Source organism: Desulfosarcina cetonica JCM 12296, assembly GCF_001311845.1.
Classification (GTDB): domain Bacteria; phylum Desulfobacterota; class Desulfobacteria; order Desulfobacterales; family Desulfosarcinaceae; genus Desulfosarcina; species Desulfosarcina cetonica.
On sequence record NZ_BBCC01000012.1, the window covers coordinates 1 to 56,042 of the forward strand.

The 56,042-nt window shown below is 57.2% G+C and carries 61 protein-coding genes, 2 tRNA genes and 4 pseudogenes (1 of these 67 running past the window's edge); 15 read left to right on the top strand and 52 right to left on the bottom strand.

Going from position 1 to position 56,042, the window contains the following annotated elements; genetic code table 11:
• The 12 genes and pseudogenes from JCM12296_RS04350 to JCM12296_RS04400 form a co-directional block, all read right to left on the bottom strand.
• Positions 1-1,029, bottom strand: a 1,029-nt coding sequence (locus JCM12296_RS04350; RefSeq protein ID WP_157067370.1) for a serine/threonine-protein kinase, incomplete at its 3' end; no start/stop codon positions are given.
• Entirely contained in the window at positions 1,026-1,778 is a 753-nt protein-coding gene (locus tag JCM12296_RS04355; protein WP_083455820.1) for a PP2C family protein-serine/threonine phosphatase, read from the bottom strand. The genes JCM12296_RS04355 and JCM12296_RS04350, both read right to left, overlap by 4 nt.
• Positions 1,775-2,389 (bottom strand): protein kinase domain-containing protein, encoded by a 615-nt coding sequence (locus JCM12296_RS04360; RefSeq protein ID WP_054690336.1) that lies wholly within the window; start codon positions 2,387-2,389, stop codon positions 1,775-1,777. The genes JCM12296_RS04355 and JCM12296_RS04360 overlap by 4 nt, the downstream gene beginning before the upstream one ends.
• Positions 2,331-2,600 (bottom strand): protein kinase domain-containing protein, encoded by a 270-nt coding sequence (locus JCM12296_RS50140; RefSeq protein ID WP_083455821.1) that lies wholly within the window; start codon positions 2,598-2,600, stop codon positions 2,331-2,333. Before JCM12296_RS50140 ends, JCM12296_RS04360 begins: the two co-directional genes overlap by 59 nt.
• Positions 2,601-3,100: 500 nt before the next feature.
• Positions 3,101-3,334, bottom strand: a pseudogene (locus JCM12296_RS50145) (FHA domain-containing protein); the annotation flags it as partial.
• A 396-nt stretch (positions 3,335-3,730) separates the two neighbouring features.
• On the bottom strand, positions 3,731-5,212 hold the full coding sequence (locus JCM12296_RS04370; RefSeq protein WP_054690342.1) for a hypothetical protein: 1,482 nt from the start codon (positions 5,210-5,212) through the stop codon (positions 3,731-3,733).
• 9 nt (positions 5,213-5,221) lie between these two features.
• Positions 5,222-6,613, bottom strand: a complete 1,392-nt coding sequence (locus JCM12296_RS04375; RefSeq protein ID WP_246803978.1) for a B12-binding domain-containing radical SAM protein — start codon at positions 6,611-6,613, stop codon at positions 5,222-5,224.
• Positions 6,603-7,079, bottom strand: coding sequence for a siroheme decarboxylase subunit beta (ahbB, locus tag JCM12296_RS04380; protein WP_054690348.1), 477 nt, complete (start codon positions 7,077-7,079; stop codon positions 6,603-6,605). The genes JCM12296_RS04375 and ahbB overlap by 11 nt, the downstream gene beginning before the upstream one ends.
• Positions 7,080-7,103: 24 nt before the next feature.
• Positions 7,104-8,207, bottom strand: coding sequence for an S-methyl-5-thioribose-1-phosphate isomerase (mtnA, locus tag JCM12296_RS04385; RefSeq protein WP_054690352.1), 1,104 nt, complete (start codon positions 8,205-8,207; stop codon positions 7,104-7,106).
• A 118-nt stretch (positions 8,208-8,325) separates the two neighbouring features.
• On the bottom strand, positions 8,326-8,988 hold the full coding sequence (locus tag JCM12296_RS04390) for a hypothetical protein (RefSeq protein ID WP_054690355.1): 663 nt from the start codon (positions 8,986-8,988) through the stop codon (positions 8,326-8,328).
• Positions 8,988-9,365, bottom strand: a complete 378-nt coding sequence (locus JCM12296_RS04395) for a hypothetical protein (RefSeq protein WP_054690358.1) — start codon at positions 9,363-9,365, stop codon at positions 8,988-8,990. Before JCM12296_RS04395 ends, JCM12296_RS04390 begins: the two co-directional genes overlap by 1 nt.
• Before the next feature lie 169 nt (positions 9,366-9,534).
• Positions 9,535-9,735, bottom strand: a complete 201-nt coding sequence (locus JCM12296_RS04400) for a cold-shock protein (protein ID WP_054690361.1) — start codon at positions 9,733-9,735, stop codon at positions 9,535-9,537.
• A 379-nt stretch (positions 9,736-10,114) separates the two neighbouring features.
• On the opposite strand from JCM12296_RS04400, the gene JCM12296_RS04405 reads away from it, so the two are divergent.
• Entirely contained in the window at positions 10,115-11,014 is a 900-nt protein-coding gene (locus JCM12296_RS04405; RefSeq protein WP_157067371.1) for an alpha/beta hydrolase, read from the top strand.
• 447 nt (positions 11,015-11,461) lie between these two features.
• Here JCM12296_RS04405 and JCM12296_RS47040 read toward each other — a convergent pair whose 3' ends face one another.
• The 13 genes and pseudogenes from JCM12296_RS47040 to JCM12296_RS04455 form a co-directional block, all read right to left on the bottom strand.
• Positions 11,462-11,596: a hypothetical protein gene (locus JCM12296_RS47040; RefSeq protein WP_281491925.1), complete on the bottom strand. Its 135-nt coding sequence runs from the start codon at positions 11,594-11,596 to the stop codon at positions 11,462-11,464.
• A 286-nt stretch (positions 11,597-11,882) separates the two neighbouring features.
• Positions 11,883-11,969: transfer RNA gene (locus JCM12296_RS04410), tRNA-Leu, on the bottom strand.
• 49 nt (positions 11,970-12,018) lie between these two features.
• Positions 12,019-12,570 (bottom strand): L-threonylcarbamoyladenylate synthase, encoded by a 552-nt coding sequence (locus tag JCM12296_RS04415; protein ID WP_054690366.1) that lies wholly within the window; start codon positions 12,568-12,570, stop codon positions 12,019-12,021.
• Between the two features lie 75 nt (positions 12,571-12,645).
• Entirely contained in the window at positions 12,646-13,149 is a 504-nt protein-coding gene (purE, locus tag JCM12296_RS50150; RefSeq protein ID WP_422698550.1) for a 5-(carboxyamino)imidazole ribonucleotide mutase, read from the bottom strand.
• Between the two features lie 66 nt (positions 13,150-13,215).
• Positions 13,216-14,465: pseudogene (gene purD / locus JCM12296_RS50155) on the bottom strand (phosphoribosylamine--glycine ligase); the annotation flags it as partial.
• A gap of 15 nt (positions 14,466-14,480) precedes the next feature.
• A pseudogene (locus tag JCM12296_RS48875) lies at positions 14,481-15,145 on the bottom strand (D-alanine--D-alanine ligase family protein).
• Positions 15,142-15,432, bottom strand: coding sequence for a D-alanine--D-alanine ligase (locus tag JCM12296_RS48880; protein WP_306303959.1), 291 nt, complete (start codon positions 15,430-15,432; stop codon positions 15,142-15,144). Before JCM12296_RS48880 ends, JCM12296_RS48875 begins: the two are co-directional and overlap by 4 nt.
• 266 nt (positions 15,433-15,698) lie before the next feature.
• A complete protein-coding gene (locus tag JCM12296_RS04430) occupies positions 15,699-16,025 on the bottom strand; it encodes an SHOCT domain-containing protein (protein WP_157067372.1) in 327 nt (108 codons plus the stop codon).
• Positions 15,998-16,189 (bottom strand): hypothetical protein, encoded by a 192-nt coding sequence (locus tag JCM12296_RS04435; RefSeq protein WP_054690371.1) that lies wholly within the window; start codon positions 16,187-16,189, stop codon positions 15,998-16,000. Before JCM12296_RS04435 ends, JCM12296_RS04430 begins: the two co-directional genes overlap by 28 nt.
• Positions 16,190-16,201: 12 nt before the next feature.
• Positions 16,202-16,606 (bottom strand): DnaJ family domain-containing protein, encoded by a 405-nt coding sequence (locus JCM12296_RS04440; RefSeq protein ID WP_246803979.1) that lies wholly within the window; start codon positions 16,604-16,606, stop codon positions 16,202-16,204.
• Positions 16,607-16,724: 118 nt separating this feature from the next.
• A complete protein-coding gene (locus JCM12296_RS04445; RefSeq protein ID WP_083455823.1) occupies positions 16,725-17,165 on the bottom strand; it encodes an HDOD domain-containing protein in 441 nt (146 codons plus the stop codon).
• Positions 17,166-17,316: 151 nt separating this feature from the next.
• Positions 17,317-17,610: an HDOD domain-containing protein gene (locus JCM12296_RS04450; RefSeq protein ID WP_054690377.1), complete on the bottom strand. Its 294-nt coding sequence runs from the start codon at positions 17,608-17,610 to the stop codon at positions 17,317-17,319.
• A 71-nt stretch (positions 17,611-17,681) separates the two neighbouring features.
• Entirely contained in the window at positions 17,682-18,113 is a 432-nt protein-coding gene (locus tag JCM12296_RS04455; RefSeq protein ID WP_054690380.1) for a cyclic nucleotide-binding domain-containing protein, read from the bottom strand.
• A 451-nt stretch (positions 18,114-18,564) separates the two neighbouring features.
• Here JCM12296_RS04455 and JCM12296_RS04460 point away from each other — a divergent pair, with 451 nt between their 5' ends.
• A complete protein-coding gene (locus tag JCM12296_RS04460; RefSeq protein ID WP_054690385.1) occupies positions 18,565-18,942 on the top strand; it encodes a hypothetical protein in 378 nt (125 codons plus the stop codon).
• Between the two features lie 108 nt (positions 18,943-19,050).
• Here the strand turns inward: JCM12296_RS04460 and JCM12296_RS04465 are convergent, their stop codons facing one another.
• The 11 genes from JCM12296_RS04465 to mnmG all read right to left on the bottom strand — a co-directional run bounded on the left by JCM12296_RS04465 (position 19,051) and on the right by mnmG (position 28,823).
• A complete protein-coding gene (locus JCM12296_RS04465) occupies positions 19,051-20,514 on the bottom strand; it encodes an HDOD domain-containing protein (RefSeq protein ID WP_054690388.1) in 1,464 nt (487 codons plus the stop codon).
• 187 nt (positions 20,515-20,701) lie between these two features.
• A complete protein-coding gene (locus JCM12296_RS37845) occupies positions 20,702-20,923 on the bottom strand; it encodes a hypothetical protein (protein WP_157067373.1) in 222 nt (73 codons plus the stop codon).
• Between the two features lie 118 nt (positions 20,924-21,041).
• Positions 21,042-21,118: transfer RNA gene (locus JCM12296_RS04470), tRNA-Met, on the bottom strand.
• Positions 21,119-21,195: 77 nt separating this feature from the next.
• Entirely contained in the window at positions 21,196-23,463 is a 2,268-nt protein-coding gene (locus tag JCM12296_RS04475) for a DUF3426 domain-containing protein (RefSeq protein WP_083455824.1), read from the bottom strand.
• Positions 23,464-23,478: 15 nt separating this feature from the next.
• Positions 23,479-24,000 (bottom strand): hypoxanthine phosphoribosyltransferase, encoded by a 522-nt coding sequence (gene hpt / locus JCM12296_RS04480; protein ID WP_054690393.1) that lies wholly within the window; start codon positions 23,998-24,000, stop codon positions 23,479-23,481.
• A gap of 355 nt (positions 24,001-24,355) precedes the next feature.
• The gene (locus tag JCM12296_RS04485) at positions 24,356-25,261 is read right to left on the bottom strand and encodes a DnaJ C-terminal domain-containing protein (protein ID WP_054690397.1); all 906 of its coding nucleotides are present in this window, start codon (positions 25,259-25,261) and stop codon (positions 24,356-24,358) included.
• 281 nt (positions 25,262-25,542) lie between these two features.
• The gene (locus JCM12296_RS04495; protein WP_340147737.1) at positions 25,543-26,187 is read right to left on the bottom strand and encodes an ABC transporter permease; all 645 of its coding nucleotides are present in this window, start codon (positions 26,185-26,187) and stop codon (positions 25,543-25,545) included.
• Between the two features lie 5 nt (positions 26,188-26,192).
• Positions 26,193-26,348, bottom strand: coding sequence for an ABC transporter permease (locus JCM12296_RS49750; RefSeq protein ID WP_340147738.1), 156 nt, complete (start codon positions 26,346-26,348; stop codon positions 26,193-26,195).
• Positions 26,345-26,953, bottom strand: a complete 609-nt coding sequence (locus JCM12296_RS04500) for an ABC transporter ATP-binding protein (protein WP_246803981.1) — start codon at positions 26,951-26,953, stop codon at positions 26,345-26,347. The genes JCM12296_RS49750 and JCM12296_RS04500 overlap by 4 nt, the downstream gene beginning before the upstream one ends.
• Positions 26,950-27,153, bottom strand: a complete 204-nt coding sequence (locus tag JCM12296_RS51290) for a hypothetical protein (RefSeq protein ID WP_306303962.1) — start codon at positions 27,151-27,153, stop codon at positions 26,950-26,952. The genes JCM12296_RS04500 and JCM12296_RS51290 overlap by 4 nt, the downstream gene beginning before the upstream one ends.
• Positions 27,057-28,823, bottom strand: a complete 1,767-nt coding sequence (gene mnmG, locus JCM12296_RS04505; RefSeq protein ID WP_306303960.1) for a tRNA uridine-5-carboxymethylaminomethyl(34) synthesis enzyme MnmG — start codon at positions 28,821-28,823, stop codon at positions 27,057-27,059. Before mnmG ends, JCM12296_RS51290 begins: the two co-directional genes overlap by 97 nt.
• Positions 28,824-28,959: 136 nt before the next feature.
• Here mnmG and mnmL point away from each other — a divergent pair, with 136 nt between their 5' ends.
• The 7 genes from mnmL (at position 28,960) to JCM12296_RS04540 (ending at position 36,085) form a co-directional block, all read left to right on the top strand.
• Positions 28,960-29,880 (top strand): tRNA modification radical SAM protein MnmL/YtqA, encoded by a 921-nt coding sequence (gene mnmL, locus JCM12296_RS04510; protein ID WP_054690501.1) that lies wholly within the window; start codon positions 28,960-28,962, stop codon positions 29,878-29,880.
• A gap of 86 nt (positions 29,881-29,966) precedes the next feature.
• Positions 29,967-30,668 carry a CerR family C-terminal domain-containing protein gene (locus tag JCM12296_RS04515; RefSeq protein WP_054690404.1) on the top strand — a complete coding sequence of 234 codons (702 nt, stop codon included), beginning with the start codon at positions 29,967-29,969 and terminating at the stop codon, positions 30,666-30,668.
• Positions 30,665-31,858: an HlyD family secretion protein gene (locus JCM12296_RS04520; protein ID WP_054690407.1), complete on the top strand. Its 1,194-nt coding sequence runs from the start codon at positions 30,665-30,667 to the stop codon at positions 31,856-31,858. The genes JCM12296_RS04515 and JCM12296_RS04520 overlap by 4 nt, the downstream gene beginning before the upstream one ends.
• The gene (locus tag JCM12296_RS41350; protein ID WP_083455825.1) at positions 31,855-32,487 is read left to right on the top strand and encodes an ABC transporter ATP-binding protein; all 633 of its coding nucleotides are present in this window, start codon (positions 31,855-31,857) and stop codon (positions 32,485-32,487) included. Before JCM12296_RS04520 ends, JCM12296_RS41350 begins: the two co-directional genes overlap by 4 nt.
• Positions 32,409-33,794 (top strand): ATP-binding cassette domain-containing protein, encoded by a 1,386-nt coding sequence (locus tag JCM12296_RS04530; RefSeq protein ID WP_246803982.1) that lies wholly within the window; start codon positions 32,409-32,411, stop codon positions 33,792-33,794. Before JCM12296_RS41350 ends, JCM12296_RS04530 begins: the two co-directional genes overlap by 79 nt.
• Before the next feature lie 42 nt (positions 33,795-33,836).
• A complete protein-coding gene (locus JCM12296_RS04535; RefSeq protein WP_054690410.1) occupies positions 33,837-34,967 on the top strand; it encodes an ABC transporter permease in 1,131 nt (376 codons plus the stop codon).
• On the top strand, positions 34,964-36,085 hold the full coding sequence (locus JCM12296_RS04540) for an ABC transporter permease (RefSeq protein WP_054690413.1): 1,122 nt from the start codon (positions 34,964-34,966) through the stop codon (positions 36,083-36,085). Before JCM12296_RS04535 ends, JCM12296_RS04540 begins: the two co-directional genes overlap by 4 nt.
• 51 nt (positions 36,086-36,136) lie before the next feature.
• Here the strand turns inward: JCM12296_RS04540 and JCM12296_RS04545 are convergent, their stop codons facing one another.
• The 10 genes and pseudogenes from JCM12296_RS04545 to JCM12296_RS04590 all read right to left on the bottom strand — a co-directional run bounded on the left by JCM12296_RS04545 (position 36,137) and on the right by JCM12296_RS04590 (position 44,634).
• Positions 36,137-36,985 (bottom strand): formylglycine-generating enzyme family protein, encoded by an 849-nt coding sequence (locus JCM12296_RS04545; protein ID WP_218187965.1) that lies wholly within the window; start codon positions 36,983-36,985, stop codon positions 36,137-36,139.
• Between the two features lie 41 nt (positions 36,986-37,026).
• Positions 37,027-37,323: an SUMF1/EgtB/PvdO family nonheme iron enzyme gene (locus tag JCM12296_RS04550; protein WP_054690416.1), complete on the bottom strand. Its 297-nt coding sequence runs from the start codon at positions 37,321-37,323 to the stop codon at positions 37,027-37,029.
• An 8-nt stretch (positions 37,324-37,331) separates the two neighbouring features.
• Positions 37,332-38,342, bottom strand: coding sequence for a reverse transcriptase domain-containing protein (locus tag JCM12296_RS41355; protein ID WP_054690419.1), 1,011 nt, complete (start codon positions 38,340-38,342; stop codon positions 37,332-37,334).
• Positions 38,339-38,818, bottom strand: coding sequence for an HRDC domain-containing protein (locus JCM12296_RS04560; RefSeq protein WP_054690422.1), 480 nt, complete (start codon positions 38,816-38,818; stop codon positions 38,339-38,341). The genes JCM12296_RS41355 and JCM12296_RS04560 overlap by 4 nt, the downstream gene beginning before the upstream one ends.
• The gene (locus JCM12296_RS50160) at positions 38,815-39,024 is read right to left on the bottom strand and encodes a hypothetical protein (protein WP_422698547.1); all 210 of its coding nucleotides are present in this window, start codon (positions 39,022-39,024) and stop codon (positions 38,815-38,817) included. The genes JCM12296_RS04560 and JCM12296_RS50160 overlap by 4 nt, the downstream gene beginning before the upstream one ends.
• Before the next feature lie 80 nt (positions 39,025-39,104).
• Positions 39,105-41,780 (bottom strand): annotated as a pseudogene (locus JCM12296_RS41360) (formylglycine-generating enzyme family protein); the annotation flags it as partial.
• The gene (locus JCM12296_RS04575; RefSeq protein ID WP_054690431.1) at positions 41,780-42,787 is read right to left on the bottom strand and encodes an AAA family ATPase; all 1,008 of its coding nucleotides are present in this window, start codon (positions 42,785-42,787) and stop codon (positions 41,780-41,782) included. The pseudogene JCM12296_RS41360 and the gene JCM12296_RS04575, both read right to left, overlap by 1 nt.
• Positions 42,788-42,801: 14 nt before the next feature.
• Positions 42,802-43,362: a hypothetical protein gene (locus JCM12296_RS04580; protein WP_054690435.1), complete on the bottom strand. Its 561-nt coding sequence runs from the start codon at positions 43,360-43,362 to the stop codon at positions 42,802-42,804.
• A gap of 38 nt (positions 43,363-43,400) precedes the next feature.
• Positions 43,401-44,306 carry a S1 family peptidase gene (locus tag JCM12296_RS04585; RefSeq protein ID WP_054690438.1) on the bottom strand — a complete coding sequence of 302 codons (906 nt, stop codon included), beginning with the start codon at positions 44,304-44,306 and terminating at the stop codon, positions 43,401-43,403.
• Between the two features lie 4 nt (positions 44,307-44,310).
• Positions 44,311-44,634: a CU044_2847 family protein gene (locus tag JCM12296_RS04590; protein WP_054690442.1), complete on the bottom strand. Its 324-nt coding sequence runs from the start codon at positions 44,632-44,634 to the stop codon at positions 44,311-44,313.
• A gap of 404 nt (positions 44,635-45,038) precedes the next feature.
• Between JCM12296_RS04590 and lgt the strand changes: the two genes are divergently transcribed.
• Complete coding sequence (lgt, locus tag JCM12296_RS04595) at positions 45,039-45,911, top strand: prolipoprotein diacylglyceryl transferase (RefSeq protein ID WP_218187967.1); 873 nt, start codon at positions 45,039-45,041, stop codon at positions 45,909-45,911.
• Entirely contained in the window at positions 45,911-46,063 is a 153-nt protein-coding gene (locus JCM12296_RS37850) for a response regulator (protein WP_157067375.1), read from the top strand. Before lgt ends, JCM12296_RS37850 begins: the two co-directional genes overlap by 1 nt.
• 36 nt (positions 46,064-46,099) lie before the next feature.
• Here JCM12296_RS37850 and JCM12296_RS04600 read toward each other — a convergent pair whose 3' ends face one another.
• Positions 46,100-46,501, bottom strand: coding sequence for a DUF3124 domain-containing protein (locus JCM12296_RS04600; RefSeq protein ID WP_054690445.1), 402 nt, complete (start codon positions 46,499-46,501; stop codon positions 46,100-46,102).
• Between the two features lie 261 nt (positions 46,502-46,762).
• Between JCM12296_RS04600 and JCM12296_RS04605 the strand changes: the two genes are divergently transcribed.
• Positions 46,763-48,142 carry a CDP-archaeol synthase gene (locus JCM12296_RS04605; protein ID WP_054690448.1) on the top strand — a complete coding sequence of 460 codons (1,380 nt, stop codon included), beginning with the start codon at positions 46,763-46,765 and terminating at the stop codon, positions 48,140-48,142.
• A gap of 71 nt (positions 48,143-48,213) precedes the next feature.
• Here JCM12296_RS04605 and tsaA read toward each other — a convergent pair whose 3' ends face one another.
• Positions 48,214-48,636: a tRNA (N6-threonylcarbamoyladenosine(37)-N6)-methyltransferase TrmO gene (tsaA, locus tag JCM12296_RS04610; protein ID WP_054690451.1), complete on the bottom strand. Its 423-nt coding sequence runs from the start codon at positions 48,634-48,636 to the stop codon at positions 48,214-48,216.
• An 8-nt stretch (positions 48,637-48,644) separates the two neighbouring features.
• Positions 48,645-49,994: a replication-associated recombination protein A gene (locus JCM12296_RS04615; protein ID WP_054690510.1), complete on the bottom strand. Its 1,350-nt coding sequence runs from the start codon at positions 49,992-49,994 to the stop codon at positions 48,645-48,647.
• Positions 49,995-50,082: 88 nt separating this feature from the next.
• Between JCM12296_RS04615 and JCM12296_RS37855 the strand changes: the two genes are divergently transcribed.
• Both JCM12296_RS37855 and JCM12296_RS04620 read left to right on the top strand, forming a co-directional pair.
• Entirely contained in the window at positions 50,083-50,454 is a 372-nt protein-coding gene (locus JCM12296_RS37855) for a hypothetical protein (protein WP_157067376.1), read from the top strand.
• Entirely contained in the window at positions 50,355-51,242 is an 888-nt protein-coding gene (locus JCM12296_RS04620; RefSeq protein WP_054690454.1) for an amidohydrolase family protein, read from the top strand. The genes JCM12296_RS37855 and JCM12296_RS04620 overlap by 100 nt, the downstream gene beginning before the upstream one ends.
• 6 nt (positions 51,243-51,248) lie before the next feature.
• On the opposite strand, the gene der is transcribed toward JCM12296_RS04620, so the two are convergent.
• Positions 51,249-52,634, bottom strand: a complete 1,386-nt coding sequence (gene der / locus JCM12296_RS04625) for a ribosome biogenesis GTPase Der (RefSeq protein WP_054690456.1) — start codon at positions 52,632-52,634, stop codon at positions 51,249-51,251.
• 231 nt (positions 52,635-52,865) lie between these two features.
• On the opposite strand from der, the gene JCM12296_RS04635 reads away from it, so the two are divergent.
• The gene (locus JCM12296_RS04635) at positions 52,866-53,723 is read left to right on the top strand and encodes a D-amino acid aminotransferase (RefSeq protein WP_054690462.1); all 858 of its coding nucleotides are present in this window, start codon (positions 52,866-52,868) and stop codon (positions 53,721-53,723) included.
• On the opposite strand, the gene JCM12296_RS04640 is transcribed toward JCM12296_RS04635, so the two are convergent.
• Together JCM12296_RS04640 and JCM12296_RS04645 are read right to left on the bottom strand one after the other, a co-directional pair.
• Positions 53,716-54,408: a hypothetical protein gene (locus JCM12296_RS04640; protein ID WP_054690464.1), complete on the bottom strand. Its 693-nt coding sequence runs from the start codon at positions 54,406-54,408 to the stop codon at positions 53,716-53,718. The genes JCM12296_RS04635 and JCM12296_RS04640 overlap by 8 nt on opposite strands.
• Positions 54,398-56,042: the 3' portion of an ATP-binding protein gene (locus JCM12296_RS04645; protein WP_054690468.1), read on the bottom strand. It continues 50 nt past the right edge of the window; the window shows 1,645 of its 1,695 coding nt (coding positions 51-1,695); its start codon lies off the right edge, out of view — the gene reads right to left on this strand; it ends in the stop codon at positions 54,398-54,400. Before JCM12296_RS04645 ends, JCM12296_RS04640 begins: the two co-directional genes overlap by 11 nt.

Below are 56,042 nucleotides of genomic sequence, written 5' to 3' on the forward strand. Positions count from 1 at the left end.
CGCGGCCCGGGACACCGGCTCGCCGGCCAGTTGCTCGGGAGCCGCGTAGGCCGGCGTGCAGCCAGCACCGTCCACCAGCACGGTGCGATCGCCGCCGATCACCATCTCTTGCCCACTGTCTGAGGCCCCCTTGGCGGCGGTCAGACCGAAATCGGTGACCTTGACCCGACCATCCGTGGTCAGCATGACATTGGCCGGCTTGACATCCTTGTGCACCAGATTCCGCCCATGGGCGTAGGCCAGGCCCCAGGCGAACTGAATGGCGATGTCCAGCTTGGTCCCCAGCGCGTCCACCCGGCCCGCTTGAATCATCTCCTGAAGACTGCCGCCGTCCACGAATTCGGCAAAGGCCCGCGGAACGCCGCCCAGGCTGCGCACATAGTAGCAGGAGACGATGTGCGGATGCAGTCCCAGCTCGGACCAGGTCTCGGCCTCGCCGGTAAAAATTTCAGCACCGTGGGCCTCGAGGGCCTCGGGGTTGGGCGTCTTGACCGCCAGATCCATGTCCCAGCCCAGGTGGCGCACCTTGTACACCGTCCCGAAGGCACCCTGGCCAAGCACCGCGTCGACCCGGTAGGTATCCAGGATAAGGTCGCCCGGCCGCCAGACCAGTGGCACGGTCGCTTCCCCAGCGGCTTCCGCCGGTTCTGGAGAGACCGCATGCAAGCGCGTCGCCTCGGGATCGTTTTCTTCGATCGAAGGTGATTTGGGTTCCGGCGCAGCGGCCGGTTGCAAACCCGCCAAACGCGTCGCCTCCGGATCAGACACCTTTAGCGGGGTCGCCGAGGAAAGCTGTGTTGCTTCCGTTGGGGGGGCTGATGGCGCCAGCCGCGTGGATTCCGGATCCGCCGTGTCCTGGACCGGCTGCACGCCCGGCCCCAAGGCGATAAGCCGGCATGGGATATCCACCACAAAGGTTGTCCGGCACGCCGGGCAGCGGCCCTGGCGCCCCCGGTACGAGGCCGAGACCGCCTTTATTTTTTGTCCGCACCCGGGACAGTTGATGGGAATCGGTTCTTCAGCCTTCATTGGTTCTCCATTTTTTCAATTTCTACAACAATAACGGTAATATTGTCTCGGCCACCGGCCTCCAGCGCGGCGTTTAGAAGCGTTTTGCAAATATTTTTCGGTTTCTGCCGCAAGGAGAGAATCCCCGTAATTTTCTCGTCATCGATCATGCCGTGCAAGCCGTCGGAGCAAAACAAGAGAATATCGGCGGGATTAAGTGCGATGGCGGAGATATGGGGAAGCGGCTCCTGATCCATTCCCACCGCCTGGGTCAGCCGCCCCGCCGCCGGGTGCCCGATCAGTTGATTGGCGGCAATCTCTCCCAGATCCAAAAGCATCTGCACCACGGTGTGATCCTTCGTCAGGCGTTGCAGGATGCCGTCCCGAAGCCGGTAGCAACGGCTGTCACCCATGTGCCCGAGGACGAGCATGCCATCGGCGAGCAATCCGCAAATCGCCGTGGCGGCCATCCCTGCGGCACCCGGCATCTGGCGGGTCTGGGCGAGAACTTGATAGCTCAATGCCGCCAGGGATTCTTCCATGGCCCTCTTTTGGGCAATGACGTCCGTATCCCGACTGATCCGTGGATCCAGCAGCAGAGGAAGGGTTTCCACAACAATGCGCGACGCAATCTCGCCGGCGGCGTGTCCGCCGACGCCGTCACTGACGACGAAAAGCATGTGGCCTGATGTCAGCGAGCAAACCTGCCAGGCATCCTCGTTGTGTTCCCGAAGGTGTCCGGGATCGGTGAGGCCGGCATATCGCATCATAGGGCGCCTTGAACTTCCCGCTGAAAGTCCGCGATGCAAGAAAAACCGATGGTTGGCTTGTCCACCAGGGCCCGATCGATGACCGCCGCCAGTTTTGGCGGGATGGCTGGATTGCGCTGGCGGATCGGCACTGGATCGCTTTGCAGGATCGCCAGCCAGATATCCTTGCCGGGAGGAAAATTCCGGGGGAAGGCACCGGTGAGAACATTGTAAAAAGTCGCCGCAATGGCCCAGACGTCCACCTCGGGCCGGGTGTTGAGATAATCAATCACCTGCTGGCGGGGCATGAAGGGCGGCGAACCGGCAATCTGGCCGGTCATGGTGAGGCCCGAAAGCCCGGCCTGATCGAACGCCTTGGCCAGGCCGAGGTCGGCGATCTTGACGGTCGGCTTGCCGTTCACGGTGTGCAGAAAGAGGTTGGCGGGCTTCAAGTCCCGATGCACCAATCCCGTTCCGCGCCCATATCGACCATCGGCCAGTTTGACATTGGGAATCGGCGCCGTGTGCAGGTATTTCAGCCCTTCCAGGGCTTGAAGCATCAGGTCGACACCTTCATCGAGGGCGAGCCGGCCGCCTTTTTTTTTGGAGAAGATCCTGCAGGGAGCCGGCATTGCAGACCTCCATGGTCAGATAGAAAACATTGTCGGCAAATCCGGATTCGAACGATTGCACGATATGCGGGTGACGCAGGGCCTTGGCATTGTCCATCTCCCGGCAAAAACGCGCCACGGCGTCCTTGTTCGCCGCCATTTGGGGAAGCATGACCTTGAGCGCCACCTGTTTGCCCGTGGCTTCCTGCTGGGCCAGGTACACGGCGCCCATGCCCCCCGGCCGAGGGTTTTAAGGATTTTATAGCCCTTGATGTTTTGGACATCGGGTGCTCCCAAGCGGGCCTTTTCAAGAATTTGCGCCACAAGGGCCATGATGTCCGGCGCGCCTGCCCGCCCCGGGATGGGCCCGGCCGCTTTTACCGTTGCGGGTTTGGGCGCGGCCGCACCCCCCTTTTTTGGGTAGGCCGGTTTTCGTTTGGCCGCCTCAGCCCGTTCCTTTTTTTGTTTTTCAGCGGCCAAACGACGGTTGCGTTCAGCAATTTCCTTGACCCGGCAGGCGCCACAGACATACGGGTTGTCCGCGGTGCAACATTGAGATCTCTCTTTCTCTGGTATTTCCTTGCCGCAACGCCGGCAAACCTCAGGGGCGTCGATAGCCACGGAAAATTGGATGTTGGCCATCCGGATGGTGTCGCCGTTGGCAAGATCACATTGCGGCGATACGGCTTTGGGATCTCCCGCCGCCTGTGAGGGGCCGCGGCTGCCAATGCGTTTGCCGTTGAGATAGGTTCCGTTGAGACTGCCAAAATCGCGAATCCGCGCCAGAGGCGGACATATTTCGATCATGCAGTGATGGCGGGAAATTTCCATGCTTTCCTCGGACTTGGGAATCGTGATGAGGCATTCATGGGAACGCCCAACCAAAAAAGTGGTTCGGGTTTGAAAGGAATAGATTTTGCCCTTCAATGGGCCCTCGATGCAGGTAAACGTGACGATGGCCGGCATGCTATGCTCCGCTATTGGGTTGTATCATCAGGGAACGTGCCTTGCCTTAAGGCAAGGTTTGATGGATTATATCGTGTTGATTGATAGATAGTATTCGGTTGATAAGGGCAAAACCTGAGTCAATGGGGCACTGATTTGTGAACGCTGATTTGGATACGACGGGGCGTTTCACTGATCCGGCCATATCGAAAAGGCAGTTCGACACGGATCAACGAGAGAGGAATATACCGTTATTGTTGTGTTTTTCGGAGACTCAAACAAAAAGAGGGAGTGAAGGCTCCCTCGGTGGGTTAAAACGACATTCTTCCTTCCCCCAATCTTACACGCCTTGATAGAGGAAGAACGCGCACATGTATATAAGCGCCAATTTGTCGCTTATCATGATCCACATGCGGTTTACATGTACTTGTCCTTGAGCGTCTTCAGACGAGTGAGATAACGCTCCCGGTAGGCAAGATCCTTCTGGTTGGCAATGTCGTAAAAAAGGTAGTCGATATAAGGTCTCAGATCAATACCGTACGGGTTGAATTTCTCGTCGTTGGCCCGGTCGACGATCAGGATTGCATAGTAGTTGATCAGCATGCGCGTTTTGGATTCCCGGCGCAGCAGATAACTGCGTCCGCCCAGCGTGTTGAGAAAATACCCGGCATAGTCGTACAGCCGCTCAATGGACAAAGGCGCCGCATCGCCGGGCAGGGGCTTGCCGCATTCGACCCCATGGGCATAGAAAACCGACAACGCGGCTTCGATGACCCGCCGCTCCGAGACCAGCACATCCTTGGCCAGGAGCAGGCGCTCCTTACCAAGGACACGGTAAAAATGGGTCACGTTCTTCACCAGGCGGAACATCTCGGTCATCTCGCCGACATTGACCGGCGGATCGGCCATCAGAAGGGATACGCACGTATGGAAGAAACCGGCGCTGCCACCGTCGAGGTTATGCGAAGCCAAATAGGGTCGGCTGTCCAGGTAGGTGAAAAACGCCTTCACCTGGCCATCGATGCTGGCGCAGTCGACAGGCTGGCCGACATTCGCCAACCCGGGCGTCGCCGTGCCGAAGACCGCCGGTAAATTCTCGTCCCCCGGTCGCGCCGTTTGGCGCTCGGCTTCGATCTGGGCCCGCAATTGGGCCAGCTCGCTTTCTAACTGATGGACCACTTCAAGGCATTCGGCCTCGGCTTTTTGCTGACCCAGGGCCATCTGGTCCTGATGCCAGCGGTTGAATTTCATGTAGCCGAACATCCCGGCCGCAACCAGGATAGCAGCAATCACGACCGTCACCAGAATCTTTTTGATCACCTTCATCTCATCCATCTCCTTGATCGTAACGAGGGGGGGAAACGATGACCGACAGCATCTGACGAAAGCGGCAGGCGGATTGACCGTCCAGAACTGCCACGGCGCCTGAAAGGCCGTCTGCGCTTCACCGAGACGCGCCATGAATCGCTCCGGTTGGATCCGCGCCAGATCGGCAGCGCGCATCACCGCCACCAAATGCCGACCACCGACGGCCCGGCGCCCCACATGGGTCAGCAGCATGCTCAGGGTCATGAGTGCATGCAGGCGGTCAGCATCCATCGCCACCGCCGTACTGATGTCGCGGCATAAGAACTCATAGCAAACCGGGGGACGTCCGGCAAGCAGCTGACAGCCGCTGGCCGACAGCCAGCCCTGCACCGGGTCGAAGGTCGCCGCCGGTGAAAACAGCGCCGCAACACGCGACAAGAAGGGGCTCTGCCGGGTCTCCTCACAAAAATCGACCCGGCAACAAATGCGGCGACAATGGGAGCAGAAAGGCCGGCACCACTTTTCGGTGACCTGCCGCACCGCTTGCTCAAACCGTCCGTATCCCTCGACCAGCACGTTCAGATCCGCCATCAAGTATCCTTATGCATGTCGGCTGGCCAATTGTTTCAGCCGCGTGAGCACCTCCCAGGAGAAGCGTTCGCTCTGGCAGGGAAAAATCGCGTTGTTGGTGAAAATCGGATCCGCCGCCAGGTCATAGCGCGAGGCGGCCACGGCCGCCGGCCACATGGCCGTGTGGGGGATGGGAGTGTAATGGGCGATCACCGGTGTCACGCCGGCGGCCTTGACCACGGCGATGGAGGTCTCGACGGCGGCGATATCCTGGTCCGGCAGACCGGCCAGCAGGTAGGCGCCCACCTGGTCGGCGGGGAAGCCGGCCGCCCGCAGATAGCCCACGGCCCGCAGGAATTCCGCTTCGGTCACCTTGCGGTCCATGGCCTGGCGCCCTTCAAAAGCGGTGGTCTCCAGCCCCAAACGGATCGTGTGAAAGCCCGCGCGCCGCATCAATTCGGCCACCGGCCGGGTGATGTTGCGGATATGCAGGGCATTGGGCGTATGAAAACGCACCGTGATACCCGCCGCCAGCACCCCGTCCAGGATCGGGACAATATGATTTTCGGCATCCACCAGCAGGGCATCGTCGTAAAAGGCGAAATCCGTCACGCCATGGGATCGGTGCCAATGGATGATCTCGTCCACCACCGCAGCCGGGCTGCGGCGCAAACAGTTAGGCTGCAAATGGTGGGAAGCGCAGTAGGCGCACTGGAACGGGCAGCCGCGGGATGTCAAAAGGGGGACGTGGGCCAGGTGGTGGGCCAAATCCAGGGCGGGTCGTGGCAGCGTATCCAGATCCGCCGGGTCATGATGGGGCGTGGGCGACCAACCGGTCAATCGGGCCGCCAGCGGCAAAATGGCCCCCTCCCCCGGTCCGCTGAGCACATGATCGGCACCGCAATGCCGCTCGGCATGCTCGCTGCACAAGGTGGCGTAAATGCCGCCCAAGACCAGGGGTACATGGGGAAGGACCGTCTTGATCGCCTGGATGGTTTCGCGTACCCCCGGATACCAATACGTCATCAGGGAGGTGACCAGCACCAGATCCGGCGTGGGCATGGTGGTCAGGTCGTGCCGCAACCATTCAGGGGAAATGCCGTAACGGCAGTAGTTGCGGGGGATATCCGCCAAACCCGCCGGTTTGGGGATGATCGTCTTCAAATAGGGACCGCGACCGCAACGCTGGCCGGGAATGGGTGGTTTTGTTTGCAGGGGGTGGAATCGATCCAGGCAGTCGATGAATGAAACCCGCGCCCCGTGATCGCGCAGGATCCCCCCCAGGGTGAACAACCCCAGCGGCGCGGCCCAAAAATCGTAGGCGGCGAAGTCATGAATCCAGGGATTGACCAGGAGGATGTGGGGGACGCTGGATCGAGGCATCGGCGGGTTGGCGACGGCAGGTCCGAGGTCAGATCGCATCCGGGAAATAGGTCATCGAAATCTTTTTCAGCTCACGCTTGCTGAACAGGAGCTGATACGTCTCGACACCGGCCTTTTTGGCCATGATTCGGGCCGTGGCGCGGCAGTCCGCCTCGCTCTTGCCGTGGATCATGGTGTAGAGGTTGTAGGGCCAGTCCTCGGCCGGATCGCGGCGGTAGCAGTGGGAAACGGCACGAAAGGATGACATGATCTTGCCCACGGCTTCGATACGCGCTTCGGGAACCTGCCAGGCGGTCATGGCGTTGGCCTGATAACCGGATTTCTGATGGCGCAGGGTGGCGCCAAAACGGCGGATCACCCCCCGATCGGTCAGGTCCCGGAGCACCGCGATAAAGGTTTCCTCGGCGATTCCCAAGGAACCGGCCAGTACTTGGTAGGGCCGCTCAACGATGGGGATGTCCCCCTGGATGGCGGCGATTACCCGCTTTTCAAGATCAGTCAGCATCAATGGTGTCACCGGCAGCCGGCACTATTCGTGCTCGGGGAAAAGTTCATGGATCTCGGCCTGGCTGGCCCCGCAGATGCCCCGTTCGGTGATGAAACCGGTCACCAACCGGGCCGGGGTTACATCGAAGGCAAAATCAGCCGCCGGACTATTTTCGGGCGGCACCAGCACCCGGACCAGATTCCCGTCATACAGCCCCTGGATGTAGCGCACCTCATCCGGGTTGCGCTCCTCGATGGGGATTTCCCTCACCCCGTCGCGCATGGTCCAGTCGAAGGTGGACGACGGCAGGGCCACGTAAAAGGGGATGCCGTTGTCCCGGGCGGCCAGGGCCTTGAGGTAGGTGCCGATCTTGTTGGCCACGTCACCGGTGTGGGTTGAACGATCCGTGCCCACGATCACCAGGTCCACCCGGCCATGCTGCATGAGGTGGCCGCCGGCGTTGTCGGTGATCACGGTGTGGGGCACCCCGTGTTTGCCCAGCTCCCAGGCGGTCAACCGTGCGCCCTGATTGAGGGGCCGGGTTTCATCGACCCAGACATGCACCTTCACGCCGCGGTTGAAGGCTTCGTAAATCGGTGCCGTGGCCGTGCCGTATTCGATGCAGGCCAGCCAGCCGGCATTGCAGTGGGTCAGGATATTGACCGTCCCACCGCCCCGCTGGCGGCTGATCGCCTCAATCAGGGCGGCGCCGTGGACGCCAATCAAACGGCAGTTTTCGGCCTCCTCCTCGGCGATGGCGGAGGCTTCATCCCGGGCAATGGCAATCAGCGATTCTCCGGGTCCGGCGGACATGACGCGATCCAGCACCCGATCGACCCCCCAAGCCAGGTTCACCGCCGTGGGACGCGCCGCCCTGAGACGCACGCATTCCTCCTGAACCGACACCAGGACATCGGCCGCATCCCGGGCCTGGGCAGCGGCGATCATCACCCCGTAGGCACCGGTCACGCCGATGAGTGGCGCGCCGCGCACGAACATCTCGCGGATGGCATGAATCACCTGATCCACAGTCTTCAAATCCGCCACCACGAAACGGTGGGGAAGCTGCCGCTGATCGATCACCTTGACGGAAACACCGTCTTCATCCAGCCAGATCGGACGAATCGGTTTGCCATCGACATTCATTGTTCAGTCCCTTTTTATCGCACGGTTATCATGGGGATAGGCTATGGCGTGTGCTTAGCACAAATCCCGAGCATTGAAAAGAATCCCCGTGCATGCTTCGCCCCGATGACCACCGAATCTATAGCGGATGGCTGCGGTCAGAATCCGGCCTTGAGCAGGGTGTTGATTTCTTCCGGATAAGCCATGCAAACCGTCTCGTTGAAAAGGTTGCGCAGGGCGCGACGTCGGGCGTGCCCAGAGCCTGGCTGAAAAAGGTCCGCGGTGAGAAGAGCAAATGGAAACGGGAATGACGGTCTTCTGCCGTACCGGTGAAAAAGTTCATATTGAAGCTGTAAATACCCATTTTGTCGTATTCGGCCATGACATGGGCAAGGCCGGTGGCCAGAGCCATCAGATCCGCTTCGGTCAGGTCCAGGGTACTACGGGTGCCCTCGACCACCGCCAGGACATCGCCGGCAACGCCCATGGGGGCATAGGCTGTCATCCAGTGGCTACGTCCGATTTGTTTCAGATAACGCTCGCCATGGGTTTTCTCGAAAGCCACCAGGTCATCCCAGTAGCAAGTGCCGTGTTGCTCGAGATAAGTTTTCGCCGCATCCAATTCCAGGCGCATCAGATAGGGTGCCGATGAGGAGGAAAACACTTGCAGGTGGGGATGAATCAGCGAACTGCCCGACGGCGGCATGTAGTTCCAGTTGACGATGGGATAGACGGCTTCGGGATGCCCGGTTGCAGCCACCCGCCGAAAGAAATCCAGGACGAATCCGAATGCCTCGGCCATCAGGAGGGTGTGAATTCGGTCATGGGAATGTAGTGCCGCGCACCGAAGATGGCCACCGCGCCGATGCTGTCATAGGGTGCCATGTTCGGGAAAATCACCATGTCGCCCTTGCACATGCGCCCTTCGGCGATCAGCTCCGCTGGAAATTGCGGCGTTAGCTGATGGACCTTCGCACCACAAAATGGACACCAGGCATCGGTGCCCGAGACGAGAGCATCAAAATCGGGTTTCTCCCAGGCCAATTTCATGAAGTGGCAGATCCGAGCCGTTCGCCCGGTGAGTGGGTCGATGCGGATTTCGCTGGGAATCCGTTGCAGTGCCGGTTCCTTATTGGGTACCAGCATGATCGTCTCTTTTTTAATGGCTTCGAAATTCATGTGGACTCCTTGATTGACAATGGGTGAAGGGATCCGGGCGACCAGTAGAAACGTCAATCGCCTGTCGAAGGGCAGGTGGCATTGTACGGACAACGATCGGAACGAGATAAAAAAAGGGGGCTGGCCGATTCGCCACCCCCCTCAATTTGACTTGTACCGGGCCTAATGCTTAAACAACAGTAACATTGGCAGCGGCCGGACCTTTCGGCCCCTGAACGATCTCAAAGGTAACGCGATCGCCTTCGTTGAGTGTGCGGAACCCGTTTGCATTGATCCCCGTGTGGTGAACAAATACATCCGGCCCATTTTCCTGCTCAATGAAGCCGTAGCCTTTACTGCTGTTAAACCATTTTACTACGCCGTTAACCATGCTGGCACCCTCCTTTCGAAAAATTTCTCTTGCTTCATCCATAAAGGGTGCCACTGGGCGAACATGACCACCACCTTCATAACGAAACCGGCTCGCCAAACTGAAACGAACCTTCGATTAGATCAAATAATAGCATGGCAAAATGGGAAATCAAGAAAATTGTTAATGGGATGTAATAATTTATATGCAATCAAATCGAGAAACATGTGGCCTGACCAAAACATCCGGCATTCCACGGTTGGGGGCAATGTGAACCAGTCGGCAGGATGGTGGTCGACAAAATCGACGACGTATGGGATGGGTTGCAGACCGGACGGATATCCTTTAGGATGGATTGTCCACCTCACCTCATTATTTGTGAACAAATAGGGAAATAAAAATGCCAAGTTTACGCGCCACCCTTTGCCGTCTGATCACAAAATATGGAATTTCGCCGAAATTGAACAAGATAGATTCCATTGATGAAACCAGAAAAAAGATGGAAAAAATCGCAAAATTCGCGAAACTGCCACCTGGCACGCAGGTTGAAAAGATAACGATCGATGGGATGGCCGCTGAATGGATTGCTGCAAATACAGTTCGAGAAGACATCGTCATCTTGTACCTGCATGGCGGTGGCTACAACGTATGCTCGCCGAATACACATCGTGAATTCGCAGCCCACATTTCCAAAGCAAGTGGTGCAAAGGTGCTGCTTATCGATTATCGCCTCGCTCCGGAACACCCTTTCCCAGCCGCTTTGCAGGACGCTACGGCTGCCTATCGTTGGCTGCTGAATCAAGGACTAAAGGGAAAGCGTATTGCCATCGCCGGAGATTCCGCAGGCGGTGGATTAACGTTGACCACAGCAATTTCGATACGCGATGCAGGCATTCCCTTACCTTCATCAATCGCATGTATTTCTCCGTGGACAGATTTGATGTTTACAGGTAACTCAATCAAAACCAATTCAAAAATCGATCCTTTGGTAACTGCTCGAGGCGGAAAGATCATGGCGGAAAACTATATCGGTGATCATGATCCCCGGAATCCGTTAATATCACCGCTGTATGCTGAGATGAGCGGTCTTCCGCCGATCCTGATTCATGTTGGCACGGACGAAATGTTATTGGATGATTCAAAACGCATTGCAAAAAAGGCCGAAGATGCGGGCGTCAATGTGACGTTAAAGATTTATGATAAATTGTGGCATGTATTTCATCTGAATGTGAATGCCATGCCTGAGGCAAAGACGGCAGTCGCTGAGTTCGGCGCTTTCATTGCTGAGCATTTTGAATAGACTCTGACCGTTCAATATCGTCGAATCAAAGTGGGAATATGCGCCAGCCAGCAAGATGACCATCCGGTAATCTAAAGGTCATGTTCCCGTAAGGTCGGGCTGCTAATTCATCATCAACAAACGGATTCGCTGCTGACCTTACCATGGAACCAGAGCGTCCGACCCCATAACAGATCACCCATTCTACCTTCCTCCTCATCGGGCCGCCATTTGGTGGCCCGATGTCTTTGGGGGCTCAGAGCAATCGAAAAAGGCAGAGCCCCGTTAGAGGCCCTGCCCGTATCACCGCCATTTCAGCGGTCTTTCATTTTCCGCCTATTTGTCGAAGCTCTGCCGTTAACCGTGCCCTCAAAGTTTGCAGGTGGCACCGGCGATGCATCGATTGACAAAGTATCCCAACGTGATGAGCGTCAGTGTCAGTCCGATCATGGGGCACCTTCCTTTCAGTTAGCCCGCCACATCGATCCCCGGGTCGCAACCCAGATGCGGGTCCTTGTTTTCGCACTCGAAGTTTCTTTCGCGGGTGTCAACGTGTCCTTCATTCCGGTCGTCAAAGTAGTCCTGCGTTCTATTATCGGCCATGGTATCACCTCAATGGTTGATTGTTTCGTTGATTGAGCGGTTTGTGTTGCTTGGTGAAAAGATATGACATACCACGGCGTGACACAATGTGAGCCGTTTGGCTGGTAGGTGGTAGGTGGATACTACCATATGCAAATCACAGATCTGTAGAGTCGATATCGTATGCGTAGTCAATTGTTGAAGAAAACGGCAGAACACATACCTTCAAAAATTTACGGGCACAATCGCCGATTTTCCACAAAAAAAGGGAGCCAGCGGATGATCGCCAACTCCCTGATCTTTCTTATGGTGCCGGAGCTCGGAATCGAACCGAGACGGAGTCGCCCCCGGTGGATTTTGAGTCCACTGCGTCTACCAATTTCACCACTCCGGCATGGGTTCGGTTTATAAGGAAAACCCGTGAGGATGTCAATCAATTTACGCTAAGTCTGACGCAATAGATGGTAAATTGTGGCCATGGGCACCGCACCTTCGCGGACGATCCGTATCGGCCAGACCGTCAGATCCACAACCGTGGAACCCGGCCCGCCGGAGAGGCCCCCGGCGTCGAGTGTCAAATCGACCTGGCGGGATATCTCCGGCGCGATCTCTGCCGCGCTGGCAGCTGCCGCCTGGCCGGAAATATTGGCGCTGGTTCCCGTAATCGGTCCACCGAAACCGACTGTCAGGGCCTTGGCCACCGGATGCCGTGGCAGTCGAACGCCAATCTTTCCCGTTCCACCGGTCAAGACCGGCGGGACGACTTCGGCGGCCTCGAAAATCAAGGTGAGCCCACCGGGCCATAGGGTCAGCAACGGTCGGGCATAATCGGGGACCCGACGAACGACACGATCCATCTCCCCGGTGCTGGAAAGCAACACCAGCATCGGTTTGTCCGCAGGCCGACGCTTGATGGCAAACACCCGGTGGACCGCCCGTTCACTCAATGCATCGGCTCCGAGGCCATACAGCCCGGATGTGGGAAAGGTGATCACCCCCCCTGTTTCAACAAGGTGACGGCCGACCGGATCGCCACAGGATCGGGGGTTACCGGATCGACCCGGAGCCAATTACCGGTATCCCCTGAGCGCATCAGCCTTCTTCTCAACCTCTGCGGCCATCTCCTGCTTGAAGGCGACCAGTTCGGCGGTTAGGCCTTCGTCTGCCGCAGCCAGGATCTGAACGGCCAGAATCGCGGCGTTCTTGGCGCCGGATTTACCGATCGACACCGTTGCCACGGGAATTCCAGGAGGCATCTGGACCGTTGCCAGTAGCGCATCGAGCCCTTGCAGGCAGGAAGAATCGATCGGCACACCGATGACCGGCAGGGTGGTGTGCGCCGCGAGCACACCGGCCAGGTGGGCGGCATGGCCGGCACCGGCAATCATCACCTTGAGCCCCCGTTCCCGGGCCGTGGTCGCATACGTGGCGGCCCGTTGCGGACTGCGATGGGCCGATGCGACGGTCATCTCGATGGGAATGCCGAATTTCTTGAAAATACCCAGTGCGCCCTCCATCACCTTGAGGTCCGAATCGCTGCCCATGACGATCCCCACACGGGGCCGCGTCTGCATCCGCACCAGGGCTTTTCGCCCGATGTCCTTTCGGTAGTGGACGCCCTCCCAGGTGATCTTGGCCACTGCCTGGTAGGCCTTCTGAATGGCCAGCGCCACCGTCTCTCCAAGAGCGGTCACACCCAGGACGCGGCCGCCGTTGGTAAGGATTTTCTTGTCCATCAGCTGCGTGCCGGCATGGAAGACCACCACATCGCGCATGCGGTTGGCGTTGTCGATCCCGCTGATCTCGATCCCTTTCTTATATTTCTCCGGATAGCCGCCGGCAGCCATGACCACACAGACCGCGGCCCGGGGATCAATCGTCAACTGGCAGGTGTCGAGACACCCATCGATAACGGCTTCCATCAACGGGACAATATCGTTCTGCAGGCGCATCAAAAGCGGCTGTGCCTCCGGATCACCGAAGCGGCCGTTGAATTCGAGGACCTTGATCGTGTCCCGCTGGATCATCAGACCGGCATACAATACACCTTTATATGGACAGCCCTCGGCGGCCATGCCCTTGACCATGGGAATCATGACGTCGTTCATGATCCGATCATGGAGGTATTGATCGACCACCGGTGCCGGCGAGTAGGCACCCATCCCGCCGGTATTGAGCCCCTTGTCGTCATCGAAAACCGGTTTGTGGTCCTGGGAGGAGGGTAGCGGCAAAACGGTTTTTCCATCGGTAAAGGCCAAAAAGGAGGCCTCTTCCCCAACCAGGCACTCCTCCACCACCACCTGGGTACCGGCCTCGCCAAACTGGCGTTCAACCATGATCTGCTTCAGGGCGTCCAGGGCCATCTTCTCCGTACTACAGACAATCACCCTTTTCCGGCGGCCAGGCCATCGGCCTTGACGACGAGGGGGGCGCCGATTTTCTTGACATACGCCTCAGCCTGGGCAAAACGGGTAAAGGTTTCTCCCTTGGCGGTGGGAATGCCGTATTTCTGCATGATTGCCTTGGCAAAAGACTTGCTGGACTCGATACGCGCGGCCTTCTGGCTGGCGCCGAAAATCCGCAGCCCGGCGGCCTCGAACTGATCGACGATGCCGCCCGCCAGCGGATCCTCGGGGCCGACCACGGTAAGATCGATCTTGTTGTCGCGGGCAAACGCCAACAGTTTGTCGATTTCGGCGGCGCCAATCGGAACACATTCGGCCAGGCGGGCAATGCCGGCATTTCCCGGTGCACAGTAAATTTTCTTCGCCCGGGAACTTTGGGCAATTTTCCAAACCAGGGCATGCTCCCTGCCGCCGCCACCGATAACCAACACATTCATATGCCATCTCCCTCTTGTGATGTAGCCGGCGGGTCCGCCGCCAGGCATTGGATGAAAAACGGGCTATCCCCGGGTCGTTCGGCGACGCCGGGCACGGATTCCCAGTTCGATGAGCCGGTCAAGCAATTGGCTGAAGGTCATTCCGGCGGCTTTGGCCGATTGCGGAAAAAGACTGGTGGCCGTCATTCCGGGGATCGTGTTCGTCTCCAGGATATAATACGCCCCGTCCTTTAAAATCATGTCCGTGCGGCTGTAGCTTGGCAAAAAAGCGCCTTGTGTGCCGTCAGGGCACAGGTCTGGGCCTTTTGGGTCAGTTCGACATCCAACCGCGCCGGGCAGATCTCCTGGCTGGCGCCGGGTTCGTATTTTGCCGTATAGTCAAAAAACTCATGATCTTTCCCGGGAATGATTTCGATCAGCGGCAAGGCTTCCAGATCGTCGTTACCCATCACGCCGCAGGTGATCTCCGTTCCCTGGATGTAGGCTTCGATCAAAACGGTGGGACCATAATCCAGGGCTTTTTCCACGGCGGTCGCCAGGTCCTTGGCGTCACGCACAATGGACATGCCGACACTGGAACCGGTTTCCACCGGTTTGACCACCAGCGGCAGACCGAGCTGATCGACGAGGGCGACCATGTCGGAATCCTCTCCCCGGCGAATCACGGCATAGGGCGGTACGGTTAACCCGGCGAGTGCATAGAGTTGTTTGGAAAGCAGTTTGTTCATGGCCACGGCGCTACCCAGAACACCCGTGCCTGGTAAGGGATATCGAGTAAATCCAGAAGCCCCTGAATCGTTCCATCCTCGCCATAGGGACCGTGAAGGATAATCAATGCGCAGTCGATCTTATTGGCATCGGCCACCAGACGGGGGATGTCCGTCGCCGGATCGTAGGTTTGGATCGCATATTTTTCCTTGTCCAAGGCATCATGGACCTGTCTGCCGCTGTTCAGCGAAACGTCCCGCTCCGATGATATGCCACCGTAGATCAGGGCAATATTTTTTTTTTGCATGGTTGGATTATCCTTTCATGGCGATCGTCTCATAACAATTGGCGGCGGGGCGTTTGCGGGCCTTGACCCTTCAGGCCTTTTTGATGGCGTCCGTTCAGAAACAGGCAAAGTTTGTCAAAATCAAGGCACGTGGTAAATTTAACCGAAGGCATCGGGTTGATATTTCTGTAGTTAAATTTGCCATGCAGCTCCGGTAGCGGGCCAAATGGTTATTTCTGGAGCAGGAATCTTCTCGTGTGAACACAACAGAAACGAAGGGCGGCGGATCAGAGATTCAACAACCGACGCTTGGCCTGATTGAACTCTTCCACGGTGATAAGATCTTTTTCAAGCAAGCGGGCCAATTCCGCCAACTGAGAGACCTCCTGGTTGCTGGAGGATTCCGGGTCTTCAAGAAGCGGCAGATCAACCACCGCATCATGGCCAATAGCCGGCAGTTGAGATGGCTGCCCCAGCTTGACCGTGGCCATGCCCCCCAATAGGCTTACCTCGACGGATCGCCCATTAAACATGGGATTGCGCAACATTTCGCGCAGTGATTTTCCTTCCGCACGCATCCGTCGAATCAACAGGAATACGGAAAGGCCGGCCACCACAATCCCCCCAAAACAATCCAGAGCATGTAGTTGACAACACCCCGGAAAAAGAGAACCAGAATCGCTATGCCGGCAATCAGCAGCAGATGCAACGCGAGAATCAGGTAAGCGAGCATGACGCTTTTTACCAGGCCGTCGCCTTCTTTCCGTTTACCAAACATGCTTACACCTGCTTATGCCTCATCCTTCTCGATACGCTCGACCACATCGGCATAGTAGCGCTGAGGGATATCAAGGGCCGCGTTCGCGCCTCGTATGGAATTGAGTTTCATGATCAGAAAGTTGAGTTTTTTAATGGTCCGGTGCTTCTTGCCCGTATCGGTCATTCCGGTCAGCAGTTCTTCGGTCGTTTTGATCTCTTTACGCAGTTGGACCTCCGGTGGCAAACAATCCGCGTTTTTAAGAATCTTGTGGGCCAGCCGCAAGTCCTCGGGAATGTGCGGATCATGTTCCAACTGAAGCGGCTGACCGCTGCCGGGAAGGTCTTCGAAAGCGCCCTCATCCTGGGCCTTTTTTATTCTAGACTCGATGATTTTCTCAAAACCGGGAAACATGGCGTCACTTTTGTGGGATGTCAAATCTGTCCATTCGTCCCCATGCCGGCGGACAACCGACAGGACTATATTATACCGGCAAGGCGGATTTCAAGGGTTAAAATTAGGACAAAACCGACAGGAAATGCAACCGTTCAACCGGTTAGGCCGCAAACAGGCGATCACTGAGGCCATCCAAATACTGAAGGGTTTTTTCGAGTATCTGCTGCAGGATATCTGGATGTAAAGAAAGAACGGACTGGCTGTTGTCATGGATTTCCGGTGGTGCGTAGCCGGCGCTGCCCGCAAGCCCTGCCCGGGATACCAAAACGTCCGCTTGATGGACAATATGGGCCAGCTGATGATCACCGGTGGTCCCGGGTTGATGATGGTTCCGGATAGCGAAAGCGATCGGTCGGGGAATATCCCAGTTTTCACAAAGCACTGCGGCAATCATGGCGTGGTCGAACCCCAGGATGTCGCGTTCGGCATCCCGGACACATTTTTGCGGATACGTTTCCATGTACCGGTCGAAGAGGACCTTGCGTTCACGGATATAAGGGTCGAGAATGATCTTGCCCACATCATGCAACAACCCCGCCATATAGCACTCTCAGCGGAATCCGACATCATGGCCGAGGAGATTTCGCTGGCCATCACCGCCACGGCAATGGCGTGCCGCCACAGATCTCCGGATTTCAGCTTGTACCCGTCCATGGACGAGCCCATAACACTTCCCGCGCTGACCGCCGTAATCAATTCAGCCAGCCGCCGGTACCCAGCATGGAGGCAGCGTGCTGAATGGTCGAAACCTTTCCGCGAAATCCGTAATAGGCGGAGTTGGATACTTTCAGGACATCGGCCACCATGGCCGGATCGGTTTCGATCACTTTGGCCACTTGCGCCGGACTGGTCGTCGGCAGCCGCAACATCTTCTGAACCTTCAACATCACTTCCGGCATGGCCGGCAGGGCATCGGTACTCGAAACGATCTTGCGAATCAGTTTCCGGCCGGACAGGAACATCGGTTCGATCGAATCCTCGGGCATTGAAACGGACGGGGGCCTGAACGGTCCCGACGGCGCGGCAATCGTCCCGTTGGCGGCGCTACGATAACGCGTTAACGCGCGGTTGGCCGTATCCAGCGCGCCACCAGTTTTTCGATAATGCGATCTTTAAATTTTTCGCGGATCGTTGCTGGCAAGCTTTCGAACATCGGCCGATCGAGCTTGAGGGTAATCACCGGTTCCTGGGCGACAACATGGGCCGTACGCCGCGTATCGGTCAGAAAAGCCATTTCGCCTAAAATCTCTCCGGCCCTGAGGATGGCGATCACCGTATCACCGGACTCTTCGGTAACGGCAACGGTACCACTGAGAATAATTAACAGACTTTGGTCACTACTGCCCTTCCGAATTAGCATTTCGCCCTTATCATAGACTTGAAAATGAGCGTCTTCGGAAGCAACCTGCTGTTTTTCCGCCGGGGTAAACGGATTGAAAAAATTGAGCCGGTTGATGATCGACAGTTTTTCGGCAAGCGAGCTACCCATTGATTAGTGTCCTTGGCAACACAGCCGGCAGTCAATGATAGTCGTATCTTGTTCAGCACCACGGACCGATTATGAACGCGTACAAAAAACAATAAATACGGGTTTGACGATGGCAGCCGACAATCCATCGGGCCGCTGAACTGTTGACATGCATCCTCCAGCGTCGGGAACTCTCCGTACAATCGTGTTATCGTCCAGTTATCTTATTTCATAAACACTTGGTGCATGAAAAACGTCGATGGCATTGATCCATCGGCAAACCGGCACTCGACATGCGCCGATAGCAGCGGTAGGATAATATCCGTATGGAATCTAAAGGGGCAGGAAGATGAAACCGGCACATTGAACTAAAGGTCGTTGCCGCTTCATCCGATATAGAAACTATTGCATTGAACCCCAACGTCCGGACCTTTGGGAAAACCAAACAATCCGGATACAAAAGGAGGTGGATATGGACCAACTGTTGGGAAACAGACGCAGGCGCCGTTTTCATGCAAAGGATCTGACCCTTTCCATCAATGGAAAGAGCTACCGGATCTTCAATATCAACGAATACGGCGTTGGTTTTTTGATCGATGCCCCGGATGAAATCGAACTGGGTACTCCGATCGCGCCCATGACGGTCAACGGCCATATCCCCATTAAAGTGGCTGGCATTCCCAAACATATTTCTCAGTTCATCGACCCTGAGAATCGACTCTTTTTCCAACCGGGTTGGGTTTGCGGAACAGAATTCGCCACCCAACACGATCTTGAGGGCGGCAAACTGCTGGCAGAGTTCATCAGCGAAAATATCAACCGGGAAAATACCGAAGAGTCGGAATCATAGGGGCTGGCTGCATTCCCCCACCCGCCCTATTCTCCACCACCCAGCCCGCTTTATCAAGGATTCTCAAAATGGATGACAAGCCTCCTTGTAAGCGGGCTGGGTGCCGTATCAGGATCGTTGTGTGGTGGCAAACGCCGCTGCGACCTGCCCCACGATCTGGTCAACCCAGACACACTCCCGCTCGTTGAAGGCATTGTCGTTGGAGCGCCCCACAAAACACAGCCCGATGGATTGTTTTTGGACAACAATGGGCGCCATATAGACAAAATGAAACGGCATTTGTCCGAAAGGGCAAAAGGGCAAGCCCAGGCCGGATTCCCCGCGTTGCCAGTCGTCCGCTGCCTGCGTCTTCAGGCAGCGGACGATGGCTGATTCGATGTTATCCATGGAAACCATGAAGGCTTGTGCATTTCTCGGCAGCATGTTGCCGACATGAAAACGCCCTTGCAGTTGCTGTTTGTCCTTACTCAAAAAGGCCAGGAAGATCTCGCTTTCGGGCAGACAACGAAACAGGGCTTCCTGGGCGAGCATCAGCACCGGATTGAGCTCTCCGCCGCGTTTGCGGCACAGAGCCAATTCCGTGAGAAAATGGCCGATCAACGCATCAGGCGTCTCCGTAGCGGCCGCTGTCTCCAATGAAGAACCGAAATCCAGATGCGTGACAACCTTCATGGGATTGGCCTTTCCCCATGCCAGGAGGTTCAGCATGATTTCAATATCCTCGATCCCAAGATTGAAAAAGTGCTTAATGTTGCCGTCGCTTTCGAAGGTTTGGCGAATCATCTCCAAAATGGAAAAAGTGGGACAATCAAGAAGCTTACGGACCCTTTTTTCAACGGCGTGAAGGGCATCTTTTCCGCCGGGTTGATCCCCGAAGAACATCGCTGCCAGGCTTGCCGACACTTCCACCAGAAGCGTCAAGGGTTCTCGCGAGATCCTGCCCCGGTTGATAATGCGCTCGACATCATCGGGCAAGTGATACATGGACAGGACAGCATCACAAATATCATCATAATGCACCTGAAAAGCCTCGAAGCAGGCCTGGTTGAGGGGCAACTCTTTTTCATTGACACGAGATTCCATTTCAACAAACTGCTGGGGAAACGTATTGGCCAGGCTCAGTATCGGCAACCGGTAGAGCAATCCGGCAAGAAAAATTTCCTCCGGCGCGGCATGGCTGTAGGCCTTGGCCAAGGCCATGGCCAAGGTTCCTGAAAAATAGGAAATCGCGTACAGTTTTAACAGACTTTGCGATTGCAGGCTGGCCATGGTATTCCTGAAAAGGCCAAGCCCCAGGGAGAGCAGATACACCTTATCGAACCCCAGGTAGGTCACCGCCGCCGATATGGTCTTGATGGGAAAACGGGGTGCGTAATAGGAAGAGTTGACCGTGGCCAGGAGGTTGCTTGCCAGTCCGCAATCCCGCATGATGACGGCCGCCAGCTCGGGTGCGCTGGATTCGCTGTTTTTTGCTAAACGTGAAATCTCGAGGACCGTCTCATTGAGGGCCGGCAGGTTACCCTTGGCGCGCATCTCCTCCAACAATTTTTGTAGCGGCGAATCCGAATTCATGAGGCTGCTGACCCTCCAAAAAAATATGGGTATAGACGCCACGGAAGACCATTGCAGGCGATCCACCTTTCGAGGGAATCACGGCTTCCGGCTTACGACTAGTTATCGGCCAGCGACGGACAAACATAAAGCCCCCAGGGTCAGGAAAAACAACGACGAGATCGGGACACATTTTACCTTGTCCATTTCACAACATTGTCTGGCGGCGGTACAGGGCTTCTGCTTGAGCTTGTAACCAGATGATTTCATTAATATAGAATGGTCGTCGGGTTGCAAAATTTCTACCGTTTGCGATCCCTATATGCGCCCGGATTCCATGTTTTGCAGCGTGGCTGGCAAATCCACCACTTTTGACTCGTACTTCGATCTTGCAGATCACCTTTGATCCACAAAGCATCTTGTGGATCATAAGTTACGTTTCATGATCCACAAACATCTTTGAAGATCATCAAGGCAAAGTGTCTTTTAATCTACAAGCCCCCAATAAAAAACCCATTGATTGTGACATCAATGGGTTAAGTATTGTCTGGTGGCGATGCAGGGATTTGAACCCCGGACGCTGCGGATATGAGCCGCATGCTCTGACCAACTGAGCTACATCGCCAATAATGTTGGGTGCCCCCGAAAGGACAGCGGACTATTAACAGCTCAATAGCGGTTAGTCAAGATGAAAACTGAGCTTTATTTGAGCGACGTCGACCCGACCACCTCGATCGTGAACTCCTCCAAGTCATCGGGCAAATTGGAAAAAACCACCATAAAGCCGACGGATTGTCCCGGCTCGATTTTTACATTGCTGCGGTTGTCACCCAGGCGGTTGGCCAGCCGCGCCTGGATTTTATCCCACGCCAGGTTGGCCAACTCAAGGTCGGACATCACATTTCCGGCATAGACCTTCTCCTGCTTGACCGCTGTTTTCCCTTTGGCGAAAAGTTTGCCTACCAGGCTGATCATCCCACGGTTGTCAGCATACCCGTTTTTTATCATGCCTGAAATCACGAAGATCTTGCCAACATTGGCGTTGTCAACAAACTTACTGTTGATATCATATGTGGACAGCTCCAGGTTGCCGGGATCCTGCACCTTGGGTCCCAGGTAATCGCTAATAAAGAGAATCTGGATGCCGCTTTGGCTCATGAAATACAGTGCCGCAAACCCGCAGAGCCCCACTAAAAGCACGATCAGCAAGATAATCAACGACCTGTTTGCACCGGTTTTCACCGGTTTGGGCCGTTCAGCGGCAAGGGGCGGTTCCGGAATTCCCGCAGGTTGAGGCGCAGCAGCAGGCATGGGCGGCACCACATGATTTTTCTCGGCTTGGGCTTGGGATTCGGCGACGGTAACCGTCTCGCTTAGGCCTTCGTCATCAAGTATCTCCTCCGCTTTATCGCGGTCTTCCAGCTCAAAATCGAGCGCCATGTCATCGGATTCAGCACCGGCGGCAACACCGGGAGATTTTTCTTCAAAGTCAGAGAGATCAAATTCGAGCTCATTGTCCATGGCGACCGTTTCGTCAGCACCGCCAACGGGTTGATCCGCGTCGAAATCCAATTCCAGTTCCGGCTCTTCTTCCAAATCGTCGGTCGCATTGACATCGACATCCTCCAAAGCCTGTTCCAAATCGGACAGATCCAGTTCTTCATCTACGACAACAGGCTCTTTATTTTCGCCTCCAGACATCCATTTCTCGGTCTCAAGGCTGGCCTCGATATCCAAATCAAGGTCCTGCTCCGGCAGGGTCGTAAACTTGGCATCCCCCGCTTCCGGCTCTTCCAGCATCTTCTCGATTTCAGAAAGATCGATCTCCTGGTCGGCCGCATCGTCCATCTCCATGGATTCCAACGCGTCTCCGTCCCCATCCAGGGAAAGTTCGAGGTCATCCAGGGCAAGATCTGCCGGACCTGCTTCGTCGGCCGCCGTTTCAACGCCCCCGGGTTCGTCCATTTCAAGCGTCGGTTCGGGTGTCGTTTCATCATCGAAAGAGAGTTCCAGGTCCTCTTCATCCCCAATGACCACGGTGGCCGCATCTTCTTGCGGCGCGTCATCGCTCAGCAGGCTTTCCAAACTGGAGAGATCCAGGTCATCGGAAAGCTCGGGAATGGAATTCGATGATTCGGCCGGTTCCAGCTCGCCGTCTTCCAAATCCAGGGCCAGCGTAAGGTCATCGGGGAAATCCAGGTTCTCCTCGGCGGGTCGGTCCGCCGGTGCCTCGTCGTCCAACTCCAGATCAAGGTCCAACACAAGCGTATCGGAAGGCGTGTCCGTTGCGCCGCTTCCGGCATCCATGGCCGGCGGAGAATTCTCATCAGCCTCCAGATCCAGCGTCAGTTCGAGGTCGTCCAGCTCGTCATCGAACCCGCCTCCGCCATTTTCGTCCGGTGCCCCCCCTCCCTCCGCGTCGGCTGAATCCGGGGAAAGATCATCCAACTCGAGGGCATCCACATCAAGATCGGCAATCATCGTTACGTCATCCGCAGCGTCGTCGGGTACCGGGGAGAGATCCAGATCAAGATCTTCATCGATACTGGCAATCATGGTTGCATCGCTCTCCATGGTTGCGTCTTCGGCGAAATCGAAATCAGATGCCGATTCCGTATCGAGGGAAATGTCCGTCAATTCATCATCCAAATCCAGATCAAGTGATGCGCTGGAAGCGTTATCGGCTGCGGCCGGCGCAGCCATATCTTCTTCAATGTCGAACTCAAGATCCAGTTCCTCGGCCACAGGGGAGGCATCTGACGCAGGTGGTTCAGGCGGCGCCGATGGAGCGGGGTCTGCGACCGCCGGCGCTGTTGGTTCGGGCTCGCTTTCCAGAGATGCGGGGGATTCCGGTGGGTAAACGGTGAACACCTTGGCGCAGACCGAGCATCTGACCTTCGAACCAGTAGGTTTGATCATCTTGTCATCAAGATTGAAACTGGTACTGCACGTGCTACAGGTGATAATCATAGCTCCCCTCACTGACTAAAGTTTCATATGGTAGATTTCGGGCAAGTTCCTGAAATTCTCGGCGTAATCCAAGCCGTACCCAACAAGAAAACCGTCGGCTACCGTACTGCACGCGTAATCGACCGCAACAGCCACCTTACGTCGTTCACGTTTGTCGATCATGGCGCAAACGCGGACACTGCGCGGTCCGAACCCTTTTAGATGGGCAATCAAACGGGTCAGGGTCAATCCGGTATCAACGATGTCCTCGACCAACAATACATCTTTACCACGGATATCAAGGTCAACATCCTTTTTAAGGGCGATATTTTCTGATGATACAGTATCGGCACCGTAACTAGAAGCTTGAAGAAAATCGATCTTAATTTTTTCGAGGGTCAAACAGCGGGCCAGGTCCGCAAGGAAGATGAAAGCGCCCTTGAGCACACCAATCAGAATCAGCTCACGACCTTCATAATCGGCCGAAATGGCGGCCGCGACACGGGTAATCTGGCGATGGATATCCTCTTTTTCAACAACGGGAATAAATTCAGGCATATGAAATCTTCAGTTCAGGTTTATGGCTGGCAAGCACGGTGAACCGTAAGGGCAGAGGGTTTAGAAGCTGTTTGAGAAGTTCGGGTTTTTCAAACAACGTCTTAAAGTCAATGGGTTTGCGCGGGTGTTGCCAGCAGTCTGGCTATAAGACAAAAGACTGAGGCGAAAGAGCGGGACATTCGACTGCCCTCATCCAAGGCGAACGCCCTTCGCCTCAACCGGTATTCAACATCGATTCGGAACATGGGGAAAAATATGGAGGGCCATAGCCGGATCCGCATGGCCCCCCAATGCATGTCATCTGACAAACCGAAAATTACCCCACCGATGGTTAGTTGTCAATGAACTTAATTTGTTACATACCCGTGGCGGCGAGTTCTTCGATCAATTTCTTCTGTTCCTTGCTCAGTTTTTTGGGGACATCCACCAAAACGGTGACATACAGATCCCCTTTGGCGCTTCCCTTCATTTTGGGCAAGCCGTGCCCGGCAAGCCGCATGCGTGTTTTGTGGCGGGTACCGGCGGGTATTTTCAAGCTTAATTCGCGCCCTTCAAGCGTGGGGACACTGACTTGGGTACCGAGAATGGACTCACTGAGACGAATGGTCACATTGGCGTTCAGATCCCATTCGTCATTGGTGAAAAACGAATCGTCGACAACCCGCGATTGGATGAAAAGATCTCCTGTCGGGCCACCATAAGGGCTGGGTTCCCCCTTTCCCGCGAGCCGGAGCTTTTTCCCGGTAATCATTCCCGGGGGAATCTTAACGGTAATGTTTTCACTGCGTCCCTGATGCTGGAAAGTGACGGTTTTACTAGTTCCGCTGGCGACCTCCTGCAGGGTTAACGGCAGTTCATAAACCAAGTCGGATCCCTTTGCTGGCGCCTTGCGGCGCGGATGACCGCCGAAAGGACCACCGCCGAAGGGAGATCCGCCGCCAAAAGAAAAGCGCGCTCCCTGACCGCCGAAGCCGAATTCCTTGAGAATATCTCCCAGATCCACATTCCTGAAGATGTCTTCCTGAGAATAACGCTGATGAAACCCCGTAGAACCGAAGGTGTCGTACTGCTGCCGTTTTTCTTTGTCGCTGAGAACGGCATACGCCTCGCTGACCTTCTTGAACATCTCTTCGGCGTTTTTATCCCCCTTCGAATGATCCGGATGATACTTCATCGCCAGCTTGCGATAGGCCTTTTTGATCTCACTGTCGGTGGCGTCCTTGGATACGCCTAAAATCTTGTAATAGTCCTGTTGGGACATGATACGTTCTACTCCCTGTCGACGGCCGATGCCCTCAAGATGGGTTCCGAACCCGGCAAATCCGCTCCGAAGATGGATAGTCGCCCGTTGGACGCATCCTTTTCGGGACGCGGATGCATCGAAACCACAGCATCTCTCGTGATGATCAAACCATCGTTCTTTTGATTTTTTTGCGTGCCGGCCGTCTTGTTCGGGTCCATCGGCAACCCGGCCGTCAGGCAAAATTGATGATGCTGAAAAATAAGGTGTAAGCCTTTTAATGTCAAGCCGTTGGGAATGGATCAGGCCGGGTTGTCAAGCCGGTCGAGACGCAATCGGTGGCGGTCGTCAAACAAGCGTCGTGCCCCAACCCAGACGGCAATCAAGGCGCCAAAGCCAGCACCGGCGGAAATGATAAACATCACCAGGATCTGGTACTTGACCGCTTCCATGGGCGGATTACCGGCGAGGATCTGACCGGTCATCATCCCCGGCAGACTCACCAGGCCGGCAGCCACCATGGCGTTGATGGTCGGGGTCATGGCACTGCGGGCACTGGCGCGACGGATATCGGCGATGGCGTCGACACTGGTCTGCCCCAGCATCAGTCGTCCCTCGATGACCGTACGCCGCTCCCAGGCGGCCTCGGTCAAGCGATCCAACCCCAGGGAGACCCCGGTCATGGTGTTGCCCAACATCATGCCAAGCAGGGGGATGGCGTACTGCGCCGTATACCAGGGGGAAACACGAATCACCGCCAGCAGGGCGAATGTCGTGATCGTGAAGGAGGAGACGAACATGGCGCCGGTACCCAGGCCGAATCCCCACCATCCGGCAAAGCGCCGTTTCTGTCGCGCCATCGCCTCACGGGCGGCGGCCAGCAGCATGACGGCAGCCATGCCGGCCATCCACAGCGGGTGGCTGGCGGCGAAAACCACTTTCAGCACCAGCCCTACCAACCCAATTGGAGTGTGGTCCGGATGGCAGCGATCACGATCTGGCCGCCCAGCCCCAGCCGCATCCGCCAACTGGTCAGTGCCAGCAGCAGGACCAGCAGGGCGGCCAAGCCAAGATCCGTGGCCGACAGAACAATCGTATTAACGCTCACGAGACCACCGTAACGGCGTTGAAGCCTCCGCCCGCCATGGAATAGATCCGGTCGGCCATCCGCTGCAGTTGCGCTTTCGAATGGCCCACCCACACGATCCCCGCACCGGTTCTCGTCCGGTAATCGACCATCAGCGTCTCGACGCGCCGGGTATTTTCCTCATCCAGGTTGGCCGTGGGCTCGTCGAGCAAAAGCAGTGGGGGCTGGTTTTCCAACAGGCGCAGTAAGGCCAGGCGTTGGCGTTCGCCACTGGAAAGCCGCGCCACGGGCCAGGTCAGGATCCGGGAATCAAGGGCCAGATGCTGCAATCCCTCGGTTACCGGCGTGGAGAAATGCGCGCCGACCGTATCAAACCACCAGGCGCTTTCGGCCGGCAGCAATCCCACCTGGCGCCGCCAATGCGGTGCCGGCAAAAGCGCCTGTTCGGTGCCATCCAGCTGAACCGTGCCACCATGGGGTTCCAAATCGGCGACAGCCCGCAGGAAAAGACTTTTCCCAGAACCCGAAGGCCCGGACAGGCCCACGCATTCCCCGGGTTCGACCACCAGGTTTAACGGACCGACGGCATGGATGGACAAATCCGTCACCTGCAGACGGGGAATCAACGCTCCCTCCAAATGCGCAGATAGATAATGAGGACCGAAAGGGCCGCCGGCGTGATGCCCTCGATACGGGAGGCCTGGCCCAGGGAGGCGGGGCGGACGGCGCTCAGTTTTTCCTTGAGCTCGCTGGAAAGGCCATGGACCGTGGCGTAGTCGGCATCCTCGGGGAGCTTGATGTGCTCCAGGTGTCTGAATTTCTCAATTTCCTGGAGCTGGCGCTGGATATAGCCTCGTACTTGGTCTCGATCTCCACCTGTCGGGTCACCCGTTCATCCAGGGGCGGATCGACCGGTGCCAGGGTATCCACGGCCTGGTAGTCCAGCTCGGCCCGCTTGAGCAGTTGCGCCAGATGGATACCGCTGTCAATGGCCGGCGTCTGTCGGGACGCGAGGTAGGCGTTCACCTCGGGCAGCGGCTTGATCACGGTTTTCTTGATGCGCTCGATCTCGGCGGCGATCTCGGCTTTGCGGTCCCGCAGGATTTTCACCGTATCGGCGTCCACAATGCCCAGATCGTGGCCGATCTCCGACAGGCGCAGGTCGGCGTTGTCCTCGCGCAGCATCAGCCGATACTCGGCCCGGGAAGTGAACATGCGATAGGGTTCCAGGGTTCCGCGGGTCACCAGGTCGTCCACCATGACGGCCATGTAGGCCTGGCTGCGGTCCAATACGAAGGGAGGCTTTTTTTGCACGGCGCAGGCGGCATTGATGCCGGCCCACATGCCCTGGGCGGCGGCTTCCTCGTATCCGGAGGTGCCGTTGATCTGGCCGGCCAGGTAAAGGCCGCGCACCCGTTTGGTCTCCAGGGTCGGCCGCAGTTGAATCGGATTGATGAAGTCGTATTCGATGGCATAGGCCGGGCGCATGATTTCAGCCGCCTCGAGCCCGCGCACCTGCCGGACGACCCGGAGCTGAACGTCCATGGGCAGGCTGTTGCCCAGACCCGAGGCGTAGATTTCACGGGTGTCCAATCCCTCGGGTTCGAGAATGATCTGGTGACGGTCGCGATCGGGAAAGCGCACGATCTTGTCCTCGAAGGAGGGACAATAGCGCGCCGGCACGCCTTTGATGATACCGCTGTGCAGGGCAGAAAGATGCAGGTTCTCGCGCACCAGGCGGTGAACGTCCTCGCTGGTATGCCCGATATAGCTAGGCACCTGGGGCAGTCGCGCCAATGGCGCGGAGAAGGAAAACGGCCTGAGCGGCTCCTCCAGCGGCTGCTTTTCGAACTGGGAGAAATCGATGCTCTCCCGGTCGAGGCGCGGCGGTGTACCGGTTTTCATGCGGCCCAGGCGAAAACCCAGGGCCTTCAAATGCTCGGGCAGCCGGTAGGCGGCGAATTCACCGGCCCGGCCGGCCGGCATCGTGGAAAAACCGATGTGCACCAACCCCGAAAGAAAAGTTCCGGTGGCCAGGACCACCGTGGGGGCCTGGAAGCCGAAACCGGTGTGATCCTCGACGCCCACGACCCGGTCGCCCTCAACGATCAGGCGCTCCACCAGGGCCTGCTTGAGATCCAGGCAGGGCTGGGCCTCCACCACGGCTTTCATGGCCGTATGATAGCGGCCCTTGTCATTCTGGGTACGCGTGGACTGGACCGCCGGTCCCTTCTTCGTGTTCAGGGTCTTGTACTGGATGGCCGTCTGGTCGGCGATCTTGGCCATCTCGCCACCCAAGGCGTCGATCTCCTTGACCAGCTGGCCCTTGGCCATGCCGCCGATGGAGGGGCTGCACGGCATGGCGGCCAATTTGTCCAGATCGATGGCCAGAAGCAGCACCCGGCAGCCCATCCGGGCCGCCGCCAATGCGCCTTCGCAACCGGCATGGCCGCCACCGACGACGATCACGTCGTATTGTTTCGGATAAATCCCCATTTTGGTTACTCGGAGGTGATTCAGGAATCGTCCGGTCCCTAAATCCAAATCGGTTTCGTCAAAGATATTACCCCTTTTTCTTTTGTGCGGCGAACTATATAATCCTGCCGTTACCAAGGTCAAGCAGAGGATCGCCATGCCGGAAAAACCCTACCAGGACCTGAACAGCTACTTTCGCAGCCTTTTCGGCGGCCGGGTGCACAAGGTCACCGTCGATGCCGGATTGAACTGCCCCAACCGCGACGGCACGATATCCACCGGTGGCTGCATCTATTGCAACGCGCGGGGCTCGGGAACCGGCGCCCACGCCCAGGGGCTCTCGATCCGCCAGCAGATCGAACGCGGCCGGGAACGGATCGCCCGACGCTTCAAAACCGACCGGGTCATGGCCTATTTCCAGTCCTTCACCAACACCTACGCCCCGCTTGACCATTTGAAGGCACTTTACGCGGAAGCCCTGTCCGTGGACGGGGTAGTCGGATTGGCCATCGGCACCCGCCCGGACTGCGTGACCCCGGAGGTATTGGACCTGCTCGCGTCCCATGCCCGCCGGTTCCTTATCTGGGTCGAATACGGTCTACAGAGCGCCCACGACCACACCCTGGCACTGATCAACCGGGGCCACGATCTGGCCTGCTTCGAAAGGGCCGTGGCCGCCACCCAGGGCCGCAACATCAAGATCTGCGCCCACGTGATCCTGGGCCTGCCCGGCGAAACCCGCCAGGAGATGCTCGAGACGGCCGATATCATCGCCGGCATGGGCATCGACGGCGTGAAACTGCACCTGCTCTACGTGGTGCACGGCACCGCCCTTGCGTCCCTGTATCGAGAAGGCCGCTATCATTGTCTGGAACAGGAAGAATACGCCGATCTGGTCTGCGCCTTTATCGAACGGCTTCCCCCATCCATGGTTATCCAGCGCCTCACCGGGGATCCCCATCCCAACGAACTGGTCGCCCCGACCTGGTCTCTCGAAAAACGTAAAACCCTGGAGATGATCCTCGCCCGTTTTCGGGAACGTGACACCTGGCAGGGGAAATATTTTATTCCCGAATGATTCCTTGACGAATGGCCGAAGAGGAATTAAACATTTGTTTATATCGTCCGTTTTAAACAATTGTTTTCCACGACGAGGAGCCTCCCATGGCCCATTCCTCCCAAGACCGATCGGTTCGCGATAAAATCATCGACGTTGCCGGCGACGCATTCGGCCGCAAGGGATACAAGGCAACTACGATCCGCGAAATCTGCAAAGCCGCCGGTGTCAACGTGGCCGCGATCAACTACTATTTCGGGGGCAAGACCGAGCTTTACCGCACCGTGGCTACGGACCTGATTGCGTCGACCTTTGACCGCTACCCGGTAGATGAGGGCGTCGATGCCACCTCCGCTCCCGAGCAGCGCCTGAAGGCCTTTGTCCGGGGTGCCCTACGCCGCTTGCTCTCCCCTGACGGACTTTCCGGCTATCCGGGCAAGGGGCAGCTGGTGGTTCGCGAGCTGGCCGACCCCTCACCCTTCATGGACGACCTGGTGGACGCCTTCATCCGTCCCACGGCCGCCATTTTGGCTGACATTATTACCCAACTCCTGGGGCCCGGCGCCACCGCGCAGATGATCGCCCGCTGTCAGATCAGCGTCATCGGCCAATGCTTTCATTACGCCATGGCCCGCCCGATCCTCATCCGTCTGGCCGGGGCCATGGTTGCGGATGAATCGGCCATCGACGAACTGACCGACCACATCACCCGCTTTTCCCTGGCCGGCATCGCATCGGTGCGGCGGTATCTGACGGATCCGGCGGCCGAACCACGCCCGTCCGGCCGACCCAATGGAGAAACCCCATGAAAAAACGGCTGCGTATCCTCATTCCCATCGCCATCGCCATCGTCATCTTGGCCATCGCAGTCTGGAACGGACTGCTGAAACCACGCATCGGCCAGGGGGAGCTGCAACTGTCCGGTAACATCGACATCACCCAGGTGGACATGGCCTTCAAGGTCACAGGTCGCCTCCATGAGCGGCTGGTGGATGAAGGGGATCCGGTATCCCGCAATCAGCGGCTGGCCATACTGGACGACACGGACCTTGCGCTCCAACTCAAGAAAGTTCAGGCCGATGCCGGATATGCCGCCGCAGTGCTGGCGGAACTCGAAGCCGGTAGCCGCCCGGAAGAGATCCAGGCCGCCAAGGCGCGGGTCGGGCAGGCCCGGTCGCATCTGGAGGATCTGCTGAAAGGCAGCCGCAACCAGGAGATCGCCGAGGCCATGGCCGATGTCCAGCGGGCAAAAGCGGATGAGCGCACGGCCAACAGTCAGCTGGTGCTGGCTCAAGCCGATTTCAAACGTTACGCATCGGTATTCAAGACAGGTGGCGTCAGCCGCCAGGACTACGATACTCAGCGAACACGGCGGGATGCGGCCCAAAATGCCTTTTCCGCAGCCGTTTCGAGGCGCAAGGCCGCCGAAGAACGCCTCAGCCTGCGCAAAGCCGGCAGCCGGGAAAACCAGATTCGACAGGCCCGCTCGGCGCTGGCCCAGACCCAAGCCGATCTTGACCTGGTGGTGGCCGGCCCGCGCAAGGAAGCCATTTATCAGGCACGGGAACGCAAGGCGGCGGCCGATGCCGGGGTGGCCCTGGCCCGACAGCAGCTCGCCGACACCCAACTGTTCGCCCCCTTCGACGGCGTCGTGCTGAGCACCTCGGCCGAGCCGGGCAGCTATCTCTATCCCGGTACGCCCGTGCTCACCATCGGCGACTTGAAAAACGTCTGGCTGCGCGCCTTCGTGGCCGAGGCCGACCTGGGGCGCATCCGTCTGGGCCAGACGGCTTTGGTAACGGTGGATGCCTACCCGGACAGAACCTGGAAAGGCCGGGTCAGCTTCATCAGCAGCGCCGCCGAGTTTACCCCCCGGTCGGTGCAAACTTTCAAGGAACGCACCAACCTCGTCTACCGCATCAAAATCCAACTGGACAATCCGGACGGGGTGCTCAAACCGGGGATGCCTGCCGATGCGCGCGTCGAGGCGGCGCCGTGAATCGTCCGGATGATACACCGGCCATCCGGATCGAGAAGGCCACCCGTCGTTTTGGCGACCTGGCGGCCGTGGACGGTCTCTCCCTGACCGTCGCAGCCGGCGAGATCTATGGTCTGGTGGGACCGGACGGCGCCGGCAAATCCACGACCCTGCGCATGCTGGCCGGTCTGCTGGATCCGTCCGACGGAACGATCCGGGTGGCCGGCTGCGACCTGCCCGCAGAAAGCGGTGCCGTCAAGACCCATCTGGCCTACATGAGCCAGCGGTTCGGCCTTTACCCCGATCTGACCGTCGACGAGAATATCGTTTTTTATGCCGATCTTTACGGGATGACGCGCAAGGCCCGCGAGGAACGGCTCGACGAACTGCTCGACTTCTCCAATATGCGCCCGTTCCGCAAGCGTCTGGCGGGCAATCTCTCCGGTGGCATGAAACAGAAGCTGCAGTTGATCTGCGCCCTGATCCACACGCCCGAAGTGCTGCTGTTGGACGAACCCACCAATGGCGTCGACCCGGTCAGCGCCGTGATTTCTGGCGTATTCTCTATCGCATGCTCAAGTCCGGGGTGGCCATCCTGGTCACCACCGCCTATCTGGACGAAGCCGAACGCTGTAACCGCATCGGGCTGATGGACCAGGGCCGGCTTTTGGCCGAGGGCCGTCCGGACCAGGTGCGGGCATCTCTCAAGGCATCCATTCTTTCCGTCCGCAGTCCTGAAAGCCGACAGACCAGCCGCCTTTTGCGTGAACAACTGAGCGGCGTCACCAGCGTGGATCTTTACGGCGACAGCGTCCACATCGTCTGCCAGGACACGGCGGCCGTCACCCGCGACGCAACCCGGATTCTGGAACAGGCCGGCATCCCGGTGGATGAGATCCGCGCCGTCGCCCCGACCCTCGAGGACGTCTTCGTCAACACCGTCGCCCAGCCGGGCACGCCGGCCGCATCCATCGTCTCGACCCGCCTGCCGGTAACAACCCGTAGCGCGGATGCGGTTGCCGTCGAAGTCAAGGACCTGACCCGGCGCTTCGGCGATTTCGTGGCCGTGGACCATCTCCAACTGAGGGTCAACACCGGCGAGATCTTCGGTTTTCTTGGGCCCAACGGCGCCGGCAAGAGCACCACGATCCGCATGCTCTGCGGCCTGCTCAGTCCCTCGGACGGCGGCGGACGGGTAGCCGGTTGCGACATCGCCACCCAGGCCGAGGCCATCAAGCAGGAGATCGGCTACATGAGCCAGAAATTCTCCCTCTACGACGATCTCACGGTGTCGGAAAATATCGATTTTTACGGCGGCATTTACGGGCTCGACGGCTCCCGGTTGGCCGAACGCAAGCGCTGGGCACTGGGCATGGCCGGTCTGGAGGAACGCGAGCACCATCCCACCCGACTGCTGGCCGGCGGCTGGAAACAGCGTCTCTCCCTGGCCTGCGCCATCCTGCATCGGCCACCGATCATTTTCCTGGACGAGCCCACCAGTGGCGTGGATCCCCTGAGCCGGCGACGTTTCTGGGATCTGATCTACGACATGGCCGGGCGCGGGCGTACCGTGTTCGTCACCACCCACTACATGGAAGAGGCCGAATACTGCGACCGGGTGGCCTTGATCTATCGCGGCCGCATGATCGCCCTGGGCTCGCCCCGGGAACTGAAGGAACGGATGGTGGAGGAAACGATCCTTGATCTGCGATGCGCCAACGCCCAGGATCTCATGGATGACCTGGCGGCCCTTGCCGGCGTGCTCGACGTGGCCCTGTTCGGCGCGGGGCTACACATCAAGGTGAAGGCGGCGATCCCGGCCATGGCACGCATCCAGGCGCTGATCGACCAACGCGGCGCGGCCGACGCGACCCTGGCACCCATCGTGCCCACCATGGAGGATGTCTTTGTCGCCCTCATCGAAAAGGAAGATCGCCACAGTGAAACGGATCGATAACACGAAACTCCAACGGGTCGGCCGCCAACAGGGACGACGCCCATGAAATTGCAGCGGTTCCTGGCCGTGGCGCGCAAGGAGTTCATCCATGTGCTGCGCGACTGGCGCAGTCTGGTGCTGGCCATCGCCATCCCCATGCTGCTCATCGCGCTTTTCGGCTATGCGCTGACCATGGATCTCAAGCACGTGCCCACGGCGGTTTGGGACCAGTCCCGAACCGCCGAGAGCCGCGAACTGACCAGCCTCCTCGACGGCTCGGCCTATTTTTCCCTTGACCGCTATACCGACGGTTACCGGGAGCTGACCGATCTGCTCGATGCCGGCCGGATCATGGTGGCCCTGGTGATTCCGGCTGATTTCGCCGATCGGATCCGTGCCGACCGGCCGGTGACGATCCAGGCGCTGATCGACGGCGCCGATGCCAACAACGCCACCCTGGCCGCCGGCTACCTGGACGCCATCGGCACGATCTTCAACCGCCGGATGGTTGTCATGCCGCAGACACGGCGACCGCAGCAGACGCAGCTCGGCAGGATCGGCCTGGAACCGCGCGCCTGGTACAACCCGGACATGGAGAGCCGCAACGTGATCATCCCGGGGATCATCGCCCTGGTGATGGTGGTCATCGCCGCCATGCTGACCAGCGTCACCGTGGCCCGCGAGTGGGAGACCGGCACCATGGAGCAGCTCATCAGCACACCGATCCGGGTTCCCGAACTGGTTCTGGGCAAAGTGGTACCCTATTTTGTCATCGGCCTCGGCGACGTGGCCATTGCCGTGGCCATGGGCCGCTGGATTTTCAACGTCCCCTTGAGGGGCAGTACCGGGCTATTGTTCCTCTCGGCCTCGATTTTCCTCACCGGTGCTCTTTTTCTGGGTCTTTTGCTGAGTATCAATCTGAAAAACCAGGTGCTGGCCAACCAGATCGCCCTGTTCACCGGATACCTGCCGACGTTGATGCTCTCGGGATTCGTCTTCGGCATCTACAACATGCCGGTGGCGATCCAGGCGATCACGTTTATCGTGCCGGCGCGCTATTTCATCGCCCTGCTCAGGGGAATTTTCCTCAAGGGCATCGGCCTGGAGATTCTGGGCCTCAACGCGGTCCTGTTGACGGTTTATGCGGCGCTGATGGTGTTGCTCTGCCACAAACGGATGAAACTAAAACTATGATCCTGAGAATCCGCCAAATCCTGATCAAGGAAATCCTGCAAATGTTCCGCGACGTGCGCATGCGCGTGATGGTGCTGGTGATGCCCCTGGTGCAGATGACCGTATTGGCCTTTGCCCTGACCACGGACGTCAGGAATATCGCCACCGCCGTGGTCGATCCGGACAACACGCCGGTGAGCCGTGAGCTGGTGGCCGCGTTCACCGGCGGTGGCTACTTTGCCGTGACACACCGCCTGGACAGTGACCGGGGCGTCCGGGGCCTGCTCGACGCCAGCCAGGTACGCGCCGTGATTCGCATCCCGCAAGACTTCTCCGCCGACCTGCGCGCCGGGAAGGCCGTTGCCGTCCAGCTTTTGGTCGACGGCACCCTGAGCAACGACGCGGCCATCGCCCTTAATTACGCCAACCAGGCCGTCGCGTACTTCAATCAACGACGATCCGGCCCAGGCGCAAGGTCGGTCGATCTCACCGGCGAGCCCCTGCGGCTGAACATGCGGGCATGGTACAATCCCAATCTGGAAAGCAAATTCTATTACGTTCCCGGCCTGATCGCCGTCATGCTGATCCTCATCGGCCTGATGCTCACCTCCATGGCCATCGTGCGTGAAAAGGAGATCGGCACCATCGAGCAGGTAATGGTCACGCCCATCCGGCGGGCGGAATTCATCATCGGCAAGACCCTGCCGTTTCTGATGACCGGCATCTTGACCATGACCCTGATGCTCGTCATCGCACGCCTGATTTTCGGCATCCACATCCAGGGCAGCATTGTGCTGCTCTACCTGGCAGCCATGATCTACATTCTCGGCAATCTGGGACTGGCGCTGTTGGTCAGCGTCACCGCCCGAACCCAGCAGCAGGCATTGCTCACGGCGTTCTTCATCCTCGTACCGGCCATTTTGCTCAGCGGATTCATCTTTCCCATCCGCAACATGCCTGAACTCATCCAGTGGCTTACCGTGCTCAATCCCATGCGCTGGTTCCTGCAGATCATGCATGGCATCGTGGTCAAGGGGGTGGGCGTCCGCATTCTGTGGATGCCCTTGTGTGCCATGGCCGGCCTGGCCATTGGCTTTTTGACCTTGGCGATTTCGCGTTTCAAGAAAACGCTGGAATAAGGCTATTTCATTTGAGCACGGGCCGGGTTGTTTCGTCCCTCAACCCAACGTCTATCTTGTTACTGGACCGGCTGTCTGACCTCGGGCAAGCCGCAAGCCGAAGTAGCCGTCGCGCCCGTCAGGCGCGGCCCTGCGACGGTGGGCAGAGCGCACGCTCCCGCCGAAGCTGATCCAGGAACCGCCGCGCAGGACACGGCCGTCGCCTTCATCAGGTCCGGTCGGGTCGACAGACGCCTCCTCAGGGTATGGTCCATACCAATCCGCGCACCACTCCCAGACATTGCCGTGCATCTCATAGAGTCCCCAATCATTGCAGGGGAATGTCTTCACCGATACCGTTTCCTCACGATATTCTCCCTTGGGTCCGTTGTTATATGGATAGTTTCCATCAAAGTTGGCCTGATCGGTGCCGATGGTTTCCCCGAAATGAAACGGCGTCGTCGTTCCCGCCCGGCAGGCGTATTCCCACTGCGCTTCGGTGGGAAGCCCCACGTCCATCCCTGGAATTACGGCATTGAGCTTTTCGATGAAGTCTTGGCAATCGTCCCAGTTGACATTTTCCACCGGACGATCGTCCGCCTTGAAGCGACTGGGATTCTTGCCCATCACTGCTTGCCAAAGCGCCTGGGTGCAGGCCGTTTCCGCAAGCCAGTACCCCTGGGTAAGAAGCACCTCGTGCTGGTGCTCATTATCAAACCGCTCGGGTTCAGTATCGAGGGAGCCCATCATGAACCAGCCCGGCATGATCCAACGGAATCCATGACGAATGCCCTGGTACCTGAAGGCCATCCAAACGCCGTAACCATCCTGGCCCCAGTCCGATGCCCATGGCTCCGGGAACCTTTTGGGAATACGCGGATCGGCCGCGTCTCTTTCAACCGTGGGAACACTGTCGGTCAATGTCAGCTCCGTGATAAAATTCTGTTCGCTTCGATGTCATATCACCATTGGATCGGATCACCCGGCAAGCGTTCGACGTTCGCTTCCACGTCAACGCCTACTGACATGCCGGGGTCCTTTTGCTTTTTGCCAAGCCTCATGCACCTGGACAGGATGACGATCTGGTCAGACATTTGCCATCCGGCAAATCTTTGAGCTCGGGCAAGCCGCAAGCCGATGTTGTCGTTGCGCTCGTCAGGCGCGTTCCTGTTACGGTTGGCAGAGCGCACGTTCCTGCCGTTGTTGATCCAGGAACCGCCGCGCAGGACACGGCACGCCAGCACATTGATGACCGTCACCCTAAACCTTAAGCCTCTATCGTTACGGACCTTTCTAAATGATTTTTTCGCCATTGCATGCTGTCCGCATGCTGTGTCATGGCGTGAACCGCCGCATATCCCTGCTGTAATTTCTTTGCATCTATCGTTCCGCTGATGAATAGGCCTTCCCATTTACGCCGTAGCGCACCATATCTTCTTTTCCGGCGGGCACCCAATCGAATGGCCCCAGGTAAAACGCGAAAGCCGCAAAAACGGATACCACGTCGACTCTGATTGATTTGGACAGAGCTGGGCTTAACCCGCAAAGAGCGACGCTCTCGGAGATATGCTTCAACGGCTGCAAGCGTTCTTCCGGCAGCTTGTTTATCCATGCACCACCAAACCACATCATCCATATATCTTGCATGGGCAAAGGCTTTGAGGGTTTCCATGAGGTGGCGATCGAGCCCGTCAAGATAGTAATTTGCAAAATGCTGGGACGCCAGTGAACCGATGGGCAGTCCTTTGCCCGGGAGGGTTTGATAGCCCGATATAATCCTGCCAACCAGTGCCATGAAATTCTCTCCCTTGAAGCGCCGTTCCAAAAGCTGCAACAAGAGCCGCTGGTCAATGGTGTCAAAATAGTGCTCGATGTCAATCTTCACATACCAGGGGTATTTGCGCAATTTCGATTGGACGTGTCTTATGCCGCAATGAATCCCCTTGTCCGGGCGGCATGCAAAAGAGGATGCAACCATGGCGCGATCAATCAGCGGTCCCGCCAAGTTCATTATTGCATGGTGCAATACCCGATCCTTGAAACAGGCTGCATGGATTATCCGTTCTTTAGGATCGAAAATCCGAAATTGTTTGAACTCCCCTTCCGGCACCCGACCGGCGAGTATATCCCTGCTCAGCTGGTTCAGATTATGATCCAGGCAATGGAAAAACGTTTGCACCTCCGGACGGTGGCGCTTGGCCCTGGCTGCGTTTTTGGCTGCTTTGGCAAGGTTATGGAAACCAGCAATATCTTCTAGGTCGATGCGCAACCGTTTCAATTGACATTCCCTTCACCAACGGATGGGGAGGAATCATATTCGTTTCGCAACAACGCCAGAAATTCCTGACCATATTTCCCAATACGAGCTTTCCCCACGCCATCGATGGCGGCCAATGCCGATTGCGTGGTGACCCGTTGTTGAACCATGACGGCCAATTGTTCATTGGAGAACAGCGCATACAGTGGCAACCCCTCTTTATCGGCGATACTTTTTCTCAAACTCCTGAGTTTCGCAAATACGGCAAAATCCTGTTCGTTTAAAATTTCCTTGTAGTCGATACGGCTTTTCGGGAGATTCTTCTTGTCACCATCGCCGTCTATCCAGGTAACACAAACGGACCAAAAGCTTCGCTCGCCGTCAGCCACAAATTCCTTTTCCACATTCAGCACCTGGCATCCTGAACAAAATGTATTGAGCGACTGCTGGGAATCATCGGGGTGCCTCGCCGGAATACTGAAAAACGCATATTTCATGGTTTGAACCCCCTTTTGAATAATTTTTTCACGCGGGTGAGAACTTTCCTTGATGCTTGGGTTTTCTCCTTTTCCCTGGCAAGCTTGCTTTGTCCGGCTCCGCCGGACGCCTGGCCTGCCGGCTCGGTCTGACCTCGGGCAAGCCGCAAGCCGATGTCGTCGTTGCGCTCGTCAGGCGCGAACCAGTTACGGCAGGCAGAGCGCACGAACCTGCCGTAGCTGATCCAGGAACCGCCGCGCAGGACACGGCCGTTGCCTTCATCGGGTCCCGTCGGGTCGCAGACGCATCCTCAGGGTATGGGCCAATCCAGTCCGCACACCATTCATAAACATTGCCGTGCATCTCGTACAAGCCCCAAGCATTGCAGGGGAATGTCTTCACCGATACCGTTTCCTGATGATATTCTCCCTGGGGCGCGTTGTCGTATGGATAGTTCTCATCGAAGTTGGCCTGGTTGGTGCCGATGGTCTCCCCGAAATGAAACGGCGTGACTGTTCCCGCCCGGCAGGCGTATTCCCACTGCGCTTCGGTGGGAAGCTCCACATCCAACCCTGGGATTGCGGCATTGAGCTTTTTTATGAAATCTTGGCATTCATTCCAGCTGACATTTTCCACCGGACGATCATCCCCCTTGAAACGACTGGGATTATTGCCCATCACCGCTTTCCAAAATGCCTGGGTACAGGTTGTTTCCCCAAGCCAGTACCCCTGGGTGAGAATCACCTCGTGCCGGTGTTCATCCTCATACCGTTCTGGCTCGGTTTCAGGTGACCCCATCAGAAATTTGCCCGGCATGATCCAACGCATTCGCTGAGAAACGCTTTTTATTTGAAAATCAGCATAAATCCCATACCCATCCAGGCCAAAATCTGTCGCCCAAGATGGTCTTTTAAAACCGATATCAAAATTTTCCGCCAAATCATCCTGATCCCACCAGAACCCTTGCTCCACAACGATTTCGGGACCACTTGCGGTCCAACTTCCGACCGGGTACTTTCCAGGAGGAAACCAGTATATGTGCCGTGTTTTTTCTTTCTCCTGTAAAATCAGGAACAGCCCCTTTTCGTCGCGCCCCCACCCTGTCGCCCAGGATGGCCGCGCCTGGCAGTCCAGAATGATTTTCTGGTGGGTGGTGATCAGCTCTACCCGGCCTTCCATAGGAACATCAACGGGCACGCGTTCCTTATGATTCAGATTCACGGCATATTCGTGTGAATGGCGCGTCTCAATTTCCCTTACCTGCAGCACGCCATTGGAAGAGACGAGATCGACGACCGGGCTGCCGCCTGGAAAGATCGCACCCCCGAAGGAGCCGAATTCCGATCGATTCGCGGCAATGAATCCCTGCCCCTTTCTGAACAGGGTATAATACCGGACCGATCCTTCCGGGGCGAATACCCAGGTCGCACAAGCGGGATCCATGCCTTCGGGTAAAACAATCTTTCCACGCGTCCACGCATCCTGGTTGGCCTTGGCCCACAAGGCGCACAGGGCGTGGCTTTGCCACATGGGTGGATCCCACCCGTGACGGTGCATGAGACGCTTGATCCACGATTCAAGCCCGGCCATTTCCCTGAATTCCGGCGTTGACAGGGTCCGCAAACTGCTCCAAAAGAAACACTCCGCCTCTTCGGAGGGTTTTCCTTGAAGCAGCGTGTCCGCAATCAATTGCTCCTCTTTTCCAACGGCTGGAGACAAATGCCGGTGATGGGATTCGATAAGCTTGCAAGCGCTCTTTTGTATGTCAGGGGCATTATTTCGGACAAAATCCGCTCTGTGGATTGCAACATGCGCGGGATCAAATGAAAAACCGGTATATCCCCGCCGGACATGGTCATGATTCCAAACCGCGGCTTCGTTCCCTGCGTCACACTGGTCGACGGGCAACAGCATACGCACAGCTCGCAGCAAGGCAGGCTCGACACGAATGGCTGGCGCCAGCAACGCGAGAAGCCGCTCGGTTCCGTCGCGTTTTGTTTCCAAGGGTTGACGCCCTACGCCTTTTTTCCCGAACGCGCCTCGTTTGGGTAGACGCATCCCCCTGTCCCAGCAGGCCATGCGATATAGTGATGTCAGCTCACGGGTCCACAACCGATACGGCGCCGGTGTCAAGACAACTGGCTGGAAATTGGATTGTCTCAATTTGTGGCCAAATTTAACCCAATCGTTTTTTAGCTTGGCATCTCGGGAAAACAGCCCCAAATCACTGATGATTAAAATGGGTGTGCCCGGTTCCGGGTTTTTAAAGGGTAAATGCGAAAGGGGCGCTTTACCAGGCCTACTGACAGGTCCGGATGGGCCATTTTCGAAAAGTTGCAAATCAAGACCCAGCCTGCCCCTGACCTTTAGCACATTCCTATAAAGTTGCCTGGCGTCCTGTAAAAACGGTATGAGCCTTGTATCGGCATCAATAAGTAATACACAGCGGCGGGCCCACCCTGGCCTGTAGATGCGGGGGAGTCGCTTCATTGGCCGCATTTCGGCGGTAGACTGAATAACCTTGGGAATATCGATGGCTCCAAGGTCTTTTATTTCACCCAAGATGCTTCGTTGAAATGGCCACATGCGTGCCCAGGGACACAAGGGTTGGTGAACCGGCGGATGCTTATCCGGATCGGCGTTGATCGATTCGTCATCAAGGGCAACGGCCTCGATAAACGCCTTTGGCGCCTGCTGGTCCATTTCATCCGGATTTAGGAATTCACATGATCGCGGCCGCCAAAAAGGGATCGATATGTTTGTTTCACTCGACGTCGCCTTGGGCGGAAGGTCACCCTCTCCTTTTTCTGGTTCCCCAGGCTTCGAACCGTCGATAGCATCATCCGGCGTCGGTTTTTTAGTTTCATCTTTCAGACAGTAACCGGCAACAAAGCTCGCAGGAATCAAGGCGTCCGCACCAAAAGCCCCATAGAGCCTGATCAGATCAGCTCTTGAGATTGCCGGTTTGCCGCTGATTTTCATTAGGGCACCCGCTCATATTTAACCAATGCAAAATGACTGATGGCCGTAAGGGTCTTGAGTTGCTCGTCCTTGTCCTCCTTGGCAATACCGACCACAGCTCTGAGGATATCAAGATACTCCGCCTGGCCCGGTGTGGGCAGATTTAATTTTTCCGCCTCTTTGCGATCCTTGACCAACTGCGTGGCGGCCTCTTTTCTTACATCCATATGGCACTGGTCTCCAAAATGAACCTTGCCGCGCTCGCAAAGCCAATTGATGAGTTTGTCATCACCTTTCGGTAAATCGAGGTGCAGCACCATGCACCTGCGTATGAATGCGGCTGGCAGCTCCCGCTCTTCATTGGTTGTGATAACGACCAGCGGAACCGGATCCCCCTCGTTGACCTGAACCGGCTCATCCATATGGGGTACGGAAAAGGAACCATTTCCCAGGGTTTCCAGAAGCCCGTTGGGAAGATCTGCATCCGCCTTATCGATCTCGTCAATAAGCAGTACCGTCCCTTGTTCTGAAGTCCAGTCCACGGGCTTTTCCGGTCGACGGGCCGCCTTGTTGCTTTTCGCGTATTGTTTTTCGGCTGCTGTCCAGTTGAAGGCCCACCATAAGGCTCCAGGATTTAGAAAACATATAGGATCGAGGGGATTTTTCATATTTCTCTCACTATCCGGCAGCAGGTCTTTGATCGTGTCGCCAACGGCCCCGATCAGCCCGAGCGTCTGGGCAGCGCCTAATCTCGCCACGGCATCGAAATAATATTGAAGGTCCTGGCATTCGCTTCTCGAATGCACCACCTCGGAGATAAACGCGCGCCCCAGATAATATGCCGCGGCCCTGGCCAGTTGACTTTTACCGGTACCCGGTTCGCCGCGCACCAACAGCGGCCTTTCCGCCGCAACAGCAGCCTTGATTGCCCAGAGGCTTTTTTCATCGAATTGATGCCGGGTCTCGGGCCATGTACCCGTTTTGGGCAGTGTCACCGGCTCCGTCAGCACCTTTTCCGGGATTGCCATGACAACTCCTTTTGTTAACGGAAAAAGTTCTCGATATACATATAGAACGTTATTTCAGAGACATTGAACGCATCCCCCGGCTCGTCGGTGTTGTGAAAAATCACCTGCAGGTCGGGAAGATCGTTTAGCAACGCCGTGTATACGTCACGATCAATCGGGCAAGAGGTATCCGAGCGTCGAATCACCAGATATTTTCCTTGACGATGTCCATGGAACCACTTCAGCTGCGCATTCAAGGCCTCGTCATCATCACGTGTAAAATGGTCTGGAATATCCTTTTCTCCCCAGTACAGGTTCATGTAGCCAAAAATCGATCGTTTGATTTCATTGACCTTATTGACCGCTGCAATACCGCTTTCCAGAAACTTGTCATCCGGTGCTGGCATCCGGTGGGATCCAAACAGGGTCGCATTTTGCAGGTTAAACCGCGCCTGTCGCCGATTCAGCGCAGCATGAATGATCTCGATACCGGTATCGCGCTTGACGGGCAACTCGATGGCGCCTGGATATTCCTCCAGATGCAACCGCTCTCGATTGGTCTCCAGCCACGCCGAATTTACCGCGAGCAGCACCAACCAACCCAAAATATCCTCAACACCCCGACGAACGTAGCTTAAAGCCCCCTCACCGGCATTGTTTTTTCAAGCGCCTTGATTGCTGATTCCTTTGCCAGGCTGACCAGCATCAGGGCATCCGTAGTTTTCAATTTAACGAGCGCAGCTGAAATAGCTGCTGGACGTTTCGCATCAACGCCCTCCTTTTCAAGGAATTCCTTCTGGAAGCCATTAACCAATTCTGTTAGCCCCGGCCCGTCAAGCGTTTCAGCGATCTTCGCTTCAACCTGGACTTTCAGATCGCCAGGAACGCTTACACCGATTTCAGTGTACCAGGTTGGATGTTTCTGGTGATACGCTTCCTGCAACGCCTCAAGATCATCAAATGCGCTCAATAAGGTTGCGGCAGTCACCCCGCCGCCCCCAAGCATCGAATTTTTATCGTCGGTGAAATTGATCATCCCACAAACGCGTTTGGTTTCCATGTTAAGCACTGGCGAGCCGCTCATCCCGCCACGGATGTTGTCCATTTTAACTTTCAACATAGGGGGCTTATCATCCGAGTATCCCTTGCATTCGAAAGTTGCCGGCTCAGCATGTTGTGCTTCTTTGGGATAACCGAATGTTGATAGCCTATCGTACGTAAGACACGCCCTTCCTAAAAGAACGCATGGGGGGTGTGGTTCAGGCATGGGATGGCATTGCAAAAGCGCAACATCCTCATCCGGCATCCATTTATCCGGTAAGACCGTTGCTGTTGAAAAATCATCGTTATCCTGCCAACGAACCTTGATGGTGCCCTTTGGATCACCGTAAAAATCATTTGTCTTTCGATTACCGACAACATGCGCACAGGTGACAATAAGGCCAGGGACGACAAAAAAACCGGTACCGACGGCCTGCGGAGAGATCAATTTGACGACACATGCATGCATGAGATCAATTACAGGATGATCCATCGACATGCCCTCACTTGCCTTTGTTATCCCATTCCAATGTAATTTCCAGGATCCCCTTCCCCGCCCCTTTTACAATCATGGTTGTCAATGCCCCTGATTCGACGGCCATCTCGACACCGAATTTCACTGTGGCCTTATCCGGTTTTGCCTTGTCCAGCGCTCCTTTCAATTCGCTGACGATATCTTTTAACGTTTCTGAAAAATCTTTGAAGGAAAGGTCATTCAACCCAGCCACATCCTCTCGCCCGGGTCCTTCTTGAGGAGTGACTTCAATTTTAATTGTAGTGCCATTCGCCAATTTTACCGGTACGGGTTCGGTTTTTGTCTGGTCCATCAGGCCTCCTATGGAGCGAAAGTAATGCTGAATGAATTGTATTGAAATTTTGACGTGAGGCTGAAGATCATGGAACGTACTGGTTTTTCTATCAAAGTATATCCAGCCTGGCAATAATCGAATTTCTTATGGTGAACGCTCACCCGAAATATCCGTAATGTCGTGATTAGGAAAAAACGGTATTGTTGACGCTGGCTTGTGCTGAGTGTAAGGTCGGCGTGTCATTTCGAATCAGTGTCTACCCAGAAATAGGGAAATTTGGTCGAGATCAAGGCACGCGAAAATTTTACCGCAGGCATATAGTTGATATTCCAAGGATAATTTTTTTGCACAACACGGATATCGGAAAAATTGGACATTTCTGGATGAACACGAATTAGGGAAAAACAAGGAGTTGATCCCGCATGAATGGTTTTCTCAACTGGTGGCAGCATCTGCCGGAACATATGGATCCGGTAATTTTTCAGATCGGCAGCTTCCGGCTGCAGTATTACGGCCTCATGTATATTGTGGCTTTTGCCTTCACCTACGGACTGGCCGCCTACCGGTTGAAGCACGAGGATCGTTTTTCCATCGACATCGAACAGCTTCAGGGATTGATTACCGCCTTGATCCTGGGACTGATCATCGGTGCGCGCATCGGGTACGTGATCTTCTACAACTTCTCATACTACCTGCAGCACCCGCTGGAAATCATCCTGCCGTTTCAATTCTCCGGCGGGTTCCATTTCACGGGAATATCGGGCATGTCCTACCATGGCGGATTGATCGGCGTGGTGATCGCGGCGCTCATTTTCGTACGCAAGAACAAGCTGTCGTTTCTCGACATGGCCGATCTGATCGTCCCCTGCATTCCGCTGGGCTATACCTTCGGCCGGTTGGGTAATTTCATCAATGGTGAGCTCTACGGACGGGTGACCACCCATGCCATCGGCATGTTCTTCCCCCTGCGCCCGGGCCTGGACGACGCCACCCCTCGCAGCTCTATGAGGCCTTTTTCGAGGGCATCGTCCTTTTTATCATCCTGTGGAGCATCAAGGGGCGCGTCAAAACCCGTGGCGCCATGCTGGCCCTCTACCTCATGGGCTACGGGATCGCACGCTTTTTCATCGAATATGCCCGGCAACCCGACGCCCAGCTGGGATTCGTGTTCCTCTCCTTTTCCATGGGCCAGATGTTGTGCATGGCATGGTGCTGGCTGGCGGGGGGCTGCTGGTCCTTCTGAAAAAAAGACCCGACGCCGGCGCTTAAGAGTAGTAATAGGGAACTGCTGTTAGTGAACCGGGAACTCAAGATTGTCGTCTCCAGTGGGTATTCCTTCAATGGCCAATTGTCGACGGCGCTGGCCGACGGTGCTGCCGGGTTCATCCCCAAGCCATTCAGTGCGCTGGAGATGCTCAAAGCGGTCAGAGAAGTGCTGGACCGGTGAAATGCTGCTGCCCGATGGATATTGGACCGGGATCGCCTATGGCGAAACCGCCTCCAGCACCCGCCCCCGCGATGTAAATGAGATTCCCTGCTGGGTCTTGGTACTGATCATCACCGATTCGATGAGCGGCTCGGCCACGGGCTGCCCCGCCTGCCAGGCCACGATGAATTTGGCCCCCGAACCGCCGCTTTTGTCAGACTCGGGCACCACGAAACGTAGGGTGGCCATGGCCCCCAACGGCTGGGGCGACGCCAGGTAATGTTTCAGGAATTTGCCTTCCGAATCGTAATAGTCCACCGCCATGATGGTGATGGCGTGTCTGCGGTCGGTGTTGCGGATGCTCAGGGTAGCGGCTAAATAAAACGGCTGCTCCCGGTCACCGCTGTAAATGTGGGAATAGACCGGCACATAGACGGTCTGGCTTTTGAACAACGGCATGTCGCAAACGCCGACGGGGTGGGCCCGCCGCCGATCGCCGCCAGCTGCAGGCAAAATACGGTCGTCAAGCCGATCAAATTGAGGCGCTTCAGCATCCTGGAACTCCCTTCATTGATTTTTGTATGGTATGAAAGGCCAATTGGTCGACCCTTCTTTTAGGGTCGACGCTTTCTTTATCAATATGGACGACCGAAGGCAAATGCTTGAAGCGGGTTTGATTATCGTCAAATCCACCCAACCCACCAAGAAAGATTTATCGTCATGGGGCCATCCCTAAAAATCCTGTCGCTGCTGTGGCTGGTCAACCTGGCGCCGCCGATTGCTTCACTCGTGCTGCGGGAGCGTTTCCGCACGCCCGTGGATGGGGGCTGCCGGCTAAAAGATGGCCGGCGGCTTTTGGGAGATCATAAAACCCTTCGCGGGGTTTTGGCCGGTATCACCACCGGCGGGCTGATGGGATGGCTGCTGGGCATGCCGCTTGGCATCGGCCTGAGCTGCGGTTTCCTCAGCATGGCCGGCGACTTGTTGACCAGCTTCGTGAAACGCCGCCTGGGAAAGCCCAGCGGTGCGGTGGTCGCCGGCCTGGACCAACTGCCCGAGGGGGCGCTACCGCTGCTGGTGCTGGTCCCTTATGCCCGCTTGGGTGTGGCGTCGTATGTCGGTCTGCTTCTGCTGTTTGGTGTGGGCGCCTATGTGGGTTCGTTTCTTTTTACCTGGATTTCACTCAATCGCACGGGCCGGCGCTACCGCCGCAATTTGCCCCTGACCGGCAGGCTACGCGAATGGCGAGCCTGTGACACGGCCTACCACCCCCTGCATCCGGTAATCAATGTCGATCGGAACATCTATTACCAGCTATTGATGAAAACGGCCTTCCGGTTGACATGGCTGTATGGGCGAGGCCGGAAAAACGCTCTGTCCATCCGGCTGAACACGGTAACCTTTCATTTTGATGATCTGCCGGCCGCCTTTGACGGCTATACGATCCTGCTTCTCACCGATTTGCACCTGGACGGGCTGGCCGGTCTCGATCAGGCGATCATCTCCCTGGTCGCGCCGCTCAGCGTGGATTTGTGCCTATTCGGCGGCGACTACCGGGCCAAGCTGTCCGGTCCCTACTCCAAAGTGCTCATTCGCATGCGCCGTCTGCTGCATGCCATCGACACCCGAGACGGCTGTTATGCCGTACTGGGCAATCACGACTGCATCGGCATGATCCCGCCGCTGGAAAAGCGGGGGCTCCGTTTTTTGGTCAACGATGCGGTTTCCCTGGCCCGGGGGGAAGACCACCTCTGGCTGGTGGGCATCGATGACCCCGCCTACTACCAGGCCCACGATCTGCGCATCGCCTTTGAAGATGTCCCCGCCGGGGCCTTCACCATCCTTTTGGCCCACTCCCCGGATGTCTATGACGAGGCCGCCGCCTATGGCGCCAGGCTCTACCTGTGCGGCCACACCCACGCCGGGCAGGTTCAGCTTCCGCGAATCGGGCCGGTGGTCACCCATTCCCGCGCCCCCCGAGAATACACCAAGGGCAATGGCAATTCGGCCGTATGCAGGGCTACACCAGCACCGGGGCCGGTGTTTCCGGTGTGCCCGTGCGCTTCGGTACCCTGGGCGAAGTGGTCCTGCTGCGCTTGAAGCGGGACGCCCCGCCGTCTCCAACCAAACCGTTCCCGACGCCTTGATGTTTCTGCCGCCGCTTTGCTGGATCAAGCTTTGTCTTCCCGACTCGGCAGGTTGCTCTCGTCGGTGATAAAGGGTTTGATATCCAGAATCGGCGTCCCGTCTAGCATGTCCACGCCTTTCACGCGAAGTACATTCTTATCGCGCCCCAGCACGGTCAGCACCGACAGTCCGATGGGATTGGGCCGCCTTGGCGAACAAATACTGAACACGCCCGACGTTTGATTCCGATGGGGCGGGGTTTGCTTTAACAGTTCGGGTGTAAAGGGCGCGCTTTTGTGAAAATGAAAAAGCACCACGATCTTTTGCCCGGCAATGACATCCGCAAGCCCCTCAGTGTACTGGGGGTCGATCACCAGTGTGCCCTCGACGTCCGACACCGTCCAATGGCGCGGAAGGCTGTCGGCTTCGGTATGGGCGGTTCCAATCGGTTCCAGGTTGATCGGCATGGTCTTTTCTATCCTTTTTTTTTGGCTTTGATTTCCCGCCATTTGGCCAGTCGCCCGGCGATCATCTTCTCGTAGCCCCGTTCGGTGGGGAAGTAAAACAGGCTGCCGGCAATGGCCTCGGGAAGGTACTCCTGCACGGCGTAACCGTCCTTGTAGTCGTGGGCGTAGCGATAATCCTTGCCATAGCACAAATCCTTCATCAGCGTCGTGGGGGCGTTGCGGATGTGCAGGGGCACCGGCAGCGCCCCTTTTTCATGGACCAACTTGCGGGCCGCGTTCCAGGCCCTGTAGACGCCGTTGCTCTTGGGCGCGGTGGCCAGATAGACCGCCGCCTGGGCCAAGGCCAGATCCCCTTCCGGGTGCCCCAGGAAACGAAAGGACTCCATGGCACCCAGGGCGATGCGCAGGGCAAAGGGATCGGCATTGCCCACATCCTCGGAGGCGAAGCGCACCATGCGCCGGGCCACGTATAGGGCGTCCTCGCCGGCCTCGATCATCCGCGCCAGCCAGTAAAGCGCCGCATCCGGGTCGCTGCCGCGCAGGCTTTTGTGAAAGGCGGAGATCAAATTGAAGTGTTCATCCCCCTGTTTGTCGTACAAAAGGGCCTTTTTCTGCAGGGCCTTCTCCACATGCGCCAGGGTGATGCTGCGCAGGCCGCCTTCGACCGGTGGTGGCTCGGCCAGGGTCAGGGTGGCCGCTACTTCAAGACTGCCCAGGATGCTGCGCGCATCTCCGGAAGCAATGTTGACCAAGTGCCGACGGGCCTCATCCGCCAACGCCAGTCCAAGTCCCCCCAGACCGGCCGGCACGTCTGCCAGGGCACGGTCGACCACCTGGCCCAGAGCCTCATCGGATAACAAATTGAGGGTGATCACCCGGCAGCGGGAAAGCAGCGGAGAGATGACCTCAAACGACGGGTTTTCGGTGGTCGCGCCGATCAAGGTGATCAATCCGGACTCCACATGGTGCAGGAAGGCGTCCTGCTGGGCCTTGTTGAAACGGTGGATCTCGTCCACGAAAAGAATCGTGCGCTTGCGTTGGAATTGGCGCTGCTTTTTGGCTTCGTCGATGACCTCGCGGATCTGCTTGACACCGGACAGCACCGCCGAGAAGTGGACGAAGTGGGATTCGGTTTCAAAGGCGATGATGCGCGCCAGGGTGGTTTTGCCGCAGCCGGGCGGCCCCCACAGAATCATGGAGAAGATGCGGTCGTTCTCGATGGCGTGGCGCACCAGGGATCCCGGACCGGTGACCGCTTCCTGACCAAAAAGATCCGCCAGCCGCCGGGGCCGCATGCGCTCGGCCAACGGGCGCTCGGTATCGGTCTCGATTTGGGCTTGTTGATCGAAAAGTTCCATGCTTGAGTATATATACCAGCGGCACGCGTAAGAAAAGTCGGCCGCAGCGAAAATGAGAGAAACCACAACAGCATGGGAGAATGCGATCATGCCGTATCTTTTTGCCGAGAAGCTCTACACGGGGACCGATGTGAGAAAGCGCACCTACCTGTCGTTCGATGATGCCACGATTGTCGACGTATCCCCAAAGAAACCCGCCGGCGGCACATCGATTGGCGAATTCGCGGTGGTAACGCCGGCCTTCATCGATCCGCACAGCCACATCGGCCTGTATCGTGCCGGAGAGCCGCAATCCGACGGCGAGGGTAACGAAAAGACCAGGCCCATGCTTTTTCTGCCCGACGCCTCGACTCGCTGCAGATGGACGATCCGGCCTTTACCGATGCCATTGAAATGGGCGTCTTGTACTCCTGCATCGTCCCTGGCAGCGGCAACATCGTCGGGGGCTTGTCGGCCGTGATCCGCCACTTCGCCAAAAACAGCAGCGCGGCCCTCATCGGACGCGCCGGCGTCAAGGCGGCCTTGGGCTACAACCCCATGTCCACCCGCACCTGGAAAGGTGAGCGCCCCACCACGCGTATGGGGGCTGTGGGGATGTTTCGGGAAAAGCTCTATCAGGTCAAAGACAAGATGGATCGTTGGTCAACGGCCAGTAAGAAAGAGCAGGCGAAAATCGAATTCAGTGCCGAAGAACGTGTCCTGCGGGATCTGATCGAGGGGAAAACCCGGCTGCGAACCCATGTCCACAAGATCGACGATATCGCTGCACTGCTGCGTTTGGTGGACACCTTCGGCCTGCGGGTCACGGTCGAGCATGCCAGCGATGTAAACCAGCCGGAAATTTTCGCCGCTTTGAAAAAACGTAACATTCCCGTGGCCTACGGCCCGCTGGATGCTTTTGCGTATAAAGTCGAGCTCCGCCACGAGAATTGGCGCAACATCCGCCACCTGCTCGATTCAGGCGTTTCCTTCGGTTTGATCACCGACCATCCGGTGGTTCCGTCGCGCAACCTGCTGCTCACCACCCGCTGGTTTCTGCGTTGCGGGTATACCCGGCAGCAGGCCATCGAACTGATCTCTCGCAAGAATGCGGCGTTTTTAGGAATCGAGAAGACGGTCGGCACCCTCGAGAAAGGTTACTGGGCCTCGTTCAGCGGTTGGAACGGCGACCCCTTTGACCTCGCGGCATTCCCGGTGACCGTTTATGGTGAGGGGCAATGTCTGTATCGGTCCCAATCCGTCAGATGAAGCCGATCAGCGCCGCTCCCGCCGTTTGCGTTTGCGATTCACCGGTGTGCGCTTCTTGTTCAGAAAATCCGGATTCTTGCCGGTACGCTGGCGCAGCCACAGTCGGAGGGGGGTCTTGTCCAGGCCGAAGGCATCCCGCAGTTGGTTGGTCAGATAGCGCTGGTAGGAGAAATGAACCGCATCCGGAAAATTCACGAAGCTGACGAAGGTCGGTGGCCGCGTCGAAACCTGGGTGGCGTAGTAGAACTTGAGCCGCTTGCCCTTGTGCAGGGACGGCGGCGTCCGTTCGATGGCCTGGGCCATGACCTTGTTGAGCTGGCCGGTGGTGATCCGTATGGCGTACTGCCCGTAAACCTCGTCCACAATGGGGAAAATGCGCTGGACGCGCAAGCCGGTCTTGGCCGACACGGTCATCACCGGAGCAAAACCCAGGAACTTGGCCGTCATGCGCAAATTCTCGGTCATGCGCTTGAGAGCCTTGCCGTCCTGGTTGTCCACCCGATCCCACTTGTTCAAAAGGAAAATCGCCCCGCAGCCACGATCAAAGGCATAGCCGGCCACCCGGACGTCCTGCTCGCTGATGCCCTCCTCGGCGTCGATGATAATCAGGGCCACATGGCAGCTCTCCAGGCTGCGCAGGGCCTTGATGATGGAGAACTTTTCCAGACGCTGGGAGACCTTGCCCTTGCGGCGGATACCGGCCGTATCGACAAGCACATAGTTTTTGCCCTCGCGGGTAAAGGCCGTGTCGATGGCGTCACGCGTGGTGCCGGCGACCTCACTGACCACCAGCCGCTTCTCCCCCAGAATAGCGTTAATCAGCGAGGATTTGCCTGCATTGGGTTTGCCGATCACGGCAATGCGGATCGCATCGGTCGCGTCCTCTTCTGCGGCGACATCGGGAAAGTCGTCGGTCAGGGCGTCCAGAAAATCGGCAACCCCGTAGCCATGCTCGGCCGAGACGGGAAAGAGGTGATCGATCCCCAGCCCGTAAAAGTCGAACAGGGCTTTCTCCTGCCCCTCCCCATCGATTTTGTTGACCACGAAGTAAACCGGTTTGGTCACGCTGCGCAGGGTGTGGATCAGGTCAGTGTCAAAAGGCGAACTGCCGCCCTTGCCGTCCAGCACCAGAATCACCGCATCGGCGTCGGCGATGGCCTGCTCCACCTGTTGGCGGATATGGGGTGCAAAGGCATCCGCGTCCCCTTCGGCGAAACCACCGGTATCCACCAGGGTGAAGGCTTTTTCGTTCCAGCGGGCATCCCCGAAATTACGGTCCCGGGTCACGCCGGGCAGGTCGTCCACAATGGCATCCCGGGACCGGGTGATACGGTTGAAAAGGGTCGATTTGCCCACATTGGGCCGCCCCACAATGGCAACGATGGGTTTCATGGGTTGTTTCTATTTCCGTTTGTGATCATTCCGGTCCGACAACCGGCGGCAATCAATCCTACAGAGCTATATCCCAGGTTCAAATCCCGTGTCAAACGGGCTGAAAAAAAGACCGCTGAAACGTGGGCCGGCAGGGAAATGAGTTTCACGGGCATGGTTTTTTGGTGTAGGGTAAAGAAGCCACGACAAAAACAAAGACCGCTTTTTACATCCCACCGAAAGGAAACGGTCATGCCGGATCTTGCCTATCTGAACGGGGAAATCATGCCCATCGACCAGGCGCGTGTTCCCATCGAGGATCGCGGTTACCAGTTCGCCGATGGGGTCTATGAGTATATCGCCAGCTATGAAGGCCGCCTTTTCAGGCTTGAGGCGCACCTGGATCGGCTGGAACACGGTTTGCGCGAACTGGGCTATGCGCCGATCCCGCGTCCCCATCTCCGATCGGCGATCGCCGAGCTGTTCCAACGCGCCGGCTACGCCCGGGCCGGGATTTACATCCAGATCACCCGGGGGGTAGCCCCGCGCAATCATGCCTTTGCCACCACGCTCACGCCCCAGATCGTCATGACCGTCCGCGAGATCAAGGCAATTCCGGCCGACCTGCGCGACAACGGCATACAAACCATCACCGTGCGCGACCTGCGCTGGAGCCGTTGCGACATCAAGACCACCCAACTTCTGGCCAACTGCCTGGCCAAGCAAAAGGCCCTCGCCTCGGGTTATTATGACGCCATTTTCGTATCGGATCAGGATATCGTCCGCGAAGGCACGAGTTCCAACGTATTCGCCGTCTCAAACGGGCGCTTGACCACCCACCCGCTGACCCCGCATATCCTGCCGGGCATCACCCGCATGGCAATCCTGGAGATCTGTGGCGAGATCGGTCTGGAATTCAGCGAATCCTTTTTCACCCGGGAAAATCTTTATGCCGCGGATGAGGTTTTCCTCAGCGGTACCGTGACCGAAGTGCTTCCGGTGATCGGCGTCGACGACCGGATCATCGCCAACGGCGGCGTTGGACCGATCACCCGTCAGCTTTACGCAGCCTTAGGTGCAAAGGCACTCGACCGGCCGGATGTCAGATGACATGGTGGTGATGCGGGCGATCCGGCACGATCGATTTGGCCACCCGCCTGGCCCGCAGGAGATGCTCGCTGGCACCGATCCGTTCAAAGAGGGCGATGCTTTCCTTCAACACCGGCATGGCCAAATCCGCACGTTTTCCGGCCAGGTAGAGTCGTCCCAGGTCGAAACAGGCTTGCCCCTTGATTCCCAGGGCGCCGATCTGCCCGGCGATCCGGATGGCCGCCTTGAAATGGCGCTCCGCCAGCCTGGCGGCCCGAGGCCGATGGCCGATGAGGAACCCCAGGTTGCGCAGAATCACACCAGGCCGCAAACGGTGCTCTCCCAATACCATATTCAGGTAAACATTGCCGAGCAGGTAGTGCGCCATCTGAGCATGGTAATGCTTGCCGATGGCCATGTACTTGACCGTGTAGTCCAGAAAAGCCTTGGCTCCGGCCCGAAGCCTCCCCCGGGCCACCGCGATGGCGGTGGACAGGGCTTCGGCGGTCTTTCCGACGAGGTCGTAGCCACACGCCTGGCAAAAGTGCATCACATTCCCGAAATGCCGCTCCGCTTGAGAGAAGTCAGCCATGGAAAGGTAGGCCCAGGCCATGATGAATTCGGCGTTGCAATGGAAATACGCATCCGCCGGCCCATCGATGGCCAAGCGGCACTGGTCGATGGCGCTTTTGAAATCACCGGCCACGAAGGCCCCCATGCCGTAGGCAGATAGGCACCGGAACGGCTGTTGGCATCTCCGGTTTGTTCGGCGTGGGCCAGCATGCGGGCTCCCAATGCATGGCACTGCGACTGTCCCCGCGGAACATATGGGTCACGGCCATACCGGTGTAAAGGGAACGCAGTAGATCCTGATCCATTTCATCCGACCAGAAAGTGTCTTTTTCGCGGAAACGGAAGGCCGCGCATTCCGCTTTTTCAGCCACTTGCAAGGCTTCTTCCAACCGCCCCATGTCGGTACAGGTCCAGATCAGGTGCGCGGCGGCAAAGGCGACGACCTTATGATCATCGATCGGCTCGCCAATGGCAATGGCCGCCTGCAGATAGTCCCGCGAAATGGCAAGCTGTTCCCGTTTCTGGTAGGCACATCCCAGACAGGCGAGAAACAGCCCTTTAAGATGAGGGTCAGGGCTGGTCCTGGCGACGGTTTCATAGGGGATCAAAAGGGACAGGGCATCCCGATAGCGTCCCCGCAGATGAAAAACAAAGAACCATTCGATGAGAAGGGACAGCAACCGGCCGTGGTTTGCATCGGCCGGCGGCACCTTCAGCGCAAGGATCCGAAAGGCTTTTTCATAATACTGATGGGCCTCGGCAACCGCGTATTTTTTCAATCCCTTGCGTGCCGACCGCCGCAGATAGTCAACCGCCTTGTCCTGGCTGTGGCCACTGCTGAAGTGATGGGCCAGGGTCTCGGCCAAAGCGTCGGTGCATCCCGCGGTCCCGTCTTCCAGGGCCAGGCCGATACGCTCATGCAGATCCTTGCGCTGCCGTTTGAGCAGACTATTGTAGGCCACCTCCTGAATTAGGGCGTGTTTGAAACCAAAGCAGTGCGCATCGGTATTGTCGCATTTCAAAATCAGGCCCAAGGCGCTGAGAATGGCCAGACCGTCCGTGACCGTTTCGGGTTTATCCGAAATTTTCTTCAGCAGGGCCGTCGAAAATTGCTTGCCGATGACCGATGCTGCCTGCACGATCTGTTTTGTCGCCGCCCCCGACTGATCCAGGCGCGCGGCGATGACTGCGCCGATATTGGGCAGGACGGCATCCGTGCCAACAGGGCCGTTCAGCCGCCAGCCCGCAGGGGTCCTTTCAAGCGTTCCGTTGTCGACCAGGGCATTGACCATCTCCTCGATAAAAAAAGGATTTCCCCCCAATTGTTCGGCAACGACCGTTGACAACGCCGCCGGGGGTTGGGTCGTCTCCAGCAATGCATTCAGCATGGCCTGTGCCACTTCCGGGTGCAAGTCCCGCAGGTAAATGGTGGTGCTGCCATAGTAGGGGTTGAAGATCTGGTCGGGGGAAAAATCGCATTTTTCCGATCGGAAACTGCCCAGGAACAGAACCGGCAGGTTCACCGCGTTGACGAGCGACCGGAACACGGCCAGGGTCGATGGGTCGCTCCAGTGAAGATCCTCCAGGCAAATGACGGTCAGTGTCTTCTGGGACTGCTGGAGGCCCAACTGAACCAGGGCCTGTTGCAGCTTTCGCTTCCAGGTTTCAGGTGTATCGATGGCATTGCGGCGATCGGCCAGCGTAAAGAGCCGCGCCAGAACCCGGGCGAATGCCATTGCATCGGGTTCCAGAAAAGCGAGTTCATGG

Bases quoted from the DNA above. Each gene is read 5' to 3' on its own strand.
- JCM12296_RS04355 (WP_083455820.1), bottom strand. From the start codon at position 1,778: ATGATGCGATATGCCGGCCTCACCGATCCCGGACACCTTCGGGAACAC.
- JCM12296_RS04360 (WP_054690336.1), bottom strand. From the start codon at position 2,389: ATGCCGGCTCCCTGCAGGATCTTCTCCAAAAAAAAAGGCGGCCGGCTC.
- JCM12296_RS50140 (WP_083455821.1), bottom strand. From the start codon at position 2,600: ATGGGCGCCGTGTACCTGGCCCAGCAGGAAGCCACGGGCAAACAGGTG.
- JCM12296_RS04370 (WP_054690342.1), bottom strand. From the start codon at position 5,212: ATGGCGGATCTGAACGTGCTGGTCGAGGGATACGGACGGTTTGAGCAA.
- JCM12296_RS04375 (WP_246803978.1), bottom strand. From the start codon at position 6,613: ATGCGATCTGACCTCGGACCTGCCGTCGCCAACCCGCCGATGCCTCGA.
- ahbB (WP_054690348.1), bottom strand. From the start codon at position 7,079: ATGCTGACTGATCTTGAAAAGCGGGTAATCGCCGCCATCCAGGGGGAC.
- mtnA (WP_054690352.1), bottom strand. From the start codon at position 8,207: ATGAATGTCGATGGCAAACCGATTCGTCCGATCTGGCTGGATGAAGAC.
- JCM12296_RS04390 (WP_054690355.1), bottom strand. From the start codon at position 8,988: ATGGCCGAGGCATTCGGATTCGTCCTGGATTTCTTTCGGCGGGTGGCT.
- JCM12296_RS04395 (WP_054690358.1), bottom strand. From the start codon at position 9,365: ATGAATTTCGAAGCCATTAAAAAAGAGACGATCATGCTGGTACCCAAT.
- JCM12296_RS04400 (WP_054690361.1), bottom strand. From the start codon at position 9,735: ATGGTTAACGGCGTAGTAAAATGGTTTAACAGCAGTAAAGGCTACGGC.
- JCM12296_RS04405 (WP_157067371.1), top strand. From the start codon at position 10,115: ATGCCAAGTTTACGCGCCACCCTTTGCCGTCTGATCACAAAATATGGA.
- JCM12296_RS47040 (WP_281491925.1), bottom strand. From the start codon at position 11,596: ATGGCCGATAATAGAACGCAGGACTACTTTGACGACCGGAATGAAGGA.
- purE (WP_422698550.1), bottom strand. From the start codon at position 13,149: ATGCAGACGCGGCCCCGTGTGGGGATCGTCATGGGCAGCGATTCGGAC.
- JCM12296_RS48880 (WP_306303959.1), bottom strand. From the start codon at position 15,432: ATGCAAAAAAAAAATATTGCCCTGATCTACGGTGGCATATCATCGGAG.
- JCM12296_RS04435 (WP_054690371.1), bottom strand. From the start codon at position 16,189: ATGTTTGGTAAACGGAAAGAAGGCGACGGCCTGGTAAAAAGCGTCATG.
- JCM12296_RS04445 (WP_083455823.1), bottom strand. From the start codon at position 17,165: ATGGCGGGGTTGTTGCATGATGTGGGCAAGATCATTCTCGACCCTTAT.
- JCM12296_RS04450 (WP_054690377.1), bottom strand. From the start codon at position 17,610: ATGCCCGAGGATTCGATCGAACCGATGTTCCTGTCCGGCCGGAAACTG.
- JCM12296_RS04455 (WP_054690380.1), bottom strand. From the start codon at position 18,113: ATGGGTAGCTCGCTTGCCGAAAAACTGTCGATCATCAACCGGCTCAAT.
- JCM12296_RS04460 (WP_054690385.1), top strand. From the start codon at position 18,565: ATGGACCAACTGTTGGGAAACAGACGCAGGCGCCGTTTTCATGCAAAG.
- JCM12296_RS04465 (WP_054690388.1), bottom strand. From the start codon at position 20,514: ATGAATTCGGATTCGCCGCTACAAAAATTGTTGGAGGAGATGCGCGCC.
- JCM12296_RS37845 (WP_157067373.1), bottom strand. From the start codon at position 20,923: ATGATCCACAAGATGCTTTGTGGATCAAAGGTGATCTGCAAGATCGAA.
- JCM12296_RS04475 (WP_083455824.1), bottom strand. From the start codon at position 23,463: ATGATTATCACCTGTAGCACGTGCAGTACCAGTTTCAATCTTGATGAC.
- hpt (WP_054690393.1), bottom strand. From the start codon at position 24,000: ATGCCTGAATTTATTCCCGTTGTTGAAAAAGAGGATATCCATCGCCAG.
- JCM12296_RS04485 (WP_054690397.1), bottom strand. From the start codon at position 25,261: ATGTCCCAACAGGACTATTACAAGATTTTAGGCGTATCCAAGGACGCC.
- mnmG (WP_306303960.1), bottom strand. From the start codon at position 28,823: ATGGGGATTTATCCGAAACAATACGACGTGATCGTCGTCGGTGGCGGC.
- mnmL (WP_054690501.1), top strand. From the start codon at position 28,960: ATGCCGGAAAAACCCTACCAGGACCTGAACAGCTACTTTCGCAGCCTT.
- JCM12296_RS04515 (WP_054690404.1), top strand. From the start codon at position 29,967: ATGGCCCATTCCTCCCAAGACCGATCGGTTCGCGATAAAATCATCGAC.
- JCM12296_RS04520 (WP_054690407.1), top strand. From the start codon at position 30,665: ATGAAAAAACGGCTGCGTATCCTCATTCCCATCGCCATCGCCATCGTC.
- JCM12296_RS04530 (WP_246803982.1), top strand. From the start codon at position 32,409: ATGCTCAAGTCCGGGGTGGCCATCCTGGTCACCACCGCCTATCTGGAC.
- JCM12296_RS04535 (WP_054690410.1), top strand. From the start codon at position 33,837: ATGAAATTGCAGCGGTTCCTGGCCGTGGCGCGCAAGGAGTTCATCCAT.
- JCM12296_RS04540 (WP_054690413.1), top strand. From the start codon at position 34,964: ATGATCCTGAGAATCCGCCAAATCCTGATCAAGGAAATCCTGCAAATG.
- JCM12296_RS04560 (WP_054690422.1), bottom strand. From the start codon at position 38,818: ATGAAATATGCGTTTTTCAGTATTCCGGCGAGGCACCCCGATGATTCC.
- JCM12296_RS04575 (WP_054690431.1), bottom strand. From the start codon at position 42,787: ATGGCAATCCCGGAAAAGGTGCTGACGGAGCCGGTGACACTGCCCAAA.
- JCM12296_RS04585 (WP_054690438.1), bottom strand. From the start codon at position 44,306: ATGTCGATGGATCATCCTGTAATTGATCTCATGCATGCATGTGTCGTC.
- JCM12296_RS04590 (WP_054690442.1), bottom strand. From the start codon at position 44,634: ATGGACCAGACAAAAACCGAACCCGTACCGGTAAAATTGGCGAATGGC.
- lgt (WP_218187967.1), top strand. From the start codon at position 45,039: ATGAATGGTTTTCTCAACTGGTGGCAGCATCTGCCGGAACATATGGAT.
- JCM12296_RS04600 (WP_054690445.1), bottom strand. From the start codon at position 46,501: ATGCCGTTGTTCAAAAGCCAGACCGTCTATGTGCCGGTCTATTCCCAC.
- JCM12296_RS04605 (WP_054690448.1), top strand. From the start codon at position 46,763: ATGGGGCCATCCCTAAAAATCCTGTCGCTGCTGTGGCTGGTCAACCTG.
- tsaA (WP_054690451.1), bottom strand. From the start codon at position 48,636: ATGCCGATCAACCTGGAACCGATTGGAACCGCCCATACCGAAGCCGAC.
- JCM12296_RS04615 (WP_054690510.1), bottom strand. From the start codon at position 49,994: ATGGAACTTTTCGATCAACAAGCCCAAATCGAGACCGATACCGAGCGC.
- JCM12296_RS37855 (WP_157067376.1), top strand. From the start codon at position 50,083: ATGCCGTATCTTTTTGCCGAGAAGCTCTACACGGGGACCGATGTGAGA.
- JCM12296_RS04620 (WP_054690454.1), top strand. From the start codon at position 50,355: ATGGACGATCCGGCCTTTACCGATGCCATTGAAATGGGCGTCTTGTAC.
- der (WP_054690456.1), bottom strand. From the start codon at position 52,634: ATGAAACCCATCGTTGCCATTGTGGGGCGGCCCAATGTGGGCAAATCG.
- JCM12296_RS04635 (WP_054690462.1), top strand. From the start codon at position 52,866: ATGCCGGATCTTGCCTATCTGAACGGGGAAATCATGCCCATCGACCAG.